Annotated in this window: 46 protein-coding genes (2 of these 46 only partly in view); 18 read left to right on the forward strand and 28 right to left on the reverse strand. The window is 71.7% G+C overall.

From position 1 onward, the window contains the following. Positions 1 to 2,744: the 5' portion of a tetratricopeptide repeat protein gene (locus AB0M43_RS01690; protein ID WP_363720137.1), read on the reverse strand. The gene continues 424 nt to the left of window position 1, outside the view; 2,744 of the gene's 3,168 nt are visible here — the first part of the coding sequence; it begins with the start codon at positions 2,742 to 2,744; the stop codon falls past the left edge of the window. 266 nt (positions 2,745 to 3,010) lie between these two features. On the opposite strand from AB0M43_RS01690, the gene AB0M43_RS01695 reads away from it, so the two are divergent. The 4 genes from AB0M43_RS01695 (at position 3,011) to AB0M43_RS01710 (ending at position 6,120) form a co-directional block, all read left to right on the forward strand. Further along, on the forward strand, positions 3,011 to 3,208 hold the full coding sequence (locus AB0M43_RS01695; protein WP_363720139.1) for a hypothetical protein: 198 nt from the start codon (positions 3,011 to 3,013) through the stop codon (positions 3,206 to 3,208). Positions 3,209 to 3,282: 74 nt separating this feature from the next. After that, entirely contained in the window at positions 3,283 to 3,774 is a 492-nt protein-coding gene (locus AB0M43_RS01700; RefSeq protein ID WP_363720141.1) for a hypothetical protein, read from the forward strand. Then, a complete protein-coding gene (locus tag AB0M43_RS01705; protein WP_363720143.1) occupies positions 3,771 to 5,564 on the forward strand; it encodes an ABC transporter ATP-binding protein in 1,794 nt (597 codons plus the stop codon). Before AB0M43_RS01700 ends, AB0M43_RS01705 begins: the two co-directional genes overlap by 4 nt. A gap of 136 nt (positions 5,565 to 5,700) precedes the next feature. Beyond that, positions 5,701 to 6,120 (forward strand): S26 family signal peptidase, encoded by a 420-nt coding sequence (locus AB0M43_RS01710; RefSeq protein WP_363720145.1) that lies wholly within the window; start codon positions 5,701 to 5,703, stop codon positions 6,118 to 6,120. Between the two features lie 154 nt (positions 6,121 to 6,274). Here AB0M43_RS01710 and AB0M43_RS01715 read toward each other — a convergent pair whose 3' ends face one another. Next, positions 6,275 to 7,603 (reverse strand): hypothetical protein, encoded by a 1,329-nt coding sequence (locus AB0M43_RS01715; protein WP_363720147.1) that lies wholly within the window; start codon positions 7,601 to 7,603, stop codon positions 6,275 to 6,277. A gap of 34 nt (positions 7,604 to 7,637) precedes the next feature. Continuing rightward, complete coding sequence (locus tag AB0M43_RS01720) at positions 7,638 to 8,138, reverse strand: hypothetical protein (RefSeq protein ID WP_363720149.1); 501 nt, start codon at positions 8,136 to 8,138, stop codon at positions 7,638 to 7,640. Between the two features lie 396 nt (positions 8,139 to 8,534). On the opposite strand from AB0M43_RS01720, the gene AB0M43_RS01725 reads away from it, so the two are divergent. From AB0M43_RS01725 to AB0M43_RS01745, 5 genes are read left to right on the forward strand one after another with little or no spacing between them, the layout of a single operon-like run. Then, on the forward strand, positions 8,535 to 11,624 hold the full coding sequence (locus tag AB0M43_RS01725; RefSeq protein WP_363720151.1) for a carbohydrate-binding protein: 3,090 nt from the start codon (positions 8,535 to 8,537) through the stop codon (positions 11,622 to 11,624). 26 nt (positions 11,625 to 11,650) lie between these two features. Beyond that, positions 11,651 to 12,919, forward strand: a complete 1,269-nt coding sequence (locus AB0M43_RS01730; protein WP_363720153.1) for an extracellular solute-binding protein — start codon at positions 11,651 to 11,653, stop codon at positions 12,917 to 12,919. Further along, positions 12,916 to 13,866, forward strand: a complete 951-nt coding sequence (locus tag AB0M43_RS01735; protein ID WP_363720155.1) for a sugar ABC transporter permease — start codon at positions 12,916 to 12,918, stop codon at positions 13,864 to 13,866. The genes AB0M43_RS01730 and AB0M43_RS01735 overlap by 4 nt, the downstream gene beginning before the upstream one ends. Then, positions 13,863 to 14,699, forward strand: coding sequence for a carbohydrate ABC transporter permease (locus AB0M43_RS01740; RefSeq protein WP_363720157.1), 837 nt, complete (start codon positions 13,863 to 13,865; stop codon positions 14,697 to 14,699). The genes AB0M43_RS01735 and AB0M43_RS01740 overlap by 4 nt, the downstream gene beginning before the upstream one ends. A gap of 45 nt (positions 14,700 to 14,744) precedes the next feature. Further along, on the forward strand, positions 14,745 to 16,079 hold the full coding sequence (locus AB0M43_RS01745) for an ROK family transcriptional regulator (protein WP_363720159.1): 1,335 nt from the start codon (positions 14,745 to 14,747) through the stop codon (positions 16,077 to 16,079). Between the two features lie 182 nt (positions 16,080 to 16,261). Here the strand turns inward: AB0M43_RS01745 and AB0M43_RS01750 are convergent, their stop codons facing one another. After that, on the reverse strand, positions 16,262 to 18,244 hold the full coding sequence (locus AB0M43_RS01750) for a hypothetical protein (RefSeq protein WP_363720161.1): 1,983 nt from the start codon (positions 18,242 to 18,244) through the stop codon (positions 16,262 to 16,264). Positions 18,245 to 18,428: 184 nt separating this feature from the next. Continuing rightward, on the reverse strand, positions 18,429 to 19,541 hold the full coding sequence (locus AB0M43_RS01755; RefSeq protein WP_363720163.1) for a patatin-like phospholipase family protein: 1,113 nt from the start codon (positions 19,539 to 19,541) through the stop codon (positions 18,429 to 18,431). 331 nt (positions 19,542 to 19,872) lie between these two features. Here AB0M43_RS01755 and AB0M43_RS01760 point away from each other — a divergent pair, with 331 nt between their 5' ends. Together AB0M43_RS01760 and AB0M43_RS01765 are read left to right on the forward strand one after the other, a co-directional pair. After that, a complete protein-coding gene (locus tag AB0M43_RS01760) occupies positions 19,873 to 20,091 on the forward strand; it encodes a hypothetical protein (RefSeq protein WP_363720165.1) in 219 nt (72 codons plus the stop codon). An 85-nt stretch (positions 20,092 to 20,176) separates the two neighbouring features. Then, the gene (locus AB0M43_RS01765; RefSeq protein ID WP_363720167.1) at positions 20,177 to 20,761 is read left to right on the forward strand and encodes a glycoside hydrolase domain-containing protein; all 585 of its coding nucleotides are present in this window, start codon (positions 20,177 to 20,179) and stop codon (positions 20,759 to 20,761) included. A 162-nt stretch (positions 20,762 to 20,923) separates the two neighbouring features. Here the strand turns inward: AB0M43_RS01765 and AB0M43_RS01770 are convergent, their stop codons facing one another. The 11 genes from AB0M43_RS01770 to AB0M43_RS01820 form a co-directional block, all read right to left on the reverse strand. After that, positions 20,924 to 22,093, reverse strand: a complete 1,170-nt coding sequence (locus AB0M43_RS01770) for an MFS transporter (RefSeq protein ID WP_363720169.1) — start codon at positions 22,091 to 22,093, stop codon at positions 20,924 to 20,926. Beyond that, positions 22,090 to 22,950, reverse strand: coding sequence for a carbohydrate ABC transporter permease (locus AB0M43_RS01775; RefSeq protein ID WP_363720171.1), 861 nt, complete (start codon positions 22,948 to 22,950; stop codon positions 22,090 to 22,092). The genes AB0M43_RS01770 and AB0M43_RS01775 overlap by 4 nt, the downstream gene beginning before the upstream one ends. After that, positions 22,950 to 23,825, reverse strand: coding sequence for a sugar ABC transporter permease (locus AB0M43_RS01780; protein ID WP_363720173.1), 876 nt, complete (start codon positions 23,823 to 23,825; stop codon positions 22,950 to 22,952). The genes AB0M43_RS01775 and AB0M43_RS01780 overlap by 1 nt, the downstream gene beginning before the upstream one ends. 95 nt (positions 23,826 to 23,920) lie before the next feature. After that, positions 23,921 to 25,225 (reverse strand): sugar ABC transporter substrate-binding protein, encoded by a 1,305-nt coding sequence (locus AB0M43_RS01785; RefSeq protein WP_363720925.1) that lies wholly within the window; start codon positions 25,223 to 25,225, stop codon positions 23,921 to 23,923. 65 nt (positions 25,226 to 25,290) lie between these two features. Then, complete coding sequence (locus AB0M43_RS01790) at positions 25,291 to 26,259, reverse strand: nucleoside hydrolase (protein ID WP_363720175.1); 969 nt, start codon at positions 26,257 to 26,259, stop codon at positions 25,291 to 25,293. Continuing rightward, positions 26,256 to 27,455: a ribokinase gene (locus AB0M43_RS01795; protein ID WP_363720177.1), complete on the reverse strand. Its 1,200-nt coding sequence runs from the start codon at positions 27,453 to 27,455 to the stop codon at positions 26,256 to 26,258. Before AB0M43_RS01795 ends, AB0M43_RS01790 begins: the two co-directional genes overlap by 4 nt. A 97-nt stretch (positions 27,456 to 27,552) precedes the next feature. Further along, positions 27,553 to 28,548 (reverse strand): LacI family DNA-binding transcriptional regulator, encoded by a 996-nt coding sequence (locus AB0M43_RS01800; protein WP_363720179.1) that lies wholly within the window; start codon positions 28,546 to 28,548, stop codon positions 27,553 to 27,555. A gap of 877 nt (positions 28,549 to 29,425) precedes the next feature. After that, positions 29,426 to 30,862, reverse strand: a complete 1,437-nt coding sequence (locus AB0M43_RS01805; protein ID WP_363720181.1) for a beta-N-acetylhexosaminidase — start codon at positions 30,860 to 30,862, stop codon at positions 29,426 to 29,428. Beyond that, positions 30,859 to 31,089: a hypothetical protein gene (locus AB0M43_RS01810; RefSeq protein ID WP_363720183.1), complete on the reverse strand. Its 231-nt coding sequence runs from the start codon at positions 31,087 to 31,089 to the stop codon at positions 30,859 to 30,861. Before AB0M43_RS01810 ends, AB0M43_RS01805 begins: the two co-directional genes overlap by 4 nt. Positions 31,090 to 31,223: 134 nt before the next feature. Further along, the gene (locus AB0M43_RS01815) at positions 31,224 to 36,677 is read right to left on the reverse strand and encodes a carboxyl transferase domain-containing protein (protein ID WP_363720185.1); all 5,454 of its coding nucleotides are present in this window, start codon (positions 36,675 to 36,677) and stop codon (positions 31,224 to 31,226) included. 451 nt (positions 36,678 to 37,128) lie between these two features. Then, positions 37,129 to 37,764, reverse strand: a complete 636-nt coding sequence (locus tag AB0M43_RS01820) for a uridine kinase (RefSeq protein ID WP_363720186.1) — start codon at positions 37,762 to 37,764, stop codon at positions 37,129 to 37,131. Between the two features lie 290 nt (positions 37,765 to 38,054). Here AB0M43_RS01820 and AB0M43_RS01825 point away from each other — a divergent pair, with 290 nt between their 5' ends. Further along, positions 38,055 to 38,801 (forward strand): NRDE family protein, encoded by a 747-nt coding sequence (locus AB0M43_RS01825; protein WP_363720187.1) that lies wholly within the window; start codon positions 38,055 to 38,057, stop codon positions 38,799 to 38,801. A gap of 162 nt (positions 38,802 to 38,963) precedes the next feature. Here AB0M43_RS01825 and AB0M43_RS01830 read toward each other — a convergent pair whose 3' ends face one another. Both AB0M43_RS01830 and AB0M43_RS01835 read right to left on the reverse strand, forming a co-directional pair. Beyond that, complete coding sequence (locus tag AB0M43_RS01830; protein ID WP_363720188.1) at positions 38,964 to 40,181, reverse strand: Ig-like domain-containing protein; 1,218 nt, start codon at positions 40,179 to 40,181, stop codon at positions 38,964 to 38,966. A 267-nt stretch (positions 40,182 to 40,448) separates the two neighbouring features. Further along, positions 40,449 to 41,513, reverse strand: coding sequence for an AI-2E family transporter (locus AB0M43_RS01835; protein ID WP_363720190.1), 1,065 nt, complete (start codon positions 41,511 to 41,513; stop codon positions 40,449 to 40,451). A gap of 77 nt (positions 41,514 to 41,590) precedes the next feature. Between AB0M43_RS01835 and AB0M43_RS01840 the strand changes: the two genes are divergently transcribed. Further along, positions 41,591 to 42,403 (forward strand): metallophosphoesterase, encoded by an 813-nt coding sequence (locus tag AB0M43_RS01840; RefSeq protein WP_363720927.1) that lies wholly within the window; start codon positions 41,591 to 41,593, stop codon positions 42,401 to 42,403. Between the two features lie 109 nt (positions 42,404 to 42,512). Here AB0M43_RS01840 and AB0M43_RS01845 read toward each other — a convergent pair whose 3' ends face one another. Beyond that, the gene (locus tag AB0M43_RS01845; protein WP_363720192.1) at positions 42,513 to 43,256 is read right to left on the reverse strand and encodes a GntR family transcriptional regulator; all 744 of its coding nucleotides are present in this window, start codon (positions 43,254 to 43,256) and stop codon (positions 42,513 to 42,515) included. 103 nt (positions 43,257 to 43,359) lie between these two features. On the opposite strand from AB0M43_RS01845, the gene AB0M43_RS01850 reads away from it, so the two are divergent. Then, complete coding sequence (locus tag AB0M43_RS01850) at positions 43,360 to 44,895, forward strand: alkaline phosphatase family protein (protein WP_363720194.1); 1,536 nt, start codon at positions 43,360 to 43,362, stop codon at positions 44,893 to 44,895. Between the two features lie 51 nt (positions 44,896 to 44,946). Here AB0M43_RS01850 and AB0M43_RS01855 read toward each other — a convergent pair whose 3' ends face one another. Genes AB0M43_RS01855 through AB0M43_RS01865 form a run of 3 tightly spaced genes read right to left on the reverse strand, consistent with a single transcriptional unit; the run spans position 44,947 to position 47,266 of the window. Continuing rightward, positions 44,947 to 45,264, reverse strand: coding sequence for a hypothetical protein (locus AB0M43_RS01855; protein ID WP_363720196.1), 318 nt, complete (start codon positions 45,262 to 45,264; stop codon positions 44,947 to 44,949). Continuing rightward, positions 45,264 to 46,127 (reverse strand): sugar-transfer associated ATP-grasp domain-containing protein, encoded by an 864-nt coding sequence (locus AB0M43_RS01860; RefSeq protein WP_363720198.1) that lies wholly within the window; start codon positions 46,125 to 46,127, stop codon positions 45,264 to 45,266. Before AB0M43_RS01860 ends, AB0M43_RS01855 begins: the two co-directional genes overlap by 1 nt. Next, positions 46,124 to 47,266 (reverse strand): 7TM domain-containing protein, encoded by a 1,143-nt coding sequence (locus tag AB0M43_RS01865; protein WP_363720199.1) that lies wholly within the window; start codon positions 47,264 to 47,266, stop codon positions 46,124 to 46,126. Before AB0M43_RS01865 ends, AB0M43_RS01860 begins: the two co-directional genes overlap by 4 nt. Before the next feature lie 288 nt (positions 47,267 to 47,554). Between AB0M43_RS01865 and grpE the strand changes: the two genes are divergently transcribed. Continuing rightward, positions 47,555 to 48,307 (forward strand): nucleotide exchange factor GrpE, encoded by a 753-nt coding sequence (grpE, locus tag AB0M43_RS01870; RefSeq protein ID WP_363720201.1) that lies wholly within the window; start codon positions 47,555 to 47,557, stop codon positions 48,305 to 48,307. 249 nt (positions 48,308 to 48,556) lie between these two features. Here grpE and AB0M43_RS01875 read toward each other — a convergent pair whose 3' ends face one another. Next, the gene (locus AB0M43_RS01875) at positions 48,557 to 49,762 is read right to left on the reverse strand and encodes a trypsin-like serine protease (RefSeq protein WP_363720203.1); all 1,206 of its coding nucleotides are present in this window, start codon (positions 49,760 to 49,762) and stop codon (positions 48,557 to 48,559) included. A 423-nt stretch (positions 49,763 to 50,185) separates the two neighbouring features. Here AB0M43_RS01875 and AB0M43_RS01880 point away from each other — a divergent pair, with 423 nt between their 5' ends. Further along, on the forward strand, positions 50,186 to 50,965 hold the full coding sequence (locus AB0M43_RS01880; protein WP_363720205.1) for a hypothetical protein: 780 nt from the start codon (positions 50,186 to 50,188) through the stop codon (positions 50,963 to 50,965). A 3-nt stretch (positions 50,966 to 50,968) separates the two neighbouring features. On the opposite strand, the gene AB0M43_RS01885 is transcribed toward AB0M43_RS01880, so the two are convergent. The 3 genes from AB0M43_RS01885 to AB0M43_RS01895 all read right to left on the reverse strand — a co-directional run bounded on the left by AB0M43_RS01885 (position 50,969) and on the right by AB0M43_RS01895 (position 53,324). Then, on the reverse strand, positions 50,969 to 51,871 hold the full coding sequence (locus AB0M43_RS01885) for a hypothetical protein (RefSeq protein ID WP_363720207.1): 903 nt from the start codon (positions 51,869 to 51,871) through the stop codon (positions 50,969 to 50,971). A 267-nt stretch (positions 51,872 to 52,138) separates the two neighbouring features. Then, positions 52,139 to 52,813 carry a CHAP domain-containing protein gene (locus tag AB0M43_RS01890; RefSeq protein ID WP_363720209.1) on the reverse strand — a complete coding sequence of 225 codons (675 nt, stop codon included), beginning with the start codon at positions 52,811 to 52,813 and terminating at the stop codon, positions 52,139 to 52,141. A gap of 151 nt (positions 52,814 to 52,964) precedes the next feature. Continuing rightward, positions 52,965 to 53,324 (reverse strand): hypothetical protein, encoded by a 360-nt coding sequence (locus tag AB0M43_RS01895; RefSeq protein ID WP_363720211.1) that lies wholly within the window; start codon positions 53,322 to 53,324, stop codon positions 52,965 to 52,967. A gap of 335 nt (positions 53,325 to 53,659) precedes the next feature. On the opposite strand from AB0M43_RS01895, the gene AB0M43_RS01900 reads away from it, so the two are divergent. Then, positions 53,660 to 54,757: an epoxide hydrolase family protein gene (locus tag AB0M43_RS01900; RefSeq protein WP_363720213.1), complete on the forward strand. Its 1,098-nt coding sequence runs from the start codon at positions 53,660 to 53,662 to the stop codon at positions 54,755 to 54,757. Between the two features lie 39 nt (positions 54,758 to 54,796). Here the strand turns inward: AB0M43_RS01900 and AB0M43_RS01905 are convergent, their stop codons facing one another. Further along, complete coding sequence (locus AB0M43_RS01905) at positions 54,797 to 55,723, reverse strand: hypothetical protein (protein WP_363720215.1); 927 nt, start codon at positions 55,721 to 55,723, stop codon at positions 54,797 to 54,799. A 308-nt stretch (positions 55,724 to 56,031) separates the two neighbouring features. On the opposite strand from AB0M43_RS01905, the gene AB0M43_RS01910 reads away from it, so the two are divergent. Further along, on the forward strand, positions 56,032 to 57,222 hold the full coding sequence (locus AB0M43_RS01910) for an endonuclease (RefSeq protein ID WP_363720217.1): 1,191 nt from the start codon (positions 56,032 to 56,034) through the stop codon (positions 57,220 to 57,222). Between the two features lie 48 nt (positions 57,223 to 57,270). On the opposite strand, the gene AB0M43_RS01915 is transcribed toward AB0M43_RS01910, so the two are convergent. Beyond that, positions 57,271 to 57,671, reverse strand: the end of a protein-coding gene (locus AB0M43_RS01915; protein WP_363720219.1) for an NAD-dependent epimerase/dehydratase family protein. 583 nt of this gene lie beyond the right edge of the window; only the last 401 of its 984 coding nucleotides appear in the window; its start codon lies beyond the right edge, outside the window; it ends in the stop codon at positions 57,271 to 57,273.

Genomic DNA, 57,671 nt, shown 5'->3' on the forward strand with positions numbered 1-57,671 from the left:
GCGTGCAGCCGGCGGGCCTGGCGGAAGTGGTGCGCGGCCTCGGGGTAGCGGGCCAGCCGGCCGTAGACGACGCCCAGGTTGTTGAGGGTGCCGCCCTCGTCGCGGCGGTCACCCCGGGCCCGGTGCAGGTCCAGGGACTGGTGCAGGTACTCCAACGCCCGGTCGAACTGGCCGCCGCGCTGGTGGACGATGCCCAGTCCGGCGAGCGCCGCGCCCTCGGCCCGCTGGTTGCCGGCCTCCCGGCCGAGAACGAGGGCCTCGCGCCAGGCGGCGGCGGCCCGGTCCAGGTCGCCCAGCCGCCCGTGCGCGGTGCCGAGGTTGACCAGCCCGCCGGCCTGGCTGTACCGGTCCCCGGCGGAGCGCCGCAGGTCCGCGGCGCGCAGCAGCTGGGCCAGCGCCTGGTCGAGCTCGCCGCGCTGCCCGTGCAGCTCGCCGGTGACCTCCAGCGCCAGGGCCTCGCCGGCGCCGTCGCCGAGTTCCGCGTACCCGGCGGCGGCGCGGCGCAGGTGCTCCAGCGCGGTGGCGTAGTGGCCGAGCTGGAGGTGCGCGTGCCCGAGGTCGTGCAGCGCGCGGGCGTGTCCGGCCGGGTCGTTCGCGGTGGCCTCCACCGCCAGGGTGTGCAGCCGGACCCCGTCGCCGTAGTGGGCGTGGGTCTGGAGGTAGCCGGTCAGCACCGGGGAGAGCCGGTGGTCCAGGGCCGCCGCCGTGATCAGGTTGGCCCGCTCCGCGTCGAGCCAGGCCCGGGCGGCGGCCGCGAGCGCCGGGGCCGGGGCTGTGGCCGGGGCCGGCTGGCACGGGACTGCGGCCGGGGCCGGTTGAGCCGGGACTGAGGCCGGGTCCGGGGCCTGCCGGGCCGGGGCTGACCCGTCCGGGGCCGGGCCGCCGTTCCGGGTCGCGCGGAGCCGGAGGTCCGCGTCGCGGACGGCTGCGGTGGCGGCGGCCAGGTAGTGGGCGGCCAGCCGGGCCAGTGCCACGGCGCGCTCCCCCGGGACGTCGGCGGTGGCACGTTCGGCGGCGTACACCCGCAGCAGGTCGTGGAAGGTGTAGCGGCCGGGCTCGGCGGTCTGGACCAGGTGCGCGTCGACCAGGGTCTCCAGCGCGCGCTCGGCGTCCGGTTCGGCCAGGCCCAGCAGGGCGGCGGCCGCCGGCAGGGCCAGATCGGCGCCCCGCCACCAGCCGAGGTACCCGAACGCGTGGGCGGCCACCCGTTCGGCCGGGCTGCCGGCGGCGAGCGTGCGGTGGCTGACCTCGAAGCTGGCCCGGACGGCGAGGTCGCCGGTGGCCAGCTGGTCGAGGACGCCACGGGCCTCGGTGAGCCGGTCGGCGAGCGTGCGCAGGCTCCAGCCCGGCCTGGCCGCGAGGCGGGCGGCGGCGATCCTGACGGCCAGGGGCAACCCGGCGCAGACCGCGAGGATCTCCGTCGTGGCGCGCTGGTCGCTGTCCGCCCGGTCGGTGCCGACGATCGCGGCGAACAGCGCGCCGGCATCGGTGTCGCCGAGGACGTCCAGGTCGATCCGGGTGGCGCCGGCCAGGCCGGACAGCCGGTTGCGGCTGGTGACGAGGACCGCGCCGGTGGGGGTGCCGGGCAGCAGGGGCCGGACCTGGGCGTCGTCGTACGCGTCGTCCAGTACCACCAGGATCCGGCGGTCGGCGAGCAGGCTGCGGTACCGGGCGGCCCGCTCCTCCAGCCCGGCGGGCAGCTGCCGCTCCGGCGTCCCCAGGTCCCGCAGGAACCGGCCGAGGACGTCCGCGGCGGGCACGGGTCGGCCACCGGGTTCGGAGAGGCCGGCGTGCAGCTGGCCGTCGGGGAACCGGGCCCGGAGCCGGTGTCCCAGGTGTACCGCCAGGGTGGTCTTCCCGACCCCGCCCATGCCGGACACCACCGCCACGAACGGCGCCCCGCAGGCCGAGGCGAGGCCGTCGGTCAGCCGGTCGAGTACGCCGGAGCGGCCGGTGAAGTCGCCGATGTCGGCGGGGAGCTGGGCCGGTGGCGGGGTGGCCGGGGCCGGGGTCGCGGCGGGCTCGTCGAGCGCGGCGGCGTGCGCCCCGCGCAGGTCCGGGCCGGGCTCGACGCCCAGCTCGGTGGCCAGGGTCCGCCGGGCGTCCTCGTACGCGGTGAGCGCCTCGGCGCGCCGCCCGGTCCGGTGCAGCGCGGTGACGAGCAGGGCCCGGCCGTGCTCGCGCAGCGGATGGGCGAGCACGAAGGAACGCAGGTCGTCGATCACGAGGTGGTGCCGGCTCAGGGCCAGCTCGGCGGCCAGTTGGCGTTCCCGCGCCTCGACGAGCTGCTCGTCCAGCGGGGGCGCGCACTCCCGGTGCAGGGTCTCCGAGGCGATGTCGGCGAAGGTCTGGCCGCGCCGGAGGGCGGTCAGCTGGCGGAGGAACCCGACCTCCCCTTCGACGTCGCCGGTCGCGGCGGCCCGGTCGGCGGCGGTCCGCAGGTCGCGGAGCCGGTGCACGTCGACCGCCTCCGGCGGCAGGGCCAGGAGGTAGCCGGGCGTCCGGGTGACCAGGACGTGCGGGCCGAGGAGCCGGCGCAGCCGCATGACGAGCGCCTGGAGGACGCTCCGCGCGGTGGCGGGCGGCCGGCCGTCCCAGACGAGGTCGATCAGCTGCTCGGCGCTGACCACCTCGGGGATCCGGAGCGCGAGGGCGGCGAGCACGGTGCGCTGCTTGGCGGAGGTGACCGCGATCCGGCGGCCGCCGTCGCGGATGTCCAGCGGGCCGAGCAGGCCGATCTCCATGTCGTCTCCGATGTCACGCCGGGCTGTTCCGGACCTTTGGGGTACGCCCGGTCGGTCCTTTCGAAATTGTGCTGTTCGGGACCCCCGTGTCCGTAGTCCCGACGGTCCAGTGTGGGCCAGATCTCGTACCGGTCCGCCGTCCGGTCGGGCGCGATGACAGCGCGGTGACAGCGGCGTGGGCCAGTCTCGTGCCGCCCCGGTCGCCACGCTCCACTGTGCACCGGGGGCCTGGATCGTCCAGGTGTCAGAACTCTGGAAGGAGCGTCATGACCAGGTTGATGACGAGGTTCGGCGACCGCCTGCTGGGTCGCCTGCTGCCCTCGAGCACCGCGGGTGCCTGCGTGCCCTCGCACGGGGACTACTGCGGCTGCTACTGCGTACCCCTCGGTGGCGGGCTCTGGCGGTGCAGCAAGGCCTACCAGAACTGCGGCGGGCACTGCACCACCGAAGGGGCGCCCTGCTAGCACCCGGAAGCCGGGGTGGCGCCGGCGACGGGGTCGCGGCGCCACCCCTCCCCCACTGACGGAAAGGGACACCGATGGAATCTCTGCTGTCGGCGGCCGTGCTGGTCCTGGCCGCGATCGTGCTGCTCAACCTGGTGCTGACCCTCGCGGTGATCCGCCGGCTGCGCGACGGCGCCACCGCCGGGCCCGCCGCCCCGGGGGTCGGCGACGTGGTACCGGACTTCGCCGCCACCATGACCGACGGGGCGACCCTCACCCACCGCGACCTGCTCACCGGGCCGGCGACGGTCGTGTTCGCGCTGCCGGGCTGCGCCCCGTGCACGAGGACGCTGGCCGCGCTGCCCGGGGCCGAGCCGACGTTCGTGTTCGTGATGGGCGAGCCGGGTGATCCGGAGACCGGGGCGGTGCTCGCCAAGGTCCCGTTCTTCGCCCGCGCCGGGGTCACTCCGATGGACGGACCGGTCGGGCGCGCCTTCGGGGTGGCCCTGTTCCCGACGACGCTGCGGATCGCGGACGGCGTGATCCGGGACGTGGACAACGGCGTCGCGGCCGGGGCCGGGGTGTGAGCGGGCGGGCCGTGCGGGCCGCCCTGCTCACGGGCTGGGCGGCGGCCGGGATCCGCGGGGTGGCGGTCCTGGCGGTCGGTGCGGCGGTCAGCGGCCTGCCGGTCCTGGCCGCCTGGGCCGGGAAGCTGCTCATCGACGGGCTGAACGGGCCGGCCCGCCCGGCATCGGAGCTCGCCTGGCTGGCCGCCGCGGCCGCCCTGCTCGGGGGTGCGGCGGCCGGCGCGGGGTACCTGACCGGCTACCTGACCGCCTGGTTGCGGACCCGGATCGGCCTGCACGTCGAGCAGCGGCTCTACCGGGCGGCCAGCGGACTGCGCGGCCTGCGGGTACTGGAGGACCCGGCGTTCCAGGACCGGTTCCGGCTGGCCGAGGGCACGGCGCAGCACGCACCGGGCGCCTGCGTGGCCTTCCTGCTCACGTCGGTCAGGGCCGTCCTGGGTTCCGCCGGCTTCCTCGTCCTGGTGCTGGCGGTGTGGCCGCCGATGGCCGTCATGCTGGCGCTGGCCGCCGTCCCGCACCTGCTCGCCCAGTGGGGCATGGCGCGGCGGTTCGCCCGGACGGCGGAGGAGACGATGACCGCCCGCCGGTCCCGGTTCATGTACCAGGGGTTGCAGACCGAGCTGGCCGGGGCGGCCGAGCACCGGCTGTACGGGCTCGGCGACCTGTTCCACGCCCGGATGACGAGGGCGTCGCTGGAGGTCAGCGGGGCGGATCTGCGGGTCCAGCGGAGGATGACGCTGACCCAGGGCGGGCTGGCCCTGCTCAGCGCCGTGACCCTCGCGGCGGGCTCGGCGGCCGTGGTGTTCCGCGCGGCGGGCGGCCACCTGACGGCCGGCGACGTGGTGCTGTTCCTGAGCGCGGTCGCCGGGTTGCAGGCGGCGGTCTCCGGGGTCGGTACCCAGCTCGCGGACGCCGCGCAGGCGGTGCGGCTGTTCCGGCACTACCTGGACGTCGTGGACGCCCCACCGGACCTGGTGGACGGCACGGGGACCCCGGACCCGTTGCGCCGGTCCGTGGAGTTCCGCGACGTGTGGTTCCGTTACGACGCCGACGGCCCGTGGGTGCTGCGCGGCCTGAACCTGACGATCCCCGCCGGCCGGGCGACCGGACTGGCCGGGGTGAACGGCGCCGGCAAGAGCACCCTGATCAGCCTGCTGTGCCGGCTGTACGACCCCGAGCGCGGGGAGATCCGCTGGGACGGCACGGACATCCGGACGTACGCGATCGACGGTCTGCGCGGCCGGATCGGGGTGACCTTCCAGGACTTCATGGCCTACGACCTGACCGTCGCGGAGAACATCGGCGTCGGCGACGTCGCCCGGCTCGACGACCGGCCGGCGATCGAACGCGCGGCCGGGCTGGCGGGTGCGGCGACGACCATCGAGGGACTACGGGACGGGTACCGGACCCTGCTCAGCCGGATCTTCGTCGGCGAGACCGGCGACGGCCGGGGCGTGGCCCTGTCCGGCGGCCAGCGGCAACGGGTGGCGCTCGCCCGGTCCCTGATGCGCGACGACGCCGACCTGCTGATCCTCGACGAGCCGAACTCCGGCCTCGACGCGGTCAGCGAGCACCAGATCCACGAGATCCTGCGCCGGCACCGGTCCGGGCGCACGAGCCTGCTCGTCTCGCACCGGCTGAACACGCTCCGGGAGGCCGACCGGATCGTGGTGCTGGAGGCGGGCCGGGTCATCGAGGAGGGCACCCACCCGGAACTGGTCGACGCGGGTGGCCGGTACGCCGAACTCTTCGCCCTCCAGGCCGCCGGCTACGCGGAGACCGCCGCGTGAGCGCCGTGGCCCTGGTTCTCCCCGTCCGGTCGGCACCCGCCGGGCCCACCGCGACACGGGCCGGTGTCGGGTCCGGTTGCGTGGTCGGATTCCGGATCAGCCGGTGGGGCGACCTGGCGCACCTGGTGGCCGGCCGGTGATCTGGCTCGGGGCGCTCCTCGTCCTCGCCGGCGCGGGCCTCGCGGGCGCCCGGCTGCGGTACCGGGTGGTCACGGTCGTCGGGTCGAGCATGACCCCCACCTTCCACGACGGCGACCGGCTCCTCGTCCGCCGCACCCGCACCGTGCGACGGGGAACGCCGCTGGTCTTCGCGCCGCCGGGCCGGCCGCGCCCCGGTGACCCGCCCTGGCTCGTCAAGCGGGCCACCGCCACGCCCGGCGACCCGGTGCCGCCGGAGATGGCCGCTGTGGTGCGGCACCCCGTGGTGCCGGTCGGGTACCTGGCGGTGCTGGGCGACAACCCGCACAGCCTCGACTCGAGACGCTTCGGCCTGGTGCCTGTGGCCGCGGTGCTCGGCGTGGTCGTCCGCCGCCTGGCTGCCGGCGACCCGGTGTGAGGTCCGCGCCGGGCCGGTCGCAGCGAGGTCCCGCCGCCTACGGACGGCATGGTCACGTCCTGGGCCGGAATGCGTCGCGGGGCGCGGACCGGGTGGTCCGCGCCCCGCGACGCGGAGGGTTACTGCTGGGTCCGGCCTTCGTGCGAGGCGCTGATCAGTAGGAGTAGATCAGCTTGGCGCCGTTGACCGCGACCACCGACAGACCCGAGGTGGCGGTGACGCCGGTCCACTGGTTGATCCACGAGTTCGCGCTGCTGGCCTCGTTGATCCGGCCGTTGGCGTCGATCGAGTAGATGAACTTGGTGCCGTTGATCGCGACCACCGACAGGTTCGAGGTGGCGGTCGCCGTGGCGCCCGTCCACAGGTTGCTCCAGGAGTTCGCGCTGCTGGCCTCGTTGATCCGGCCGTTGGCGTCGATCGAGTAGATCAGCTTGGTGCCGTTGACCGCGACCACGGAGAGCTTCGAGGCGGCAGGCACGGTGACGCCGGTCCACTGGTTGATCCACGAATTCGCGCTGCTCGCCTCGTTCACCCGGCCGTTGGCGTCGATCGAGTAGATGAACTTGGTGCCGTTGATCGCGACCACCGACAGGTTCGAGCCCGGAGCCGCGGTGACCCCGGTCCACTGGTTGATCCACGAATTCGCGCTGCTGGCCTCATTGACCCGGCCGTTGGCGTCGATCGAGTAGATCAGCTTGGTGCCGTTGACCGCCACCACCGAGAGGTTCGAGGTGACAGGCACGGTGACGCCGGTCCACTGGTTGATCCACGAGTTCGCGCTGCTCGCCTCGTTCACCCGGCCGTTGGCGTCCACGGAGTAGATCAGTTTGGTGCCGTTGACCTCGACCACGGACAGGCCGGAGGCGCCGGTGGCGCCGGTCCACTGGTTGATCCACGAGTTCGCGCTGCTCGCCTCGTTGATCCGGCGAGTGGAGACCCCGGCGTCGTCCACGATCTTGTTGTACCGGCGGGCGACGTAGTTGCCGTTGGGGTGCCCGTCGAGTTCGGCGGCGTTGATCGAGACGTGGTTGATCTTCCGCACCGGGCTGGAGCCGAAGCTGTAGTAGGAGAAGTAGGTGTGGTCGGCTTCCCAGGCGTTGAATATGAAGACGTGGTTGGCGGCGTCGTTGAGGATGTCGCCGGGTTTGAGGTCGGCGCGGGGGATTTCGTAGGAGATGGCGGAGAGGTTGCCGGTCCAGTGGTGTGAGCCGGTGTGCCAGGCCATGTCGACGTATCCGGAGCAGTCGCGGCGGTAACTGCGGTCGCCGGTCGGGCCGGGGGAGAACTCCGACTGGCTGTAGGGGCCGGGTTGGTGGTCGACCCAGTACTGGGCGCGTTCGATGACCTCGGAGCGGGTGATGTTCCCGTCGATGCTGGAGGTGAACGCGGCCTGGGCGGGAGCCGAGGCGACGATCAGGGAACCGACGGCCACGGCCGAGACGGCGACGGCTCCGATGACACGGCGCAGCAGAGTGGTACTCATGGTGAAGGGTGTCCTTTGTGTTGGTGTGGAGTTATCAGGAGGTGCAGCCGGCGAGGTTCGCCGCGAGGTGGTCGGGGACGTAGCCGGCGCAGAAGCCGGATGACCCGAGGTTGAGGGGACGCCAGGTCGTGCTGGCGGAGTCGTAGCCGAACGCGATCCGGGAGGGCTGGTGCTCCCCGTCGGGGACCGTCGCGGCCACGGCGAACTTCTCGTGGCACGAGACCTTGTGCAGCGCCGCCGGGCTCGCGGCCCGGGTGTAGATGTCGCTGCCCTTGGCCTTCAACGCGGTCATCAGCGCGTCCGCCGTCACCGGGCAGCCGGTGCCGGACGCCGCCGGGACCGTCGACTGTGGATTCGGGACCGTCGCGGTGGCGGTGGCGGTGGCCGTCGGCGCGGAGCCGGCGGTCGTGGCCGGGAGACCGGCGACGGAGGCGGTGGGCGCCGGCGCCGGACTGGCCGCGGGCTTGTCCGTGACGCCGCAGGCGGTCAGCGTGAACGCCATTCCGACGCCGACGAAGAGGACTAGTTTCTTCATGTTTCGTATGCCTTCATGACAGACTCCACCCGTGTACGTAATTGTTGGCTTTTAGAAGTTTCGCTCCGATGTGGTGCGTTCTTCCGATGTGGTGAACTCTGCCAGCGGTCCCGGGTGGAGTCACTACCGTGCGGCTGGCACCAACGTGCACGGCATTTTGGTGCCAGCAAGGACTTCGGCCGAATAGCCCGCTAATCGGCCGGTTCTACCAGCTACAAACATGGTCAATTCGGCGACGACCACGAGGCTGGGGACCCACGCGGGAGCAGAGCCGGAAAGCACCGGACGACGAGCACCGGGAACAATTCGGTCAGCGTCTTGTCAGGATCGAGGGCCGTCGCTACGCTCCATTGGTTAGGTAGCCTACCTATCTAACGCCGCCCCTCAGGAGGCATCGTGGACTCCCCCTCGAAACACCCCACCACCCGCGCCCGGCTGCGACTCCCCCTCGCCGCCGCGGTCGCCGTGGTCCTCGCCGGGACCGGCATCGTCGCCGGTTCCCCCACCCGTGCCGACGCGCACCCCTCCGCCGTGCTCGCGGTCCCCTCCGCGCCCGGCAGCAGTACCGCGATCCCCGGTTTCCTGCTCCAGTCCTCGGCGAAGACGTCGGGCACCGGGGCGCAGATCTCCCAGCCCGGGTACGACACCGCCGGCTGGTACCCCGTGAGCGCCCGGTCGACCGTGCTCGCCGGGCTGCTGCAGAACAACAAGTACCCGGATCCGTTCTTCTCGACGAACATGAAGAACATCCCGACGGCGGACTTCCAGGTGCCCTGGTGGTACCGGGCCGACCTGACCGTCACCGACACGGCCACGCGCACCTACGTGGACCTGTCGGGCGTGCTGTCCCGGGCGGACATCTTCGTCAACGGCACCCAGGTGGCGACCAGCACCCAGGTGGTGGGCGCGTACACCCAGCACGAGTTCGACCTGACCGCGCTCGTGCGGGCCGGGACGAACAGCGTCGCGATCCGGGTGTACCCGAACGATCCCAACAAGGACCTGTCCATGGGCTGGATCGACTGGGCCCAGACCCCGCCCGACAAGAACATGGGCATCGTCCGCGACGTGCGCGTGCACCGGGGCGGGCCGGTCGCGCTGCGCGGCGGGCACGTCGTCACCACCCTGAACGCGGCGCTGACCCGGGCCGACCTGACCGTCAAGGCCGAGGTGCGCAACGACTCCAACGCCGCCGTCAGTACGACCGTGGCCGGGAACGTGGCGGGCACGGCGCTGACCCAGACCGTGGCGCTGAACGCGCACGAGACGAAGACGGTCACGTTCGGGCAGGTCACCGTGAACAACCCGGGGCTGTGGTGGCCGGCCGGGATGGGCGCGCAGACCCTCAACGACCTGGACCTGACCGCCAGCGTCGGGGGCACCGTCTCCGACACGTACCAGGAGAAATTCGGTATCCGCGAGGTCAAGGCGCCCTTGGACGCCAGTGGGCACCGGCGCTACAGCGTCAACGGGAAGCCGATCCTGATCAAAGGCGGTGGCTGGTCCCCCGACCTGTTCCTGCGCTGGGACGCGGGCGCCGCCGAGGACAAGCTGCGCTACGTGCTCGACCTCGGGCTGAACACGGTGCGCCTGGAAGGGCACATCGAGCCGGACGAGTTCTTCGCCATGACCGACCGGATGGGCATCCTGACCCTGCCGGGCTGGGAGTGTTGCGACAAGTGGGAGGGCGAGGTCAACGGCGGCGAGCCGGGCGACAAGTGGACGGCCGCCGACTACGTGACCGCGAAGCTGTCCATGACCGCCGAGGCGCGCCGGCTGCGCGACCACCCGAGCGTCATCTCGTTCCTGATCGGCAGCGACTTCGCCCCGTCGGCGACGATCGAGAAGAACTACGTGGACGCCCTCACCGCCGCCGACTGGCCGACCCCGATCGTGGCGGCGGCCGCCGAGCGGTCCGCGCCGATCACGGGCGCGTCCGGGATGAAGATGCCCGGGCCGTACGACTGGGTGCCGCCGGGCTACTGGTACAACAAGCGCGAGGGCGGGGCCTTCGGGTTCGCGTCCGAGACGAGCGCGGGGCCGGACGTGCCGACCCTGGACACGCTGCGCCGGATGATGACGTCCGCCGAGCTGGACACGCTGTGGAAGAACTACAACGCGACCCAGTACCACCGGTCGCAGTCGGCCACCTTCGGCACCCTGAAGATCTTCGACAACGCGATCACGGGGCGGTACGGGGCGCCGACCAGCCTCGACGACTACGTGCGCAAGGCGCAGCTGGCCCAGTACGAGAACACCCGGGCGCAGTTCGAGTCGTTCGGGCGCAACTACACCGATGCGTCCAACCCGTCGACGGGCGTCGTCTACTGGATGCTCAACAGCCCGTGGACGTCCCTGCACTGGCAGCTGTTCGACTACTACATGGACCAGGGCGGCTCCTACTACGGGGCGAAGAAGGCCGGGGAGCCGCTGCACGTGCAGTACTCCTATGACAACCGGCAGGTCGTGGTGGTCAACTCCCAGCCGGGGGCCGCGTCGGGGCTGACCGTGAAGGTGGACCTGTTCAACCCGGACGGCACGAACAAGTTCTCCCAGACGGCGACCGGGCTGACCGCCCCGGGCGGCGGCGGGAAGGCCACGGCGCTCACCGTGCCGGCGTCGGTGTCGGGGCTGTCGAGCACCTACCTGGCCCGGTTGCTGCTGACCGACGCCGCCGGGCGCGAAGTCAGCCGCAACGTGTACTGGCTGTCCACCAAGGACGACGTCATCGACTGGTCCAAGAACGACTGGTACTACGTCCCCACCAGCTCCTACGCCGACCTCAAGGGCCTCAACGGCATGGCGCAGGCGCCGGTGTCGGCGACCGCGTCGTCGGTGGCCAGCGGGGCGGACACGGTCACGTCGGTGACGCTGAGGAACACCGGGACGGCGAAGACCCCCGCGTTCTACCTCGACGCGCACCTGGTCGGGGCGGGCGGCAAGCCGGTGCTGCCGGTGCGCTGGTCCGACAACGCGGTGAGCCTGTGGCCGGGCGAGCAGGTCACCCTGACGGCGACCTACCGGACGGCCGATCTGCAGGGGGCCGCGCCGAAGGTCCGGGTGTCCGGGTGGAACAGCGCCACCCAGACGGTGCCGGCGGGCGGCGGTTCCACCGTGGTCCGGGCCGAGGCGGAGGACGCGGCGCTGGCCCAGGCCACGGTCGCCAGCAACCACCTCGGCTACTCCGGCACCGGGTTCGTGGACTACACGAACGTCGTCGGTGGCTCGGTGACCTGGACCGTCCCGGCGGGCACCACCACCCTCACCCTGCGCTACGCCAACGGGACGGCCGTCAACCGCCCGATGGACATCACCGTCGACGGGACGGTGGTCGCCAGCGGCGTGGCCTTCGGCGGCACCGGCTCCTGGGACACCTGGACGACCGTCACCCTGACCGTGCCGGCGACCACCGGCACCAGCACCGTGCGCGCGACCGCGACCACGGCCAACGGCGGTCCGAACGTGGACTTCCTCGAAACCTCCTGACCCCCCGCACATTTCTGGAGTACTAGATGGACAACTGGTCACGGCGCACCGTCCTGAGCACGATCGGGCTCACGGGCGTCGGCGCGGCACTCGCCGCCTGCGGCGCGTCCTCGGGATCGGCCGAGGGCACCCTGAACGTGCTGTTCATGCAGCAGGCGGGGTACTCCGAGGCGGACATCTCGGGGATGACCGCGCAGTTCGAGAAGGACAACCCGAAGATCAAGATCAACAAGACCTTCGTGGCGTACGAGGCGCTCCGGGACAAGATCGTCGCGTCCGCCCCGGCCGGCACCTTCGACGTCGTCCTCATCGACGTGATCTGGCCCCCCGAGTTCGCGGAGAAGAAGCTCCTGGCCGACCTCACCCCCCGGGTGCCGGCCGAGTGGAAGACCCAGATGCTCGAAGGGGCGCTGTCCACGGCCGTCCACAAGGACAAGTTCTACGGCGTGCCGTGGATCCTGGACGCCAAGTACCTCTACACCAACACCGAGCACCTCACCCGCGCCGGGCTCGCCCCGACCGCGCCGGCCACCTGGGCGGGCGTGGTCGAGGCGGCCCGCGCGATCAAGGCCAAGGGGGTCGCGAAGTACCCCCTGATCTGGAGCTGGAAGCAGACCGAGGCCGTGATCTGCGACTACACCCAGCTGCTCGGCGCCTTCGGGGGCACGTTCCTCGACGCCGCCGGCAAGCCCGCCTTCAACACCGGCGGCGGGGTCAAGGCCCTGCAGTTCATGAAGTCCACCCTCGACGAGGGGCTGAGCAACCCGGCCTCCCTGGAGAGCCTGGAGGACGACGTCGCCAAGGCGTTCCCGAACGGCGACGCCTCCTTCGTCCTGAACTGGACCTTCATGTGGGCCAAGACCCAGGACGAGAAGGAGAGCAAGGTCAAGGGCAAGGTGACCATCGGACAGACCCCGGCCGGCGACGGCGGGAAGCGGCCCGGGTGCAACGGGTCCATGGCGCTGTCCGTGCCGGCGACCAGCAAGAAGCAGGACGACGCCTGGAAGTACATCCAGCACCTGACGAGCGCGCCGGTCCAGGAGCAGTACGCCAAGAGCTCCCTGCCGGTGTGGAAGGCCTCCTACACCAAGGACTCCGTGGTGGCCACCAGCCCGGAGACCGTCGCGGCGGCGAAGGCCGAGCTCGACTCGCTGATCCTGCGGCCCGGCGTGAACCACTACAACGCCGTGTCCCAGATCCTCCAGGGCGAGATCCACAACGCCCTGCTGGGCCGCAAGCCCGTCCAGAAGGCCCTGGACGACGCTGCGGCGGCGGCCGCGAGCGAGCTCAAGTGACCGACCAGCTCAACCGTGTCGCCCCGCCCCGGGAGCAGGGGACGCCCACGCGTCCCGCGCGCCCGGGGCGGGGCGAGGCCCGCTTCGCACTCTTCCTCCTGCTCCCGGCCGCGTTCGTCGTCTTCGGCGTCGTCGTGTACCCGGTCGTGCGCACCCTCGTCATGTCCGTCCTGGACGTCGACGGCCCGCTCGACGACAGCACCCCGTTCGTGGGCGTGTCCAACTACGCCGAGGCGCTCGCCGACCCCGGGTTCTGGCGCGCCGTGTGGCAGACCTCGTACTTCTCCCTCACCTCGATCTTCTTCGAGATCGTGTTCGGGGTGGGCATCGCGCTGCTGCTCAACGCGCCGCTGCGCGCCCGGTGGCTGTTCCGGGCCATCGTGATCGTGCCGTGGGCGCTGCCGACGATCGTGTCCGGGGCCATGTGGCGCTACATCTTCTCCGGGCAGTACGGGGCGCTCAACGCCCTGTTGACCCAGGTGGGGCTGATGGACGAGTACCGGTCGTGGCTCGGGGCGGACCCGTTCCTCGCCCTGAACATGGTGATCGCCGCCGACGTCTGGAAGAACACCTCTCTGGTGGCGTTCCTGCTGCTCGCGGGCCTGCAGAACATCCCGTCCGACCTGTACGAGGCGGCCCGGATCGACGGGGCCGGCCCGATCCGGTCGTTCTTCTCGATCACCGTGCCGATGCTGGTACCGAGCATCGTGATCGTCCTCGTGCTGCGCACCATCGACACGGTGCGCATCTTCGACATCGTCTACATCATCACCGGGGGCGGGCCCGCGAGCGGGACGCAGACGGTGGCGTTCTACACCTACGTCCGGGCGTTCTCCGACCAGCGGCTCGGCTACGGTTCGGCGCTGTCGTACCTGGTCACGGCCGTGGTGCTGGTGCTGTCCATCGTCTATCTGCGGACGCTGCGCAAGAGGGGGGCCCTGCTGTGAGGTACAAGATCTTCATCCACGCCGCCGCCGCGTTCGTGTCCGTGGTGTTCCTCGCCCCGCTGGCCTGGCTCGTCCTCGCCAGCGTGTCCGAGCCCCGCGACCTGCTCGCCCGGCCGCTGCACTGGATCCCCGAACACCCCACCTGGTCGCGGTACGACGCCATCGCCAACTCCGGCGGTTCCGACGTGGCCGGCATGTTCCGCCAGTCCATGGGCAACAGCGTCGTCGTCGCCCTCGGCACGGTCGCCGTGTCCATGGTCGTCGGAGTGCTCGGCGGCTACGCGCTGGCGCGGCTGCGGTTCCGGTTCCGGCGGAGCACGATGGTGGCGTTCCTGATCGCGTACATGCTGCCCCCGATCGCGCTGCTCATCCCGTTGTACCTGGTGCTCACCCAGTTGCAGCTCCTCGACAGCAAACTCGGCCTGATCGTCGTGTACACCTCGTTCACCACGCCCTTCGTACTCTGGATCATGACGAACCAGTTCCTGGCACTCCCCGTCGAACTGGAGGAGGCCGCCCGGGTCGACGGGTGCAGCCGGCTCGGCGCCCTGGTCAGGGTCGTCCTGCCCGTCGCCCGGCCCGGCCTGTTCGCGACCATGATGTTCACGTTCCTGATGTCCTGGGACGAGTTCCTCTACGCCCTGATCTTCACGGCCACCCCCGACGCGAAGACCGTGCCCGTCGCGATCGCCGAGTTCACCGGCCGCTACAGCGCCGACTTCGGGCTCGTCGCGGCCGGCGGCGTCCTCGCCACCCTGCCCCCGGTCCTGCTCGCCCTGGCCTTCCAGCGCTACGTGGTCGACGGGCTGGCGGCGGCGTCCGTGAAGGGCTGAGACACTTGGTGTCCACACTCCGTTACCACTCGCGAAGGCGGCAAGATGGCTAGGGTCTCTGGCTCGTCCCGGCTCCTCGGAGCCATCAACGAGTCCGCCGCGCTCGCGCACCTGCTCGACAGCGGCCCGCTGACCCGCGCCGACCTGCGCGCGCTCATCGGCCTGTCCAAGCCGTCCACCTCCGAGGTGCTCCGCCGGCTCCAGGACGCCGGGCTGGCCCTGACCGTCGGGCGCACCCAGAGTGGCGGCCCCGGACCCACCGCCGAGATCTACGCGGCCAACCCCGAGGCCGGGTACGCCGCCGCCGTGTCCGTGCGCAAGGCCTCCACCGTCGCCGCCGCCGTCTGCGACCTGACCGGCGCCCCGCGCGGCCGGATCGAGATCGCGGTCGACTTCGCGGCCACCGACCCCGTCGCCGCCGTCACGGGCGCGGTCGAGGAGGTGTGCCGGCGCGCGGGGCTGCGGGTCGACCAGCTCGACCACGTCCAGATCGCGATCCCCGGCTCCCACGACGAGCGGACCGACGTCGTCCGGCACATCCACGTGCCCGGCTGGGAACGCCCGGGGCTGCTCGGCGAGATCCGCCGGGGGTACCGGGCCTCGCACGTCGACAACGACGTGAACCTCGCGGCCGTCGCCGAACGGCACCGGGGGGTGGCCTCCGCCGACCCCGCCGCCGGGTTCGCGATGCTGTGGCTCGGGGAGGGCGTCGGGCTGGCCATCGACCTCGGGGGGACGTTGCTGCGCGGGGCGCGGCAGGGGGCCGGCGAGATCGGGTACATGCCGGTCGGGCTGCCCGGGGCCGCCCGACGGCCGGACTTCGAGGAGCTGGTCGGGGGGCCGGCCGTGCTGGGGTTGGCGGCGGAGTACGGGTTCGTCGCCGGGACCGCGCACGAGGTGGTCGGGCTGGCGGTGGCCGGGATCCTGGGGGCGGCCGGCGGCGAGCAGGGTGGGGGGCCTGGCGGGGCCGGCGTCGCGGGGGCGGCGGATGGTGCCGGCGTCGCGGGGGCGGTCGGCGCGGAGCTCCGTGGGGCACCCGCGCGGGCGGGGTCCGTGGCCCTCGGCGGGGACACCGACTCGGCCGCCGGGCGGGGCAGAGCATTCATCGGGGTACTGGCCGAGCGGATCGCCGTCGGGCTGGCCGCTGTCGTGGCGGTGCTCGACCCGCCCCTGGTCGTACTCGCCGGGGACGTGTCCCAGGCCGGCGCGGACCCGCTGCGCGCGGCGGTCGAGGCGGCGCTGGGCGAACTCGGGGAGCTGCGGACACCGATCGCCGTGACCGGGGTGGACGACGACGCGGTGCTGTTCGGGGCACTGGAGGCGTCGTTGGCGGCCGTGCGGGAGGCGCTGTTCGCCCGCCTGGGCCGCCCCGTGTTCTGAGACGGGTTCTGACGACCTCGACCCTGATCACAGGCCCGTTTCCGACACCGGTCAAGGTTCCCGCGCGGGCTCGGTCATCGCCCACTGGTGGCTCAGCAGGCTCCGACGGACGGACGGCTGTCGACCTGGGCGCACCCACCCGCGCCGGGCTCTCCTGCTGGTGGGGCACTTCGGCCTTGCGGTCAACTGGGCACCGGCGTGGCGGCCGGGGTCGCGCTGCGCTGCCGGGGTGCGGGAGCTGGCCAACGCTCCAGTTTGGCGAGCCGCTCGGCCGCCAAGCATGCTCGGACCAGTCCGGCCCGCATGTAGCTGGCATTCACTCCGCACCGGAACACGTAGAACAACACGAGGTTGATCGCGCTGACGGCGATGGCGTAGACGAGTTCATCCTGAAGCTTGCCGGTGTAGATCAGTAGGCCGATGGTCCAGCAGGACACGCCGTAGAAGGCTGCCGTGCCCGCCCAGCCGCGTAGCGCCGTCACTCCAGCCACTCCGGGCCGGGCCAGGTCGCTCGGGTCCCGCGGCACAGTGGTCAATCCGGCTGAGATCGCCCGTCGCAGCGCCGACGCGGCGAAGCGGGAGACGAGCAGGTTGCAGATGAAGGTGGCCGTGATTCCGAGGGCGGTGCAGATCGGCCACCATGTTCGCTGTATCAGCGTCGGCGCGAGGGTCAGAACGGCGGGCACCAGGGTCATGGAGCGCAATGCCCACTCCGCTGCGAGCGCCTGGCGGCGCAGCTGGCGGTCGACGATGCCCGTGATGAGTGGCGTGAGCCCCGCGAACAGGTTCTGGTAGTACTTGGAGCCGGCGAAGATGAAACTCAGGCACACCAAACGGGCGGGCAGACTCCCCCACGCGTCTGGGATCTTGTAGTCGGCGGCGCGGATGTCGTCGAGGAACGGGATGCTGTCCTTGTTCGATCCGGCTGTCTTCTGCACGGCCTCAATGGCCTTGGTTGCCCAGTTCCAGCCGAGGTCACGCATCCACCACATCACGATGAGCGAGGCGGCGACGAAGAAGGCGTACCCACTGATCGTCGCCCACCAGCGCAGCCAGCGCAGATGCCGGCCCTCGCGACGGTGCTGCCACAGTCGCCGCTGTTCGGCGGGGGCGCCCGAGAGCGGACGGAACAACTCGCGGACGTGCACGTACCAGGGTGCGTGGGAACTGACCAGGCTTTCCTTCCGGATGGTCCGAACGGCGGTCAGCTCTCCGACGAAGAAGGATCGAAGTTGCGCGTACAGTGGCCGGCCGGCCTTCGGCTCGAAGACCAGCAGCCGACGGGCCGGATCGTGGTCGATCAGGTCCTCGATGAACCGGGCCAGCAGCGGCGCCTCGGAGTAGAAGTCGTCCGGCGTGGTGCCGTCCGACGAGTTCGGCACCCCGGCGAAGGTGACCAGGAGCTGACCGAGGGAGTAGAGGTCTGCGCGGTGCGCGTCGGCCCGCCCAGCTCGTAGCTCTGGAGCGACGTAGCGGGCTCCCGGTCCAGCTCGGCCTGGAATGGCCTGAGTATGCAGGTAGTTCGAGCCCAGGTCGATCAGGCGGAACACCGCCTTCTCCCCGTGGTGCTGGACGAGAACGTTCGAAGTGGAAAGGTCGCCGTGGTGCAGGCCACGCCCCTCCAGCTCGGTCAGCGCCGCGAAGAGCTGCTCTCCGAGTTCTTCGAGGACGTCCAGCCTCAGTCCGGTGCCGCCGTCTTCCTCCAGCCTGCGCTCGACATGTACGTCGAGCGGCACCCCGTCGATCAGGTCCATGAGGATCCAGGAGTCGCTACTCGCCCACACGCGCACCAGGTGCCTCAGCTCGCCGGTCTCGGCTCCGAAGGTCCGCTGGTAACGGACGGTGGCCCGGGCGATGGTCGGGATCCGCAAGTAGGGATAGACGATGCACTTCAGCGCGAAGCTGGTCCGGCGCCCGTGCCGCAGGCTGGTGTGCCCGGCGAGGATGAAGGACGTGGTGCCGTGCTCGTGAAAGCGCAGGCTGCCCGGATCGACCATGTCCCACTCTCGCGCGGCCTCCGTCCGCTGGTCTGGATCGCCGAGATTCGGCAGGTCGGTGGGGAAGCCTCCCGGGGTGTACAACCGGTGGATGCACCGCTGGACCTCCGGCTCGGCCGTCAACGGGTGGCAGTCTTCGGCGCAGTCATGCTCGAAGCCGGAGCCCATCCGACTGTCCTCGGAGAACCTGAGACAGATGAGCGTGAGCAGAAGTAGTCCGAGAAAGCCTCCGACCGGACCTGCCGGTCTGTCGACCCGCAGCTCAGCGATCAGCTCATCGGGGTGAATCTCGAACCGATCGTGGAAGGCGTTGGCGTCCTGGGGAAGATCGGCCAGCGCTGCTCGCCAATCCTCAGTCCTCCACTTCGCCAGCGCCGTCCACCGGCGGTGTTGCCACTCCGACAGCAGCGTTCGGACGGGGGAGGCTGAGCGGACTGGAGCCATATTCTCTTCTCACAAAGGTGAACCGGGGCACAGCCTGCACCCCACCAGACCGGACCTGTCTCGGGTCGATGCCCTCGATCGCGCAGCAGACCACTTCGTAGCCACCTCTGGCACCGGTCAGAAGCGGACCGAGGTGCAGTTCGTGCCGTTTCACCTCCGACATCCAGGGCAGCGGCGCCAGGTCCAACACGTAGGGCGGGTCGCCGGGCTCCCGCATCCGGGCCTGGAGCTGCTCGCGATCACTGCGGTACTTCCGGACCGCGGCCATGTAGCTGTCTCCCAGGTTCGGCTGGAGCCTTTCCAGGTGGCGGCGGGTGAGGTAGTGCGCAAGACTGTGGCGCTGCCGGGGCGGCCGGATTGGTCTGGTACTCAGCGAGAGCACGTGTGTGCAGCCGTCGTTCACCGCGAGCTGAAACGGATGTGCGGTCAGCACGCCGCCGTCCACCGCCCGAAAGTCGCGGAACGTCGTCGTGCCGCGGATGGCTACCGGTAGCCACATACTGGCCTTCAGTGCCGCCATCACTTCCGTTGCGGAGCCGAATTCCGACGCCGTCTCCGTTCGCACATGATCCACGTTGGTGATCGCGATGTGGAACGGGACCACCGAGTCGAGGAGAGCGGCGACATCCAGTGGCTTGACCTTGCCGACCACGTCGTCGAGCGCGAAGTCGATGTTCAACACATTGCCGGTCAGCAGTCGGCGGAAGTCGACGAACTTAGGGGTACTCAGGTCGTCGAAGTAGATCGAGAGCGGGTACCACGTGTTGCCACAGATGTAGTAGGCGCAGTTGATCGCCCCGGATGAGGCACCATATATTGCATCGAACGCGGTGAACGGTAGGCCGAGATCCTCAAGCGCGGCCAGCATCGCCGCGGAGACCACACCACGCATTCCTCCACCCTCGACGGCCAGACCGATCCGGTATCCGTCGGCCCGCCCGCCCGGCAGGTCGGGGTGGCGAAGTCTGCCCCGGAGTGCCTCCAGGACCGGGTGAGACTGCAGCCAGTGCCCGTTGTCCATCCATCCCTCCATGCGTCAGACGCGTTAGAGAATCCATATTTTACGATGGAAGGTCCAAGTTCAAGCGAGGGATATGTCGGCAATATTACAATTGTTAGGTACCCGGGGCCGTTCCGACAGTTGGCATCAGCCAGCGGATTCGGGCCGCACCTGAACCATGTCCTGGATACCGGAACTGACGTCACCGCAGACCACCTCAGCCGCTGTCAGATGACCGACATCGCCACCGCGAACAGCAAATGCCGTGGCCGTTCTACTGCTCTCCCCGACTGCGAGGTCCGGCTGATCTACGGTCGGACGAGGACCGCAGCGGACAACAGCGTTCGTCGGCGTGTTGCTCGTCGCCGCATACGTGGTCGTGGACTCCAGTTATCTCATGTCGAACGGCTGCATCGGCGACCACGGGCAGATGGTCTGCCCCACCAGCGGCCCGGACTGGGCCCGACCCCTACCTGGCTCGGTGGCGGCGATGGGCCTGGTCGTCGGCCTCACTGGTCTCGCCGTCGGCCGCCCGATCCGTGCGGGGGCTCTGATCGCCGGCTGGAGCTGACGGCGGCGGCCCCTGCCGCAGCCGGATGCTGAGCGCCGGACAGCCGGAAACCGGGTGCGCCTGACAGGTACACCCGGCAGCCGGGGTGTCGTGCGGCCCGACGCACCAGTTCGACCACGACTGCCAGTACCCGGCGCCCTCCACCCTCAAGTACGCCGTCGCCGACTCCGCGCTGGCGATCATGGCGAAGGCGCTCGGGCACGACGCCGACGCCTCCACGCTCAACGCCAGGGGCCAGAACTACCGCAACCTGTTCGACCCGAGCATCGGGTTCTTCCGCCCCCGCGACAGTGGTGGCGCGTGGGTATCCCCGTACAACCCGACCGATGGTGGGCACAAGTTCCACGAGGCGGGGGCCTACCAGTACCAGTGGATGGTGCCGCAGCACCGCCCGCACCAAGTGGGTCAACGGGGCGTACGACTACTACCACCCCCACCCAGACCACCGACACCGCCGCCCGGATCTACGAGCTCCGGGTGTACGGCGGGTGAGCACCTGGCGGAACGGACCTGTGCCCGTCCACTCCGGACAGTCGCGGGTCCGCACCGGCTCTCGTCCCCGGTGCGGACCCGCGACCCCGTCACCCGGATCCGGGTCACCGGAGTGACCAGCCCTGGTCCGCCGGTGTCTCTTCCGCCCCGTCGTCACGCCCCCGTCTGCCCGCCCTGACTACCCGTGGACGCGTTCGGCTTCTGGTTTGTGCGCCTCGATGGTGTGATCGAAGCCGAACAGGGCGCGAGCAGACCACGACGCGCTTAGGGCTCCGGCCAACTCCCGCCGCAGGTCGCCCTCACCGGGGAGGGCGAAGCGCGGCACGGGTCCCCGGCCGGATCAGGCCAGGCTCGTCCGGCGGCGCAGGATCCAGACCGCCCGGATGGTCACCGAGGCCGCGGCGGCCAGCGACACGGCGAAGACCCCCACCGCTGCGGTTCTGCTGAACGCGAAGGCGAGCACGATCGGCGCCACCAGCGACGCCAGACGTCCCGCGTAGCCCGCGGCCACCATGCCGAGGGCACGTTCGGCGGGGTCCGTGCCGTAGGTGACGGCGAGGTTCGCCCCGGCGATGCCGAAACCGGTGGTGATGCCGCACAGGCCGAACAGGATGTACATCCAGGGCGAGTCGGCCGGGATGAGTACGCCGATCAGCATCGCCGTCGTCCCGGCCACCATGCCGATCAGGAAGCAGCGCCGCCAGCCCAGCGCCGCGGCCAGGTTCCCGAAGACCGACGCGAGCAGGACCGAGGTGAGGTCGCGGACCAGCAGCAGCGCCGCCAGCGGCAGCGGGTTGCCGGTGGTGACCAGGATCAGCGCCACGAACGAGTTGGTCGTGATGAACAGGACCGACAGCAGCACGTTGTACATCGCGCCGGCCTGTACCAGGGAGCTGCGGCGCAGTACCCCGAAGGCCGCCGCGTAGGTCTGCCGCCAGGGCGGGCGCCGCTGGCCCTCGCCGAACCGCCAGTGCGGTACCGCCGCGGCGAGCCCCAGGCAGGCGAGACTCGCCACGCCGACGAACCACAGCAGTGTGCTCGGTTCGCTGGTGACGACGACGAGCCCGGCGACGCCCATGGCGCCGATCCGCTGGACGGCGCCGTTCCAGCCCTGCAGGTGCGCGGAGCGTTCCGGCGGTACCGACTCGCTCAGTGCCGCCATCAGCGCCGACGTCTGCGCCCCGAGGCCGACGCCGTAGAGGATCAGGGCCAGAGCCAGGACCCACGCCGCGTCGGCCAGGGCCATCAGCGCCGACGAGCCGAGCAGCATCACCGCGCCGAGGGAGATGACAGCCCGGCGCCCGACGGCGTCGGAGATGGCCGCGAACGGGGTCTCGGCGATCAGCCCGGTCAGGCTGGGCAGGGCCAGGAGTGCCCCGATCGCTATGGCGTCGACGTGCAGGTCGTCGAGACGCAACGGCACCACGACCTGGACGAGGGTGAGGGTGAGGAAGGTGAACAGGACCAGGAGCAGACTGCGGGCGGGACCCAGTTCCGGGGTGGGCCTCATCCCTTGAGTCCGCTGCGGGCCATGCCCTCGACGAAGTACTTCTGCAGGAACATGAACAAGACCATGATCGGGATGGTGGCGAGGGTCGCGCCGGCGAAGACCACACCCCAGTTGGGCAGCTCGCCGGGGACCGTGTTCTGGGCGATGGCGACCTGGATGACCTGGTTCTCCGGGCTCTGGGCGATGACCAGGGGCCAGAGGAACGCGTTCCAGGAGGCCAGGAACGTGATCAGGGCGAGGGTGGCCAGGGCCGTGCGCACATTGGGCAGCATGATGCTGCGGAATATCCGCCAGTGCCCGGCGCCGTCGAGCATCGCCGCCTCGTCGAGTTCGCGGGGCACGTCCAGGAACGCCTGACGGAGCAGGAAGATGCCGAACGGGGACGCGATCCACGGCACGAAGACGCCCCACAGGCTGTCGTTGAGGCCGAGCTGGGTGGCGACGTGGTACATCGGGACCACCAGGGCCTCGCTGGGCACCAGGAAGGTGGTCAGGATGACGCCGAACAGCAGGGTGCGGCCCCGGAAGTCGATCCGGGTCAGCGCGTAGGCGGCCAGGCTGCACACGATGACCGTGCAGACGACCTGGGCGGCGGAGACCAGCAGCGAGTTGAGCATCGCCCGGCCGAGGTCACGCTCTACGAACAGGTCGACGTAGTTGTCCAGCGTCGCCGGGTGCGGCAGGAACGTCCAGATCGACAGGCCCGAGGCGTCCTTGAAGATCGAGTCCTGCGACTTCAGGGACGACCCGACCATCCACAGGTAGGGCGTGAGGAACACGGCGCAGAGCACAGCCGCGATGACCCCGTTCCACCAGCGGAGGCGGCGCCGGGCGCGAGGGAGGGTGCCGGGGACCATCAGGAACTCTCCTTCGTGCGCAGCAGGAACAACTGGACCGAGCTGACGACGAGGATGATGGCCATCAGCAGCACCGACAGTGCCTCGGCGTAGCCGGCCCGCAGGTAGGTGAACGCGGACTGGTAGATGTAGTAGACGAACAGGACCGTCGAGCTCTCCGGTCCCCCGCCGGTCATCACGTAGGCCGGCGCGAACGCCTGGAATGAGAAGACCGTCATGATCACGACCACGAAGAGGGTGGTACGCCGCAGCAGCGGCAGCTTGACCCGCCAGAACGTCTGCCAGGGGTTCGCGCCGTCGATGGACGCGGCTTCCAGGAGTTCGCCGGGAATCGACTGCAGCCCGCTGAGGAACAGGATCATGGCGAAGCCGACCTGTGCCCACACGGTCATCACGACCAGCGACGGCAGCGCCTGGCCGGTGCTGGTCACGAAGGGTTGCGGGTCGATGCCGACCGCGCCGAGCACGGTGTTGGCCAGCCCGTGACCGGGGTCGAGGAGGAAGGTCCACAGGGTCGCGATCACCACGACGGAGGTCACGACGGGGGTGAAGATCAGCGCCCGCAACGCCTTCACGCCGCGGAAACGCTGGTTGACGAAGAGCGCCAGGGCGAGCCCCAGCGGGATCACCAGCACGACCAGGCCGAGAGAGAACAGGACCGTGACCTGGAGGGACTTGACCACCATCGGGTCATCGAGCAGCGCCCGATAGTTGTCGAGGCCGACCGAGGTGGCCTCGTCGGGATTCAGGAACGAGAACTTGCGGGTGGAGTCGCGCACCATCGTCGCGAGGGGCCAACCCTGGAAGATCACCAGCAGCAGCAGGAACGGGCCCAGAAACGCCGCAGCGGTCAGGTAGGTCTTGAAACGCCTCATCCGTGTGTCACCTAGCTGTTCTTTCCGGTGGTTCCGCCAGCGCCCGGACCGGGCCGCGCGCTGGCGGAACCACTAGGAGGGGTGGGTCCTGGCTGCTAGCCCTTGCCCGCGATCTGCTCGAACTGCTTGACGGCCTTGTCGAGCGTCGCCGCGACGTCGCCGCCGTAGGCGATGTCGCGCATCGCGCTGGTCACGATCGAGTCGTACTGGGCGTAATGGGGGCCCGGGGGTCGGGGCTGGCCCCACTGCTCCAGCTCGTTCCTGTAGATCGCCAGGGGGTAGCTGTCGTACTGCGGCAACTGCGTGAACAGCGACTTCAGTACCGGCATGGAGTGGTCGCCCTGCGAGTTCTTCAACTGTTCCGGGCCACTGGCCACGAACATGACGAACTCGGCGGCCTCCTTCGGGTGCTTGCTGCGGGCACCGACGCCCAGGGTCAGGCTGCCGGTCTGGGTGATCGGCGTGGTGACGTAGGGCAGCGGCGTGACACCGGTCTTGAACGTGGCGTCGGGGGCGAGCAACTTGCCGATGTACGACGGCTGCTGGATGTCGAAGCACGCCTTGCCATCGGCGTAGGCGTTGGGGATGCCGGCCTTCGGCGAGATGCCGTACTTGTTGAAGATGTCCTGGTAGATCTGGGCACCCCGGGCGGCTTCCGGGGTGTTGAGCCAGCCGTTGATCGTCTTGCCGTCCGGGGCGAGCGCCCAGAACGTCTTGTAGAGGCTGGACTGCTGGTCGGCCTTCGGGTCACCGGCCGAGCGAAGGAAGTTCAGCGACACGTAGGACGGGCCGGGCGTGCCGTTGCCCGACTGGGTGGGCGCCAGGCCCCAGACCTTGGCGTTGCCCGCCGGGCCGACCTGGCACTTGCGCATCGCGTCGATGGCCTGGTCCCAGGTCCACGCCTTGTCCAGGCTGTCGGGCGGGGTGATCCCGAGCTTGTCGAGCATGTCCTTGTTGTAGATCAGCGCGAGCGCCGACTGGCGGATGCCGGGGCTGTAGAGGCGCCCTTCGTAGGTGTGCTCCTTGATGGTCGCCGGGATGATGTCGGCGCGGATCGCCGCGGTGATCGCGGCGTCCATCGGGGCGATCACCCCCCGGGAGGCGTAGGTGGCCGTGTTGGGGCCGTCGTAGGTGTAGACGTCCGGCGGCGTCGGCGAACCGGCGATCACGTTGATCTTGTCGGCGAGCTGCCCGAACGGCACCTCGGACACCTTGATCTCGATACAGGGGTGCGCGGCCTCCCAGTCCTTGAGCACGCTGGGCGCGGGCGGCGTGTCCTGTGCGCGCAGCAGGTTCAGCGTCACGACCTTGTCGCAACCGGGCTTGCTCGCCGTGTCCTTCGCTGCCGTGCAGGCCGTGCCGAGCAGCAGGACCGCGAGTCCCACGGCGCCGATACGCATCAGTTTCACGGGCGTTCCTCTCTTGCGGGGGGGGTTCTTTCGGGGGGCGGAGCGGGTGGCGCCCGTCAGCGCTGTGACCGCGCGGGAAAGGCGAGGGCTTCGAGGAGGAACGCCACGAACAGCTCCCGGTTGGCGCCGAGTGCGACGTGCGCCGTCGCCGGGGACCGGGCCGGGACGCGGGTGTCGACGACCAGTTGGCCGACGGTCAGTTCGCCGGTGGTCTCGATGTCCGTCGGGTAGTGCCCGACGTGCTCGAGTACCGACGGGTGGATCAGCGCCGCCACGCACAGGGCGTCGTGCACCGGCGCGGAGTGCGGCAGATCCAGTGGCGCGTGCGTGTCGTGCGCGTGGATGCGCTGGCGGATGAACGCGACGGCGGCGGTGGCCGCGGGCGTACCCACCTGATCGAGCTTGTCGCAGTCGACGTCTGTGACCAGGGCCTCGTGGGTCGCGTCGAGCGGGACCACCGTGATGTCGCGGACCCCGGAGCGCAGGACCACCCGGGCGGCCTCCGGGTCCATCCACAGGTTGGACTCGGCGGCGGCGGTGCGGTTGGTCCTGCGGTGGCCGCCGCCCATCAGCACGATCCGCGGGATCCTGTCCACGATCCGCGGCTCCAGGCGGATCGCCTGGGCGACGTTGGTCAGCGGGCCGGTCGGGACCAGGACCGTGTCCGGGCCGAGCGGACCCATGTAGGTCTCGACCAGGAACTCCGCGGCGTTGTCGCTCGCGACGGTCGAGGTGGCGGGCGGCAGGTTGAGGTACTCGCCATGCCAGTCGCTGGCCTTGCGCCGGGTCACCCCGTCGGGGAAGCAGTCGCGTTCCAGCGGCAGCGCGGCCCCCCGGTGCACCGGCACGTCGACGCCGATGTGATCGAGGACCCGCAGAGTGTTCTCGGTGGTGTTGGGCAACGGCACGTTGCCGTTGACCGTGCCCACACCGACCAGTTCGAGGCCCGGGTGCAGGGCGGCGCACATGATCGCCACCGCGTCGTCGGTGCCGGTGTCCACGTCGAGGATGAGTCGGGTCGTCATGGGTTCCCCCCGTGGTGTGTGATGAACCGCCGCACGTCGGCGGCGGACGGAATCGATTCCTGCGTGCCGGATCTGGTCACCGAGAGCGCGGCGGCGGCGCTGGCCCAGCGGACCGCGCCAGGCACCCCCAGCCCGTCGCGGAGCCCGGCCGCGAACGCGCCGACGAAGGTGTCGCCCGCCCCGACCGTGTCGACCGCGGCCACCCGGAAGGCGGGTTGGTGTCGCTCGGTGCCGTCGCGGTAGGTGCGCGCCCCGTCGGCGCCGGCCGTGACGATCACGCAGGGGACGGGTAGGTCCCGCTGGGGCTGCGGGTGCGGCTTGTTTCGCGGGTCCAGCCGGCGCTGGGGATCCAGATGGGGCTGCGGGTCCGGCCGGCGCTGGGGGTCCGGCCGGTGCCGGGGGTCCGGCCGGTGCCGGGGGTCCGGCTGGTGCCGGGGGTCCGGCTGGTGCTGGGGGCCGGGCCAGCCGAGGACGATCTCGGCCTCGTGTTCGTTGACGATCAGGAAGTCGGTGTGGGACAACAGTTCGGGGAGCTGTGGCGCGGCCGGGGCGGCGTTGAGGATGACCGTGCAGCCCACGGCCCTGGCCCGGCGGGCCGCGATCAGGTTGACCTCGGGACTGACCTCGCCCTGCAGCAACAGGACATCCCCCGCCGCCACCGGCAGGTCGATCAGTTCGAGGGCCCCGTTCGCGCCGGGGTACAGGCCGATCAGGTTCTCGCCCCGGTCATCGACCATGACCAGGGCGGCCCCGGTTCGCTCGGCGCCGAGTTGGACCCCGCTCACATCGACGCCGGACTCCGCGAGCCGCCCCAGCATCGTCCGGGTCTCCGGGTCGTCGCCGACCCGGGCGATCAGACGGGTGGGCGCGCCCTGCCGCGCGCACGACACCGCCTGGTTGGCGCCCTTGCCTCCGAGGTTGGTGACCAACTGCCGTCCGACCAGGGTCTCCCCCGGTTTCGGCAGCGCGGCCATGGTCAGGGTGAAGTCCACATTGAAGCTGCCGACGACCCAGATGGTGTTCACCGTGGTGGAGGACGACCCGGCCGTGGCGGGTGCCGTCTCGGGCACGGTGGAGGACGACTCGGCCGCAGTGAGGGTGGTCCTGGACGCGACGGGTGTCGGCTCGCCGTTGGCCGGTGTGGTCTCGAACATGGCGGGCGTCGGCTCACCCATCGTGGGGGCGGACTCAGACACGGCGGATGTCGACCCACCCATGACAGGCGTGATCCGGGACATGGCCGTTGTCGGCTCAGACATGACGGGTTTCGGGGCTGTCAGGTCGGTTGTCGGCTCAGACATGACGGGTCGTTCCGCGCACGACGAGTTCCGGGTCGAGAATGACGCGGGTGTCGTGCGGCTGTTCGGCGATCTGGAGCAGGAGCAGTTCGGCGGCCCGCCGTCCGAGCTGTGCCGCCGGTTGGCGGATCGTGGTCAGCGGCGGCTCGGTGCACTGTGCGAGGTGGATGTCGTCGAATCCGATCAGTGAGACGTCGGCGGGAACCGACAGCCCGGCCGCGCGCAGGGTCACCATCGCGCCCATCGCCATCAGGTCGTTCGTGGCGAAGACCGCCGTGAACTCCTCCTGTCGCTTGAGCAGTTCGGCGGTTGCCGACTGCCCGCCGGCCATGTCGAGGCTGCCCCGGGCGACCCGGGTCTCGACCGGGTCGATACCGCGCTCGCGCAGCGCGTCCTGATATCCCCAGTAGCGGGCCCGGGAGGCGTCGTTGTCCTGGTCGCCACCGAGGAACGCGACCGTGCGGTGACCGAGGTCGAGGAGGTGCGAGGTGGCCAGGTAGCCGCCCAGCCGGTGGTCGATCTTGACGACGACAGCACCCGGCGACTTGACCTCGCGGTCGACCTGGACGATCGGCGTGCCCTGGGTGAGCTGGGCCAGGCCCTCCGGGGTCAGGTTGGACCCGATCAGCATCAGTCCGTCGACCTGCCGGGCCGCGAGGAGTTTCAGGTACCGCCGCTCGCGCTCGATGGTCGACGACGCGCTACAGATGATCACGACGTAGTCCTGCGCGTCGGTGACCTCCTCGATCCCCGCGGCGATGTCGGCGAAGAACGGGTTGGCCAGGTCCGGCACGATCAGGGCGACCGAACGGCTGGAACCCGACGCGAGGGACCGGGCGACGATGCTGGGCTGGTAGTCCAGACGCTGCATGGCGGCGGTGACCTTCGCCCGGGTCGCCGGGCTGACGTTCGCGACGCCGTTGAGTACGCGCGACACCGTCCCCAGGGCGACGCCGGCCTCGCGGGCCACGTCGTAGATGCTTGCGCCCATCGGACGCCCCTCTCAGATGCAGTGTCATGTGCTGGGACTTTGCGACTGGAAGCGCTTCATTGAAGCGCTTCATCGGAAAGCTAGCGCCCGGTCCGCCCGCAGTCAACGCCCCGGACGGACGAGACTTGTTCGCCGTCTGGACGGACGGTGGCCCTTGCGTCGTTCCCAGATCGTTCGGCCGGGAGTGTCCGGGAAATGGGCTCAGGTGCGCATTCGAAGGCGCGCACTCTCTCGCAGAGGCCGCGAATCGGCGACAACGCGCGACACCCGTTACCCGCACCGGACCTGACGCCAGGGGCGTCGAGGTGCTGCCGTTCTCCACCTCTCCCTCGCCGGGGCGGATCGCGGCGCGGACCGAGCACTGTCACCGGCGGCTGTGGACCACGCCGTCGGACATCGGCCACGACGAGATCACCAGCTGTCGGTCGACGCGAGTGTGGCGCCGGATGGCGGGCGGCGCCCGGTCACCCCAGACCGGTCCGGCCTCGTTCAGGCGCGTGGGCGCTCCGGTGCGGCGACCGTCTCCGTCACCGGTGGCAGGGCGCCGATCTCCGCCTGGAGGCGGGTCGCCGCCGCGCGGTGTCCGGGCTCGACGAGCACCGCCGACACCACTTCACGACAAAGGCGGCGGGCAGGTCCCGCAGTCGGGCCAGGACCCGGGTTTGCAGATCCGGGTTGACGCAGACCCCGCCCAGCGACAGGTAGACGGCCGGCCGTGCCGCAAACCCGCGCGCGCCGCGACACCGGCGGCGACCCGGTAGGAGAACGCCGTCGGCGGCGGCCGCGTGGCCGGACCGCGAAAGCTTGTCGATCTGGTTCTGTTCCGGGGAGGGTCGACACCCTCCCCGGAACCGGCGTCAGGCGTGGCGCGCGTCGCTCAGGACGTCGCCCACGGCACCTGTGGCGAGCGGTAGTAGGTGACCCCCGCGGCCTTCCACCGGGGCCCCTGCGCGCCGAGCCGCACCTTGAACGTGTTCCAGTCGTGGGTGGACCACGGCGACCAGCCCAGTTCGGCGAGGGCCGCCAGGCGGGGGAACGCCATGTACTCGATGTCGCGCTGCGAGGCCAGGGTCTCCGTCCAGATCGGGGCCTCGATGCCGTGCACCGCCGAGGGGTCGACGCCGCTGAGGAAGGCACCCGGGTTCCAGTTGTAGGACGTCTTCACCTCGATCAGGCCGGCCCAGTCCTGCCCGAGCGGCGTGGACGACGTGTACTTCATGTCCAGGTACGCCTTGCTGGCCGGCGACATGATGAGCTTCGTGCCCTTCTTCGTGGCCGCCGCGACCTTGGCGTGACTGGTCTCGGTCCCCCAGTACTGCGCCACGGTCGTCGGCAGCGGGGTCGCGTTCACCACGTCGTGCCAGCCGAGCACGGTCTTGCCGTGCGCCTGGGCGATGGCCTGCACCCGGTTGACGAACCTCGCGTAGTCCGCCGGGGTGGTGGAGGTGGCCTCGTCGCCGCCGAGGTGCAGGTACGGGCCGGGGGTCAGCGCCGCCAGTTCCGCCACGACGTCCTCGACGAACCGGTAGGTCAGTTCCTTGTCCACGCACAGGGAGCTGAACCCGACCTCCACGCCGGTGTACAGCGGCGGGGCCTTGCCGTCGCAGTTGAGTTCCGCGTACGACGCGAGCGCCGCGTTGATGTGCCCGGGCATGTCCACCTCGGGGACGACCGTGATGTGCCGGGCGGCCGCGTAGGCGACGATGGCGGTGTAGTCGGCCTGGGTGTAGTAGCCGCCGGGGCCGCCGCCGACCTGGGTGCTGCCGCCGTACGTGGCCAGGCGGGGCCAGGAGTTGATGACGAGCCGCCAGCCCTGGTCGTCGGTCAGGTGCAGGTGCAGGTGGTTGATCTTGTACCGGGCGACCTCGTCGATGTACCTCTTGACGTCGGCGACGGGGCGGAAGTGCCGGGCGACGTCGAGCATCGCGCCCCGGTAGGCGTAGCGCGGGCGGTCCACGACGTGCCCGCCGGCCACCGGCCACGGTCCGGGCTGGGCGGTCGGGCTCTCGACCTTCGCCGGGAGGAGCTGGCGGAGGGTCTGCACGCCCTGGAACAGGCCGGCGGCGGTCCGGGCCCGCAGCACGACCTTCGAGGAGGTCACATCCAACTGGTAGCCCTCGGGGTTCGGGTCCGTGCCCGTGAGGAGCAGGGAGATCCCGGTGCCGGGGCCGGCCTGGACCGGGAGGGGGTAGCCGGTGGCGGGGCGCAGGACGCCGGCGAGGTACTGCGCGACGCCTTCGGCGCCGGGGTCGGCGTAGATCCGGGTGCCGGAGGTGAGGGCGTAGTCGGCGCCGGTGGCGGGTTGGGCGGTCACCGGGGCCGGGACGAGGGTCGACATCCGGGTGGGGCGGCGGCGTTCGCGGCCCGGGGCCGGGTGCCGTCCGCGTCCGAGGCCAGGGCCCGGGCCGCGTCCCAGGGCCGGGTGGGGGCGGTGTTGCGGCTGCGGCCGGACTCCGGGGCCGGATCGGCGAGGGCCGGGCTCGCGGCGCCGGCCCCGACGACCAGTGCCGCCAACAGGGCGAACAGGGTTCTGGATCTCATGACGGTCCTCCCGAGGGGGTGAGGTGACGCCATCGAGCCTATTGGATAGGAAGCCTTCCTGATAGATCTCGCAAGCAGGTTGGCGGACGACGAGGGGGCGGCACCCGTAGGTGCCGCCCCCTCGTCGTCGTCCGCTACGCCAGCCGGGCTTCGAGCGCCTCGATGATCCGGGGCCGGAGTTCGTCGGCCCGGACCACGGCGTCCACCGAACCGACCTCGACCGCGCGCCCGATGTTGTGGACCCGGTCGAACTCGCCGGCGACCTCGTTGAGGTTCTCGACCCGGACCGAGGAGCGCAACTCGTCGAGTTCGGCGGTCAGCACGGCGCGTTCGGTGCCGGTCGCCGCCGCGCTCCTGGCCTCCAGGTCGCGTACCCGGGGGTCCTTCGCGGTCCGGGCGGAGACCTCGCGGGTGAACACCACGGCGGCCGCGGGCGCGCCACCGAGGACGGAGGCGAAGGAGCCCTCCACCGCGAGCACCGTCATGTTCGGGTTCAGCGCCTTGGAGAACACCACGAACGCGCCACCGTGGTACCGGGAGATCACGCAGAACACGATCGGTCCCCGGAAGTTCACCACGGCCCGGCCGATCTCCGCGCCGTACTCCAGTTGGAGTTTGCGCATCGACTCCGGCGAACCGTCGAAGCCGGACAGGTTCGCCAGCACCACGACGGGCCGGTTGCCGCTGGCCGCGTTGATCGCCCGCGCCACCTTCTTCGACGACCGGGGGAACAGGGTGCCGGCGGTGTAGGTGTCCGGGCCGTCGGCGGGCGGGAAGCCGCGCCGGTCCACCGGCCGGGACTGGATGCCCAGCAGGGTGACCGGCATGCCGCCCAGGTGCACGTCCTGCACGACCGCCGTCTCGGCGTCGGCCATGCCCGCCCAGCGTTCCAGCACGGGCCGGTCCTGGTCGGACAGCGCGCGCATGACGACCCGGATGTCGAACGGCTTCTTGCGGTCCGGGTTGTGCACCGGGGAGAAGATCTCGCCGACGCTGGTGAAGTCGCTGCCGGCCGACTGGTGCGGGTAGCCGGTGACGTCGCGGTCGCGCGGGTCGGTCGTCGCCGCCCGGCGCGGGCCGTCCTCCCCCGGGGCGACGTAGGTGTGTTCGTAGTAGGCCATCAGCAGTTCCCGGGCGGAGGCCAGGTCGGGCGCCCAGTACTGCGCCTGGCCGTTGGGGCCCATGACCCGGTCGTAGCCGCCGATGCCGAAGTTGTCCTCGGCGGACACGCTGCCGGAGAAGTCCAGCGACTGCTTGCCGGTGAGCACCATGGTCGAGTCCGGCGTCATCACCAGGATGCCCCTGGTGTGCATCAGCATCGTGGCCTCGGCGTTCCAGTACGGCTGGGCGCCGACGTTGATGCCCGCGACCACCACGTTGATCTCGCCGCCGCCCTGGGTGAACTCGACGATCCGCTTGAGCGCCGCCGCCACCCAGTCCATGTTCTCGGTGCCGGACTCCATGGAGATCCGCGCGCCGGCGGAGACCGCGTACCACTCGACCGGGACCCGGAGCCGCTCGGCCAGGTCCAGCGCGCCGATCACCCGGCGGCACTCGCCCTCGGACAGCGCGCCGAGCGCGTCGGTCGGGTCCCCGAGCAGGACGACCCGGGTGACGCCCTGGGGGTGCCGCGCGGTCGGGGTGCTGACCACGCCCGTGACCATGGCCGCGGTGTTCCTGCCCCGGGGGCGGTCCACGGGGACCAGCCGGTGGTTCTCGTCCAGGTCGTGCTCGGTGAAGTCGCCGAGCACGGCGGTGATCTCGTACGGGTACACCGTGTTGCGGCTGCTCGCCCGCAGTACCTTCTGCCGGTAGTCGTCCAGCGGCGGGATGGGCGCCTCGGAGGGCTCGCCCACCGAGAGCGCCGGGGTGCCGGTGGCGTCGAAGGTGATCCGCAGGGCGAGCCGGGCCAGCTCACCGTTGTCGAGCTGCTGGCGCAGGATGAACTCGATCTCCTCGAGCCCCGCGCCGGCGGTGGTGGGCAGGATCCGCTTGGCCAGCAGCTCCAGTTCGCTGAGGGTGATGTCGCTGGCGGGCCAGACGTACACCACGATGCGGTTGGTGTTGAAGCGCGCCGAGGAGGGGGACCGCAGGGACTGGGCGCGCCGGATCGAGTCCAGGCAGGTCGCCAGGGCGTTCTCCGCCGTCGCCAGGGCCGCGAGGCGACCGTTGTGGTCGCGGAGGGCGACGAGGTCCCGGACCTGGCTGAAGGCCACGATCCGCTCGTCGGCCCGGTTGTCCCGGGCGACGCAGTGGAACATGTACACGTCCTCGTCGGAGGACGCCAGGCGCGTGAGGTCGAACTCGCTCAGCCGCTCCAGCCGCATCCGCTGGGCGATGTACGGGTGCAGGCCACGGATCAGCCGGTTCTCGGTCATCCCGGCATCCGACGGGCGGAACGTGATGTGCTGGTGCATCACCTCGCCCTTGCGGCCCGCGACGGTGATCGTGAGCCGGCGGACCTGGTCGGGCAGCGGGTGCGCCCCGACCACGGCCTGCAGGGCGGCGGCCAGGTCGGCGGCGCCCTCCGGCTGGTCCGGCCATGCCAGGTAGACGTCGGCCTCCAGCGGACCGGTGTCCGTGGCCAGCACGCCGAGGCTCCGCAGCGCCTCGCCCAGCTCGTCGTAGTGGGTCGCGGTGGACACCACGGTGAAGTCGGTGCGCTCGGCGCTCACGAAGGTGTGGTTCCCGAGGGTGCTGGTCGAGATGCCGACCAGCCGCTTGTTGCCGTAGTACCGCCGGGTCAGCACCTCCAGGAGGACCGCGTTGTCGACGGTGCGGCGCTCCAGGTACTGGCTGAGCAGCCGCACGAGCGGCTCGGTCGTCCGCACCATCTGCGCGACCCGTTCGGTGCGGTCGGCGGCCTGCGGGTTCTCGGTCAGGTACCGCAGGTGCTTGCGGACGTCGCCGTAGTTGCGGGCCCGGCTGCGGCGGAGCAGCGGCTGGGCGAGCCAGGCGAACACGACGCCGCGCGCGCGGTCGGAGACGGCCGGGAACCGCACCTGGGTCGCCGCGACGAGGTGTTCCAGGGCCAGCCCGACCGGCTCCCGGAGCGTGTCGTCCGGCGGCGCCTCCCCCAGCCAGGACCGCAGGATCGCGGCCACGACCGCCGCGTCCGGGACGGCCCGTTGCAGGGCGAGGAAGATGCGGAACACGGCCGCTTCAAGCTCGGGGGTGCGGTCCAGGGTGGTGACGCCGTAGTGGCTGAGCGCCTTGGCGAGCCTGCGCTGGAACTTCTCCGGCAGGGCGGCGCGTTCCACGTCCAGGCTCTGCAGGTAGCTGTGGAAGTACTCGCGGGCGCTGTGCAGGTGGCCCTCGCCGCCGATGTCCTCACCGGCCGGGCGGTTCCGGCTCAGCTCGGCCAGGTCGGCGAACGCGGTCAGCAGGGCGACCTCCCCGGCCAGGGGCCGCTGACCGGCGTCGGCGGCCTCCCGGCGCGCGGCGAGGTAGTCCCGCAGCACCCCGCCGTCGTCCTGCGGGTCCACGTCGAAGCCGAGCAGTTGCCCGCGCAGCTCCTGCAGGCCGTGCTGGAGGCGGTCGGCGAGGGAGGCCTCCGGGAGCGCTGCCAGGTCGAGGTCGACGGGCTCCTCGGCGGCGGCGAGGTCCGCGTTGTCGGCGAGCGGTTCCAGCCGCAGCAGCGGGGTGCCGGTCTCCACCTGGCTGCCGACGGCCACCGAGCACGCCTTCACCCGGGCGGCGAACGGTGCGCGCAGCACCGTCTCCATCTTCATGCTCTCCAGCACCAGGACGGGTGCGCCGGCCTGCACCTCGGTGCCGACCTCGACCGACACGGCCACGACCAGCGCGGGGGCGGGCGAACGCAGCACGCCGCCCTCGTCCCGGCTGACCCGGTGCGCGACGCCGTCGACCTCGACCAGTACGACGGGGGCCGCCTTGCCGATGAGCAGGCGGTGGCGGACCCCGTTGACCCGGATCTGCCCGGCGTGCTGCGCGAACCGGTCCAGCTCGACGATGGCGGTGTGCGACTGGCGCCCCGCCTCGATGGCGACCCGGAACCGGTGCGGATCGACCCGGGTGACCCGGACCCGGTAGCCGACGCCGCGCAGCTTGAGGTCCATGGCGCGGCCGCACTCGTGGCGCACCTGCGGTCGGCCGCCGAACGCGGTGGACAGCAGCCGCTGCCGCTCGGCGCTCTCCTCCTCCTCGTACGTCTGGATGGCCGCGGCGGCGACGGCCACGGCGGAGTGGCGGTGCGCGACGAGGCGGCCCTCGCCCCGGACCCGGTCGATCCAGCCGGTGTCCGCGGTGGCGTCGATGATCTCGGGCTGGGACAGCAGGTCGAGGACGAAGCTCTTGTTGGTCGCGCCGCCGTCGATGACCACCGTGGTGTCGGCCATGGCCCGGCGCAGCCTGGCCAGCGCCTCGGGCCGGTCGCGGCCGTGGGCGATGATCTTGGCGATCATGGAGTCGAAGTCGGCGGGGATGGTGTCGCCCTGGCTGACCCCGGTGTCCACCCGGATGCCGGGCCCGGCGGGCAGGTCGAGCAGGGTGATCCGGCCCGGGGACGGCGCGAAGTCCCGGTCGGGGTCCTCGGCGTTGAGCCGGGCCTCGACCGCGTGTCCGCGCTCCACCGGCGGCTCGCCCTCCAGCCGGTTGCCCGCCGCCACCCACAGCTGGGCCTTGACCAGGTCGAACCCGGTGGTGGCCTCGGTGATCGGGTGCTCGACCTGCAGGCGGGTGTTGACCTCCAGGAAGGCCAGCGTCCGGTCCCCGGGGTGGTAGAGGAACTCCACGGTGGCCGCGCCCCGGTAGCCGACCGCGCGGGCCAGCCGTTCGGCGGACGCCTTGAGGTCGGCGACCTGGTCGGCGCCGAGCACCGGCGACGCCGACTCCTCGATGACCTTCTGGTTGCGCCGCTGCACGGAGCAGTCGCGCACCCCCAGCGCCCACGCCGTGCCCTGGCCGTCCGCGATGACCTGCACCTCGACGTGCCGGGCCCCGGTGAGGAGGCGCTCCAGGAACACGACCCCGCTGCCGAACGACCGCGCGGCCTCCTGGCTCGTGCGCTCGTACGCGTCGGTCAGGTCCGCGTCGCTGGCGACCACCCGGATGCCCCGCCCGCCGCCGCCCGCGGTGGCCTTCAGCATCAGCGGGTAGCCGATCCGCTCGGCGGCCACCAGCGCCGCCTCCAGGGTCTCCACCGGACCACGGCTCCACGGCGCGACCGGGACGCCGACCTCCTCGGCGATCAGCTTGGAACCGATCTTGTCCCCGAGTTTGCGCATCGCCTCGGCGCTCGGACCGACGAAGGTCACCCCGATCTCGTCGCAGAGTTCGGCGAACGCCGGATCCTCCGCGACGAAGCCCCAGCCGACCCAGGCCGCGTCGGCCCCGGTCTCCACCAGCGCCGCCCGGAGCACCTTCAGGTCGAGGTACGGGCGGGCGGACGCGGGGCCCAGGTAGTGGGCGACGTCGGCCTCCCGCACGAAGGCGGCACCGCGGTCCACGTCGGTGTGCAGGGCTATCGTGTCGATCGTGGTGCCCGTCTCGGCGGCCAGTTCACGGGCCGCGTGGATCAGCCGCATCGCGGCCTCTCCTCGGTTGACGATCGCAATACGGCGGAACATGCGGCTGACCAATCCCTTCTGCACCTGGCCCCGGGGGCTGTGACGATCGTTCAGGTCGCGTCTACATTCTGGGTATACCGAGCGCTCACGGTCCGTCGGGACCCGGGTCGGGGCGCGGGTCGACGGGCCACCGGGGGCGGTGGGACCGACCGCCGACCCGGAGCGGGCACGTGACCGTGCGTCACCGTCCCCCGCCCGACGGGTGACAGCCGCGGGGCGGCACCCCGCGCGCGGCGGACACGTCCGGCGCGACAACCACACCCGAGGGACCTGGGGTTCCACGCTCCCCCGCCGGGTGCGCGCTGCTCACAAGCCCAAGATTAGGGCACCCCGACCACTCGTCAAAGTCCTCCGGCCAGGAGCGCATTTCCGCGTAAACGAGCGTGGGGCCCACGGACCGTAGTACCCGCCGGGTCCGGACCGGTCCGGCACCCCGGCCGAGCTGCCCGGGTCAGGCGCCGAGGGGCGAGAAGACCGCCGGGTGGCGGGGGTCGTCGACGCGGACCACCAGGTCGGCGAACGAGGCCGGGCCGACCTCCTCGTCGTACCGGGCGAACGCCGGCAGCGTCCAGCGCTCCCCCTCCGGCGTGCGCCGCGCGAGCGCCCCCGGCGACAGCCACAGGTGCACGGCCAGGTCGAAGGACAACCCCTGACCGAGGAGCAGGGCGCCGTCGACCAGGACGACGGTGCCGGGGGCGAGAACCTCATAGGGGGTACGCGTCGCGCGGTCCGCCGCCGCGTCCCACAACGCCCGGACCACCCGGCCGGTGCCGCCCTCGGCGAGGGGGTCGAGCACCTCGCGGTTCAGGCCCTTGATGTCCAGCCAGTCCTGGTAGTAGGAGTCGGGGTCGGTGCGGCCGAACTCGTAGCGCAGCGAGGCCGGGCGGAGGAAGTCCGCCGCCGACACCCGCAGCGTCGGCCGGCCGAGGGCGCGCAGCGGGGCGACCAGGTCGGCGGCGAGCCGGTCGGGGTGCGCGGCCGGCGCGCCGTCGAGGGCGACCCGGACCCAGCGGTCGGGCGGGGCGGCGGCGATCCGGGCCGCCAGTTCGGTGACGAGGAGCTCCGGGGTGACCGCTCTGATCCGCACATCCCCATCATGCCCGCCGCCCACCCGCGCCCCGCCGGGGCTCGGCCCTGGTGAGTTCGACGACCGACTCCGGGGCGTCCGCTCGGCGCGCGGGCCGATGGCGCGGGTCGGGCCTCCGGGCGGGCACATCGGAGCGCGGGTCGATGGTGCGGGTCGATGGCGCGGGTCGATGGCGCGGGTCGATGGTGTGGGTCGGGCCTCCGGACAGGCGCATCGGAGCGCGGGGCCGAGTCGTGCGCGCGCGGCCGCGTACCCGTCGGAAGGGGTGGGGTGGCGGTTAGGGTGGCGGGATGTGCACAGTGTTCGTCGAACTCGACCGCCGTCGGACGTGGCCGGTGCTGCTCGCCGGGATCCGCGACGAGTTCGCGGACCGGCCCTGGTCGCCGCCCGCCGCGCACTGGCCGGACCTCGGGGCGCACGTGCTCGGCGGCGTCGACCTGGTGGCCGGCGGGACGTGGCTCGCCGTGGACACCGACGGGCCCGTCGTCGCCGTGGTGCTCAACCAGATCCCGACGGACCGGGACGCGACGGTCACGGCCTCCCGGGGCGCGCTGCCCCTGGCGGCGCTGCGCACGCTGGACCTCGACCCGGAGCCGTACGCCGGGTTCCACCTGCTGCGGTGCGCCCTGGACTCGGCGGTGCTGCTGAGCTGGGACGGCGTGACCCTGGACCGGGTGGAGCTCACCCAGGGCAGGCACATCGTCACGTCGCTCGGGGTCGACAGCCCGGCACACCCACGGGTCGGGTACGCCATGCCCGGCTTCGACGCCGTGTCCCCGCCCGAGCCGGAGCCGAATCTCCCGTCAGCCGACGCCTGGGGCGGGTGGCTGGAGATGCTCCTCGGCGGCGGGCTGCCCGGGGACGACGAGCGGGCGGTGCTGGTGGACCGGTCGTTCGGCGGGCGGCGGTACGCGACGGGGTCCGGGTCGCTGGTGGGGCTGCGGGCGGACGGGGCCGTGCGGTACGACTTCACGGCCGAGCCCCGCGACCAGCGCGGTTGGCGGCCGGTGGCCCTGCCGGGCGGTCGTCGGGGCTGAGGCTTATCGGCCCGGAGCCGCGGACCGGGGGCCAGGCCGGAGCGCCCATCCGCAGGCCGGGAGGCTCACCGTGCGGCCCGCCAGCCGTCGCCCGTAGCTCCCCGGGCGCCGCGCCCGTGGCCAGCGCGGCCGGCGTCTGGGGCCAGCGCGGCGCGGCCGGCGTCAGGGGCTCTTGGCGTACTCGTCCCAGGGCACGTCCCACGCCGTCCAGCCGTTGCCGGGCTTCACCTGGCGCTCGGTCCCCTTGATCACCACGGGGTCGCCGATCATGGTGAAGCCGAAGACCCACTCCGCGTCCGCCCAGGACACGTTGACGCAGCCGTGGGACACGTTGCGCACCCCCTGGTCGCCCTCGGACCACGGGGCGGCATGGATGAACTCGCCGCTCCAGGTGAGGCGCTGGGCGTAGCGGATCTCCGACCGGTACCCGTCGGGGGAGTTCGCCGGGACGCCGTAGGTGGACGAGTCGAAGATGGTCTTCTCGAGTTTGTCCATCACGACGAGGCTGCCGCTGGACGACGGGGTGGACGTCTTGCCCAGGCTGACCTTCATGGTCCTGACGACCTGGCCGTCCTTCTTGGCGACCATCTGCTTGGTGGCGTTGTCGACCTCGAGGATCCGGCTGGACGCGTCGATGCCGACGGTGGCGGAGCGCTCCTGGTCGCCGTACTTCCCGTTGCCGAGCGGATGGCCGTCGAGCCCGGTGCGGACGGTGAGCTTGGTGCCCGGCTTCCAGTACTCCTTGGGGCGGTAGAGGACCTGGTTGCCGCCGAACCAGTGCCACGCGCCCAGCTGCGGCGGGTCGCTCGTGACGAACAGGCGGCGCGCGACGGCGGCCCGCTCGGCCTCGGGGACCTGGAAGTCCACGAACTCGACGACGACGGGCATGGCGACGCCGTAGGTGCCGCCGGTGAACAGGTACATCCCGGTGCCGACCCGGCTGCCGGGGCGGGCCATGGTGCTGAAGGCCGTGGTGCGGGTCTCGGCCTTCCCGTCGTCCCCGGTGGCGGTGACCGTCGCCGTGTACGACGCCCCGGGGGCCAGCGGCTTGGCCGGCACCCAGGCGGTGCCGTCGGGGCGGAGCGCGCCCTCGACCTTCTTGCCTGCGGTGACCAGCTCGACGGTGGTGACCTTGCCGCCCGTGACCGCGGTGCCGAGCTCGGTGGAGATCGGCAGGTTCTTGGCGTCGGCGGCCGGGGTGAGGGCGAAGGTGAACGGCTCCTTCTTCACCGGGGTGCCCGACGGCGAGGGGGCGGCCGTCGTCGCGGTGGACTTGCCGGGCTTGTCGCCGGAACCGCAGGCGGTCACAGTGAGGACCGCCGCGAGGGCCAGGGTGAGGGTCAGGGGGAGGAAAACGGATCGCCGCGTCACGGCGACCATCGTGCCCGATGCCCGCCACTCCGACCAAACTCCGCTCACGGACGGTGTCCGGAGCGGCCGGGCCGGCCTCGTCCGGGGTGTCCGGAGCGCCGGGGCGGCGCTCGTTCGGGGTGTCCGAAGCGGTCGCGCGGGGCTCGTTCGGGTGTCCGAAGCGGTCGAGCGGGGCTCGTTCGGGGTGTCCGAAACGGTCGGGCGGGCCTTCGGGGTTGCCTCCACGGACCGAGGACCCCCAGCCGCCCACCATGCCCAGCGCGGCCGGCCCGGCCCTCACTCCCCCGCCGGCGCCTCCACCGCCCGCTCCCGCCGAGCCTCCCGACCCCGAACATAAATGATCTTGATCGCGGCAGCCACCGGGATCGCCATCAGCGCCCCCACCAGCCCCAGGATCTGCCCGCCGACCAGCGCCGCGAGCAGCACCCCGATCGCCGGCATGTCCACCGCGTTGCGCATCACCCTCGGCGCGATCAGGTAGTTCTCCAACTGCTGGTAGACCACGAAGAAGAGCACCACCCCGATCGCCTGCGGCCACAGCGGCACGGAGGCCAGCGCGACCAGGACGCAGATCGCCGCGCCCAGGGTGGCGCCGATCATCGGGATCAGGTCGGTGAACGCGACCAGGAACGCCAGGGGCAGGGCGAACGGCACCCGGAGGATCTCCAGCGCGGCGAACGCGGCCACCCCGGCGATCAGCGAGATGACGATGTTGCCGATCATGTACGACCCGATCTTGTCGATCAGCACGTTGACGCCGTCGCTGACCCGTTCGCGCCGGCTCTCCGGGACGGCCCCGACCAGCAGGCCGAGGAGGCGCGGGAGGTCGAGCATGAAGTACAGCGACAGGACGAAGATCAGCAGGAACGAGGCGAGCGCGCCGAAGAACCGGCGGCCGAAGCCGAGCGCCTGGGTGCCCAGGGTGGCCGGCAGGTCGCGGAGCCAGGCGTCGAGCTTGGCGCGGAAGTGGAACTGGTCCTCCAAGCCGCGCAGCCGTTCGGACTGCCGGCGCAGCTGGTCGAGGTAGTGCGGCGCGTCGTCGGCGAGGGTCTGGGCCTGCTGGACCAGGGGCGGGACGACGGCGAGCAGGAAGCCGGCGACGAAGACGAGGGCCGACAGGATGACAATGGTGACGGCCCACGGCCGGCGGATCCTGTGCCGGACGAGCCAGCGCACGGCCGGGTCGAGGCTGATGGCGACGAACATCGCGATGAAGACCTGGACGAGGAGGTCGCGGACGCCGTACACCGCCCAGCCGACGAGGAGCAGGGCGCCCGCTCCGGCGGCGGCGGCCACGCCCCAGCGGAACACTGTCCTGAGGTCCGGGCCAGGTCGGGGCATCTGCCCATTGTCGCCCGGATGCCGCATTCAGGCGACAGAATCGGCACGCGCGGCCCACGTAGGATTCGGGGGTGAAGATGTTCGCCATCAGTGACGTGCACGTGCGCTATCCGGAGAACCGCGAGGTCGTGGCGGGGCTGCGCCCGGAGTCCGAGGAGGACTGGCTGCTCGTGGCCGGCGACATCGGCGAGGCGATGGCCGACGTCGAGGGGACCCTGCGGTTCTTCGCGGCCCGGTTCGGCACGGTGGTGTGGACCCCGGGCAACCACGAGCTGTGGACGCACCCGAAGGACCCGCAGGCGCTGCGCGGCGAGGCCCGCTACCGGCACCTGGTGGAGCTGTGCCGGGGGCTGGGGATCCACACCCCGGAAGACCCCTTTCCGGTGTACGAGGGCGAGGGCGGCCCGGTCACCGTGGCTCCCCTGTTCCTGCTGTACGACTACTCGTTCATGCCCGAGGGCGCGAGTACGCCGGCCGAGGGGCTGGAGATCGCGTACAACGCGGGGATCGTGGCCACCGACGAGGCGCTGTTGCACCCCGATCCCTATCCGGACCGGGCGGCGTGGTGCGCGGCGCGCGTGGAGTACACCGAAAAGCGGCTTGTCGATCTCGAAGGGGCCCGCACGGTGCTGGTCAACCACTTCCCGTTGACCCGGGAGGCGACCCGCACGCTGCGGTACCAGGAGTTCGCCCAGTGGTGCGGCACCACCCGCTCGGCGGACTGGCACCTGCGGTTCAACGCCGAGGTGGTGGTCTACGGGCACCTGCACATCCCGCGCACCACGGTGGAGGACGGGGTGCGGTTCGAGGAGGTGTCGATCGGGTATCCGCGCGAACGGCAGTACCGGCGCGGGGTGCCTCTGGAGTTGCGGCAGATCCTGCCGGCCTAGCGGGGCGGTCACGCCGGCCGGTCAGGCGCGGCTGGTGACCAACGGTCGGCGGGGCACGCACCCTCAGCCGACGCACGCGCCGCTCGTCGGGCAGCGGCGTTGCCGTCGGCTACCCGCGCAGCCGGGTCACGAACCCGATCCGGTCGCCCCGGAACAGCGAGCGGACCTGCTCGACCGGCGCCCCGGCCGCGTCGTGGGACACCCGGTGCACGAGCAGCATCGGCAGCGCCGGGTTCGCGCCCAGCAGCAGCGCCTCGCGCGGGCTGGCCAGCACCGTCTCGATCTGCTCCTCCGCCTCGGCGAGCTCGACGCCGAACTCCTCGCGCATGCACCGGTACAGCGAGGCACCGGGGGCCAGCACCTCCAGCAGGGTCGGGAACCGGGCGGCGGACAGGTGGGTGCTCTCCAGGCCGATCGGCTCCCCGTCGGCGAGCAGCACCCGTTCGAGGTGCAGCACCTCGGCGTCCGCCGGCAGGCCGAGCACCCCCGCGAGCACCGGGCCGGCCGGGACCCGCTCGGCGGTGACGATCCGGCGGCCGGGCTCGCGGCCCATCGTGCGCACCGCCTCGGTGTAGGACACCAGGCCCAGGGGCTGGATGAGTTTCGGGGCGGCGACGAACGTGCCCCGGCCCTGCTGGGAGCTGATCCGGCCCTCCAGGATCAACTCGGAGATGGCCTGGCGCAGGGTGGCGCGGGAGACCGCGTACTCGGCGGCGAGTTCGCGTTCGGCGGGCAGCGGCGCGCCCTCCCCCAGCTCAGCGAGCCGGCTGACCAGGCGGGCCTTCACGGTGAAGTACTTGGGCACGCGTCCGTGCTCGGGGACGCCCTCTCGGACCGGCCTGCTCGCCAACATGTTGCCCAGAGTAACCATGCCCGGGTGCGTTTCCGGGGCCGGCGGGGCGCGGCCCCGGGCCGGCACCTGATGTTCATCTGGCGCTCCACCCGGACTCACCGGGGTGTTTCGGACCAAGGAGAACGTCTATATTACTGGTCTGGACCAATTATCGGAGGTACTCGTGCATCCCCGACACGTCCTGGCGCTCGCCGCCACCCTCGCCCTCGGCACGGCCGTCGTCGCGACCCCCGCGCACGCCGCCGCCCCCACCCCCCACGTCCTGCACATCGGCATCGACGGCCTGCTCGCCACCCGGGTCGACGCCGCCAACGCCCCGAACCTGAAGAAGCTGCGCGCCGAGGGCACCGACGGCCGCAGCCTGCTGTACGCCAACCCGATGGCGGCCACCTCCTCCGGCCCCGGCTGGTCGACGATGCTGACCGGCGTGTGGCCCGACAAGCACCTGGTCAAGGACAACTCGTTCAGCGGGAACAAGCTGAACCAGTACCCGGACTGGCTGTCGCGCGCCGAGTCGGCCAACCCCGCCCTCAACACCTGGGCCGCCATGGACTGGAAGGCCATCGGGGACAACATCATCGGCAACGGCCTGGACACGAAGCTCGTCTACAACGGCGACGCCGACGGGTACGTGGGCCACGACGCCACCATCGCCACGAAGGCCGAGACGCACCTGCGCGACGACGCCGCCGACGCCACGTTCGCCTACTTCGGCCAGGTCGACATCGTCGGGCACAACTCGGGGGCGTCGAGCCAGGCCTACCTCACCGAGATCGCCCGGATCGACGGCTACGTGGGCCGGCTGCTCGCCGCCGTCGCCGCCCGCCCGAACCGCGCGAACGAGAAGTGGCTCGTCCTGGTCGGCACTGACCACGGGCACACCCCGTCCGGCGGGCACGGCGGCAGCACCCTCGACGAGCGCACCACGTTCGTGCTCGCCTGGGGCGACGGCGTCGGCGTGGCCAAGCCGAAGACCACCCGGCTCGTGGACCTGCCCGCGACCGCGCTGACCCACCTCGGCGTCGCGGTCCCGGCGGTACTCGACGGCCGCCCGGTCACCCAGGTCGACGCCGACCCGTTCGAGTCGGTCACCCTGAAGCCGGCGGTCATGGAGTCGATCCCCGCGTCGATCCTGGGCTGGAACTCCGTGCTGCCGGCCGGCTGGAGCCGCGACACCTCCGCCCTGCCCGCCGGCGGGGTCACCGAGTGGGCCGGCTGGTCGCTGACCACCGACGCGTTCTGGACCTCCGCACAGCGCGACCAGGGCCGCGAGACGTTCGTCCGGGGCCGGGGCACCATCGCGGTCGCCGACTCCGACGAGTGGGCCGACACCACCGCGTCCACCGGCAAGACCTACGACTCGACCCTGTGGACCCCGTCGAAGGCGGTCGCCGGCACGACGGTGAAGGTCAACCTCACGCACTGGTACCGCCAGGAGGGCAACCAGCGCGGCTACGTCGTCGTGAAGTGGAACGGCGGCGCGACCCAGACCGTGAAGACGTACTCCGCCGACTCGGTCAACGGGCCCGACAGCCTGACGCTGACCGCGCCGGCCGGGGCGACGAACGTGCAGGTCGGGTTCCGGTTGGTCGGCGTGAACAACTGGTACTGGGCGATCGACGACGTGCGGGTCAGCTAGACCTCGCGGTGGCCCGGGCGCGGACGCGTCCGGGCCACCGCGCGGATCCGCTCACTCGGGCAGCGGGTCCTCGTCCTCGTCTACGGGGAGATCCGGGTCGTCCGTCGGGCCCGGTGGCGGCGGCGTGGGACGTGGACCGGGGGTGGACCGGGTCGGCGCGGGCACCGGAGCGGGTGTCGGGGACGTACGGGCCTGGTCGATCAGCCGGGTCAGTTCCCTGGCCTGCTGCTCGGGGATCGTCACCTCCTTCACCGCCGGTGGCTCGGCCGCCGGTCGGGGTGGCTTGGCGGTGGCGATGCTGGCGGCGAGGAAACCGCCGGCGGCGACCGCGACGGCGACCTTGACGGCCTGGGGGACGAATCGCCGCATCAGCGTCTCCGGGTTCGGGTGCCGGTGGTCATCAGGCCGTGGCCGGTCACGTTCTGGATCTGCAGGCCGGGTCGGGCGTTGACCTCCAGGATCAGTGGTCCCCGGTCGGCGTCGACGACGATGTCCGCGCCCAGGTACCGCAGCCCTGTCGCCGGTGCGCACCGGCTCGCGGCGTCGAGCACCCGCGGCCAGTACGGCACGGCCGCGCCGATCAGCCGTTCCCCGGTGTCGGGGTGCGTCCCGGTCGCCTCCTTGCCGACGAGTGCGTGGGTGATCCGCCCGGTCCCGAGGTCCACGGCCGCGCCGATCGCGCGTTGGTGCAGGTTGGCCCTGCCGCCGCTGAACCGGGTGGGCAGCCGCAGCATCGCCAGCCGGGGTTCGTCGCCGACGCAGATGACCCGGATGTCGGGCAGGCCCTGGTGCGACAGCCGGGCCAGGTCCGGGTGGGCCCGGATCAGGGGCTCGAACAGGGCCCAGTCGCTGGGCAGGGGCGAGTACTCGCCGTCGAGGATGCGGCGCAGTTGGTCGTCCACCATCTGCCGGGTGACGGGCCTGCCCGAGGATGACCGCCACCCGCCACGGCCGTGGCCGAAGGACAGCATGATGCCGCTGCCGCCGAGCCCCTGGTTCGGTTTGAGGGCCCAGCAGTCCGGCAGCCCGTCCCAGTCCAGCGCGGCGATCTCCCGCCGGGACCGCAGCAGAGCGAGGGTGGGCGACGTCGGCGCGCCGGCGGCGGTGAGTGCCTGTTTGGTGGCGTACTTGTTGTTGACCAAGCGGATGGCCTCGGCCGGGTTCTCCTGGGAGATCCGCGCGTTGCGGCGGTTCATGCCCAGCATCGCGTCCCAGCCGCGGAGCCGGATCATGACGTCGCGCCCTGGGACCGGGCGGCGGGCGTGAACCGCAGCAGCTCGGTCAGCCGCAGCCCCCGGTAGGTTCCCACGATCGCCGTCCACACCGCGCACACGATCGCCAGTTGCAGCGGTACGGTCTCGGCGATGTGCCGCACGTGCGGGGTGAGCATCAGCAGGGCCACCAGGATCGCCGCGCCCACGGTGAGGGCGGCCCCGACCGCCGCGGCGCGTACCCCGTCGAGGTCCCATTGCTCCCACAGCCGTTCGGTGATGATCGCCGTGACCACCACCGGCAGCGTCGTGCCCCACGCGTCGGCGAGGTCCGCCGAGCCGAGCGCGAGTTGGGCCCCGATCAGCCCGGTGGTGACCACCCCGATCAGCACGCCGAGCCGGGCGACCCGGGGCAGGTGCAGCCGGCGGAGCAGGGGCTGCACGACGAACCCGAGCGCGAACATCACGGCCGTGAGCACGAGCCCCAGTGGCAGCCCGGACTGCGCGTAGGCCAGGGCGAGCAGCACCGGGCTGAACGTGCCCAGGGTGTTCAGTCCGACCACGACCCGGAGCAGGACGATCAGCAGGGCGGCGAGGGGTAGCAGCGCCATCAGGGACACGGCGTCGATCGACGGGGCCTTGGAGAACAGGATCCGCACCGCGGACGGGGCGACGGCCGCGTCGGGGCGGGTCAGGAGCCGTTTGCCCACGGCGACCTGGAGGCCCTGGACGTCCTGGCGGCCCAGGAGGACCGGGGTCTCCCGCTTGGCGCGGCTGTTCACGTTCACCTTCGTCACGAACGACCGGCCCGCCAGTTGCACCGCGGCGTCGACGACCGGGCGTTCCTCCCGGCCGAGCGCGGAGGCGACGGTCACCTTGGGCGCCCGGGCCAGGTCGAAGCCGAGGTCCCGGGCCAGGGCGGTGTCCAGCGAGGAGGTGGACGCCCCGGTGTCGATGAGCGCCAGCGCCTCGATGGTCCGGCCGGTCGGGCCGGTGATCCGGACCATCTCCCGTTCGCCCACGGTGTGCTGGGACCGCGACAGCGACAGGGTCGGGGAGGCCAGGACCGCGAGGACCAGGATCCCCAGTCCCAGGGTCGCGGCGAGGACCTTGAGGACCACCGGTACCCGCAGGTCCCTGGCACTGTCACGCCAACCCATACTCACCCTCTCGCCGGCCAACCTTCCCGCACGAGGATCCGGGAGAGCGCGGCGTCCGCGACAGTAACTTTCGTCTCGACGGGTCGGACGAAAGTCTCGCGATCACCTCGGCGGACACTTTCGTCGCCCAGGAGTGGCCGATCGGCACTGACACGGTCGGCGGGTCCGGCCCATGCTGGAGGCTCCCGGGCGGGCCGACGGTGCCGATCGACCGGCGCACCACGATCTCGGCCACCGGCCCCTGTCCGCCGCCGGGCAACGGCAGTCCCCCGAGCCTCTGGAGAGTCGATGTCCCCGAATGGAGTCCGCGCCGGCGCGGCAGCCGTCGCGATGCTCTCGGCCCTGTTCGCCGCCGTGCTGACCGGAGTCGCCACCGGGGTCACCGGGGCCGGGGGGACCTGCGTGGCGGGCGACGCCTCCGGCCCGGACGCGGAGGCCTGCGAGCCCGCCGCCTTCGCGGTCCTCCCAGCGGTGGCCGGTCTGCTCGGCGCGGCTGTCGCTGGGGGGCTCGCCGTGGGGGTGACGTCCGCACTCCGGTCCCAGCGGGCGGTCCGGACCGGTCGCGCCCCGGCCGCCGGCGCCCACCCTCGGATCGGCCCCGTCCCGCTCGGCGGCGACGCCGGGATCGGGCGGGAGCGCCGCCCCCTGGTCCGGGAGCGCGAGCGCCACGTCCTAGTCCAGGAGCAGGAGCGCCGCCCCCTGGTCCAGGAACGGGAGGGCCACGTCCTGGTCCAGGAGCGGGAGCGCCACGCCTTGGTTCAGGAGCGGGAGCGCCACGCCTTGGTTCAGGAGTTGGTGTATCTGCGCGACCGACTCACCAGCGAGGCGCTGTCCGGACGACTCGGCCGGGCCTTGGCGGACGCGGGCGTGGCGACTATCAGTCCGCTGGGGGAACGTTTCGACCCGGCCCGGCACGAGGCCGGCGGGTCCACGCCGGCCCCCGACCAGGGCAGGGTCGGCCGGATCGCGGCGGTCGAACTGCCCGGGTACACCGACCATGGTGTCGTGCTGCGCCCACCGGTCGTCACGGTCTACCGGTAAGCCGGCCACCATCGGCGAAGAAGCCGACGCTGTCGGACCCCGTCCGGGACCGGGTGGGGAGGGTCGGCGGCGCGCGGGGAACCTCCAGGCTGCCCGCCATTCGCTACCGACGGCGCGACCCCGGGTCCCGCGCTCCTGGGCGTCGCGGGACTCTCGGCGGACCCGGAGCGCGGGACCCGGTTCGTGGAGTCGGCACACGGCGTCCTGGCGAGCCCGGTACGACAGGGTTGCCGTACCGGGCCCGGATCGCTACAGGGTCAGGGTCCAGGTGTCGAGGGTGCCGGTGTCGTCCTGGGCACCGTCGCGGACCCGCAGCTTCCATGTTCCGTTGCGGGCCTCACTGGAGGCGTTCACCGTGTACGTGGTGTTCACGTCCGCCGCGCTGTCCGAGGAGCTGGAGTTCTTCAGCCGGTACGCGGTGCCGTCGGGGGCGATCAGGTCGATGACGAGGTCGCCACGGTAGGTGTGCCGGACGAGCACCTTGACCTTGGTGGTCGCCGAGGCATTGCCCGCGCAGCCGGTGACGGTCACCGGGCTGTCGACGGGGCCGAGGTCGGCGATGGCGAGGTCCGTGCCGTTGGTGGCGGCCGGGCAGGCACCCGGGTTCGAGGTGGCCGTGGGGGTCGGAGTCGGCGTCGGGGTCGGCGTGGTGCCCCCGAACTCGGCCGCCTTCGCGGCGATGGCCGCGGCGAACGTGCTGACCTCGGTGTACACGCCGGGCTTGCGTGCCCCGGCACAGCCGTCGCCCCAGCTGACGATGCCGACCTGGATCCAGGCGTTACCGGCGTCCCGGCGGAACATCGGCCCGCCGGAGTCGCCCTGACAGGTGTCGACGCCGCCCTGTTCCCAGTTTCCGGCGCACAGTTCGGCGGCGAAGATGAGCCCGGAGTAGTCGCCGCCGGCCGACTTGCACGTGGTGTCGTCGATGAACGGAACCTTGGCCTTGAGCAGGTACCGCGACCCCGAGCCTCCCGAGGAGGTGTCGCCCCAGCCGGCGATGTCGAACGTGCCGGTGTTGTTGGCCGTGGTGTGCGCGATCGGCAGGGTCGCGATGCCCGTGACGGGCCGCTCGAGCTTCAGCAGTGCCCAGTCGCCGCCGGTGGACGTGCCGTAGGTGGGCGACTTGTACAGCTGGGTTGTCCTGACCTTGATCGCGCTGCCGCTCTGCAGGTCCACCGCGCCGAGGGTCACGGTGGTGGCGGTGTGCGGCCCGCTGGCGGCGTCGAAGCAGTGCGCGGCCGTCAGCACGACCTGCGGGCTGTACAACGCGCCGCCGCAGCCCATGGACAGGTGGACCATCCAGGGGAACTCGCCCGCGGCCGCCTCGGTGCCGCCGACGATGTTCGTGTGCGGGTCGGGTGCGGGGATCGCGCTGGCCGGGACAGCAGCCAGCGCTCCGGCCACGGCGAGCCCGAGCCCCGCGAGGGCCAGGGCACTGAGCCTGTTTCTGCGCATGGTGAACCTACTTCTGTGAGGGGATGCCGGACGCACACAGCCGCGACTGGTAGCGGACTGACGCATGCGGCCATTCGAAGACGTCTATGAGTAAAGGTGCGGTAAAACCGCCTGTCAACACTTCGAATGCGCCATAAGGCCCCATAGAAGTCACTTACAGAGCACATAAGGAACCGCGATCCACAATGGGCTTGAGCGCGGCTGAATGTGAATTTCCGCTCTGGCGGGTAGCGCACCGGGCCGACGGGTAATGTCTGACTGTTTTGTTCCTGCCCAGAGTCTGAGGTGACGGTGGACGATCGACAGGACGCACCGGGCGATCGGCCAGCCGACGCTTTCGCCGACGCGTTGCGGGCGGCGATCCGGTCCAGCGGTCTGAGCCTGGCACGCATCCGGCACGGACTCCGATCGCGCGGATTCGAGGTGAGCGCCGCGACGCTCAGCTACTGGCAGAGCGGCCGGAGCCACCCCACCCGGTCCCGGTCCCGGGAGCTGCTGGGCCCCCTAGCGGACGTGCTCGACCTACCCCACACCACATTCCTTTCGACGGGTACGCCGCAGCGGTCACCGACACCGTCCGGGGCGGCCAGGGAGACGTTGTGGGAGCACCCCGACGTGGTCACGGGGCTCGTCGCGCGCCTCGGCGGCCCTCCGGACTCGGCGCTGGTCCGGCTCCGGCAGCACGACCGGGTGACCGTGGGGCCGGACGGTCGCGAGCGGACGATGTGGAGCAGGCACGTGATGCGCGCCGCGCGGAACGACGCCTCGAGACTGCTGTTGATCTACCAGTCCGAGTCGCCGTCCAGTCCTCCTCCCACGGTCCGCGTGCTGCGGGGCGGTCATCCCGGGCGGATCGTGAGCGATTCCGGTTCCGGTCACACGGTCGCGGAACTGCTCCTCGACCGGCCACTGCGCCGTGGGGAGTCGACCGTCACCGAATACGAGTGGGAGTTCCATCCGCCCTTTCCGGTGGCGACGTTCTTCGAGCAGAAGTTCCGCCTTCCCGTGCGCGAGTACATCCAGGAGGTGCGTTTCCACCCGGCGGCACTTCCCTCGCGGTGCTTCCAGCAGATCAGCGACAGCACCGGCGGGGCTCCACACCACGTGCGGCGGCTGCGGGTGAACGCCGCCCACAGCGTGCACGCCGTCACCATGGACGCGCTCCCCGGCGTGTTCGGGCTCCAATGGACCTGGGACGCCTGAACCTCACCAGGTCCAGCGGACGCCGGAGATGCCCGCGACGTCCATGACGACCGCGTGCACGTTGTGGAAGACGTTGGGCACGAGCTCGCGGCTCTTCCGGGAGCTGATGTCGACGTGCGGTGTCGTGTAGTGCTCGCAGCGCCGGGGGGCCGCGCCGCCGGAGAAGTCCACCTCGATGACGTGGTGGCGCACGGGCAGCGGCAGTTTGCGTTCGTAGAACGTCTCCTGCGGGTACGGTCGCCGGTAGCACACCTCGTGCTCGATGACGACCAGCTCTCCGCGCGCGAGCGGCCGTTCGAGGATCAGCTCCACCGCGACCAGACCGGCGGCGCTCCTGCGTTCGATCCGGCCCGTCGTGCACTGGCTCAGCGCCCGGACGACCGGCGGCCGGGCGACGCCGTCACTCACGTGGTTGATCAGCGTCGTGCGGTCCGCACCGTCGAACTCCGCCTGCAGTACCTGCCAGGTGCGCAGGGAACGTGCCCGACGGTCCGGCCCGATGGTGAAGCGGTCGTGGTGGCTGAGCGACCGGAGTCCCCCGCTCTCCAGCGGTGGGAACCGTGCCGCGAGCTCGGTCACGTCCTCGCTGTTCTCCCACAACCTGGACAGGCCGAGCCTGCGGGGGGCGCGGGCGTTGCGCCCCCGGGAACGGGTCGTTCCCAACAGCGCCGCCAGCCCGTTGCCGGGCAGGTCGAGAATGTGCTCGAGTTCGCGGACCACGGCGAGAGACCGTGTTCCCTCCGGTCGGCTGCGCCCGGACTGCCAGTGGCTCAGGGTCGCCAGGCTGACCGCGAGTCCACGGATTCCCAGCCGGTCGCGCAGTTCCCGCAGTGTCAGCCCGCTGTCGGCGATCGCCCCGCGCAGGGCGACCTCGAACCGCTCCTCGACCTGTTCTCGGTTGGACACCTCGTACCCTCCTAGGCATGGGAACGGCAGGAGCCGGACATCAGGAGGGGATCCGTGAACTGCGGGCAAATGACCCATGGCTCGCAGCCAAGGTTAGCCTTTCGCCGTCCACCGTGGGCCTGTGAACTGCGGCACGGGAAACGACAAGTGAACGGCGAACACAGGCGCGTTGTGTCGCCCACTCGCGATGCGGTCGCCGCCCGTCGGGCGGCCCGGGGCCGGATGTGCCCGGCGGCCGCCGCAGGTCGCCTCAGCAGCTCTTCGAGGTCAGTGCAGGGCCGCCGGGGACGCGAAACCCTCGATCGTCCCCCAGCCCCTCGGGATGTGCCTTCGGGCCGTGACCCCGCCCGCCGCCCCGCCGGTCACGTTGCCCTCGATCGTGCTGAACCAGCCGACGTGCGCCGCCGTCACCACGCCGATGTGGTCGGAGTTGCCGTCCGGGGCCTCGAACGCCCCGTCCCGGTAGACCACCAGGTCGCCGGGGCGTGGCGTGTAGTCGGAGTCGGCCGGGTGCCAGGTGCCGTGGCGTTCCCCGTACCGCCGGCCCGAGCGCGCCCACTCGTCGAGTTCCTTCGCGCCCGACACCCCGGCATTCGTCCACAGGTACCTGGCGAAGTCCGCGCACCACGCGCCACGGCTCCAGCCGGCCCGGCACCCGGACCCGCCGCCCCGGGCCTGACCGGAGTAGAAGTTGCAGCCGTCGACCTCGTGGTCACGGTCGCCGTTGCCCAGTTCCCGCTCGGCGAGGTCGACGACCCGGCCCGCCTCGGCGGTCGCCGGTTCCGAGACCGGCCACAGGCCGACGGCCCCGGTCACGGTGACCAGCACGGCCACCACGATCCCCGCGATCAACCACCGTCTGCGCCTACTGGCCACTCTTCTCCCCCGGTCCGCGAGTTCGGGCCAATATACCGGCGCGGCCGGGCCCACCTGATCCGTCATGCCGCGCGCCGGACCGTTCGCGAAGTCGACGGCCCGCGGTCCGGCCGCCCGGACAGGCCCGACATCCGGCCCCGGCGGAAGCGGTGAACGTGAAATGGGGGCGATCCGCCGCCGGTGGACGGACAGCGGATCGGAACCCCTACAGGTGCCGTCAGACGTCGGCTATACCGGAGCAGATGTAGTTCTGTGACGTGGCGCTCGTCCCCTGACTGGTGGTGAATTCGACCTGGATGACTCCGCGCCTGCCCAGTTCGCACGGGATGGCGACGACCTCGGCGTCGTTGTGCCAGGGCAGTGCCATCCCGTTCTGGCTCCAGCGGATCGTCCGCGCGCCGGTTGCGGAATGGTACAGGAAGCAGCTGATGTACTGGTTACCCCCGTTGCCGCACTGCACGCTGAAGGCCGGACCGCTGACGGCGTGGGCGCTGGCCGGGGCCGCGACCGCCCCGGCGAGCGCGAGAGGGGCCGCGAGAGCTACGGCGGTTCGGTGGAGGGCGCGGTGCAGGTTCATGGGGGCTGTCCCTTCGTCGGGGCGTGCGGTACCCGGCCGGGGCGCGCCGGACCGGGCTCCCGGGTGCGTCGGTCCGTGACCGGGCGCCGGAGCCCATGGGGCGGCCATGGCCGGGATCTGTGCGGACGACCGCGGTGCTCCATCGTCCACTGTGGCGGATTTAATACTGGACCAACATTTGAGTTTTCTCAACATCAAACCGGCCTCCGCCTCGCCGACCCGGCCGGGAGGGGCCGCCGGCCGGTACCCGTCGACGGCTTGTCGAGATCGCGTTTTGGGGCCGAGTTCCGCCGTGGGCCTCCCGTTTCCGTCCCGGACCGGCGATCATGGCGATCATGGAGCCCTTTCGGATCGACGTGCCGGAGCACACGCTCGCCGACCTGCGGGAGCGCCTGTCGCGCACCCGGTTCACCGCCGCCTCGGACCGCACGCCGTGGAACGCCGGGACCGATCCGACGGACCTGCGCGCGTTGGTGGAACACTGGGCGGGCGGCTTCGACTGGCGGCGGATCGAGGCCAGGCTGAACGGGTACCCGCAGTACCTCGCCGATGTCGACGGCCGGCGGGTGCACTTCGTGCACGTGCGGTCGACGCGGCGCGACGCGCTGCCCCTGGTGCTGACGCACGGGTGGCCGAGCTGCTTCGTGGAGATGCTGGCGGTCGCCGACCGGCTGGCCGCCGACTTCGACGTGGTCGTCCCCTCACTGCCCGGGTTCGGGTACTCCGAGGCGCCGGGCGGACCCTTCACCGGACGGCGGATCGCCGGGACCTGGCAACACCTGATGACCACGACTCTGGGGTACCGGCGGTACGGCGCGTTCGGCGGGGACGTGGGGGGCAGCGTCACCCAGTGGCTCGGCGCCCTGTACCCGGAGAGTGTGGTCGGGATCCAGATGACCTCCGGCAGCCTCACCGCCGGCATCGACCCGGTGGCGCTGGAGCCGGACGAACGGGCCTACCTGGACGCCGAGCGGGCCTACGACGCCCGGGACGGCGGGTACGCCGAGATCATGCGCACCCGCCCGGACACGATCGCCGCGGCGCTCACGGACTCGCCGGCCGGGCTGCTGGCCTGGATCGTCGACAAGTACCGCGCCTGGAGCGACTGCGCCGGCGACCTCCCGACCCGGTGGAGCCCCGACGACCTCCTCACCGTGGCCACCCTCTACTGGGTCACCGGCAGCATCGGCTCCTCGTTCCGCCCGTACTACGACCACCCGCACGCCGACCCCCGGCCGCCGGTCACGGTGCCGACCGCGATCACCCTGAGCCACGAACCCCTGATGGCGGGCTACCCCCGGAGCCTGGCCGAACGCGCCTTTCCGAACCTGCGGCACTTCGCCCGCCCCGACAGCGGCGGCCACTTCATGTCCCACGAGGAACCCGACTACCTCGCGACACAGCTGCGGACCTTCTTCGAACCGCTGCGCTGAACGACCACGATCCCGGGATCGAGCTGCCCGTCTGCCCCGTCACTCCCAGTCCCAGCGCAGGCCCACCAGGCCGGGTACCGCCCCGGTCGCCAGGAGGTGGGCCGTGTCCCTGCCCGCCATCGGGATCTCGGAGTAGTCCAGGTCCGGGCCGTCGACCCGTTCCCTGCTGAAGCGGTAGCACCGGACGGGCACCACGCCCGACGTGAACCGGACCTCCAGGGACGCGTAGGTGCCGCGCAGCGGAATGCCGTAGCAGAACTCGTGGCAGGGCACTCCGCTGGCGTTGTGGTGCTCGTACTCCAGGATGTGGGTCTCGCCCACCCGCAGCACCCGGTCGAAGAGCAGCTCGGTGGCGACCATGCCCGTGGCCCGGTCCCGACGGGCCCGGCCCAGCCGGCAGTTGGCCAGCGGCACCACCCGCATCAGGTCCGTGTCACAGCCCGCGTCGCCCTGCACGAGGTCGACGTGCCGGTCCACCTCCGCCACCGCGCGCACCACCCGCACGGTGCGGCGCCGGGTCACCGAACGGTCCGGACCGATGTACAGGCCCGCGAACACGCTGACCGTGCGCAGCCGGCCCAGCGCCGGAGTCTCCAGTTCGGACACGATCCGGTCCAGGACGGAGACGGGTGTGAACGGCTCCGAGTACCGGTCCGCGTCGGGCGGCGGGTCCGGTCGGGGGCCGCGCGGACGCGGGGGCCCCAGGAGCACCATCAGCGCCGCACGCGGCAGCCCCAGGATGTCCTCCAGCGCCTCGACCGCCCGCAGGGACGCGTCCCGCTCGGGCCGGCGCGCCCCGCTCTGCCAGCAGCTCAACGTCGCGACGCCGACCGGCACCCCGCGCTCTGCCAACCGGGCCTGGATCCGCTGCAACCCCAGACCCCGGGCGCTGATCGCGGCCCGCAGCGCCCGACCGAACGGACCGGTCCGCAACGCGACCGCCAGTTCCTCCTGACCCGCCCGCACCGCCACCTCCCAGAGCCCCGGGCACCACGACCGTGGACGACAGAGGGAGGTCGCCCGGTGAGCCTCGGACACATCGTGTACCTACATGTGGAGTATGATATTACACCTCACATGTAGGTACATCACCTTGTCGACCGTGGGAAATGGCGAGAATCGCGTCGGGCCTGAAGACTCCGAGCCCCGCCGAACGCCGGGGTCCCATCCGTGGCCCGGGGAGCCTCCAGCGGCGGGAATTGCGCTGATGTTCGCCAGCCCGTGGCGCGGCGGTCGCCCCGGGGCGGGCATCGACCCAAGTACCATGCGCATCTATGGTAGTCAATCACTTGCGGCGGCCGGGCCCTCAGTGGACGGCGGCGTTCCTGACTCTCGTGGTCACCATCGGACTCGCGGTGACCACGGGCACGGCCTCGGCCGCGCCGAGCATGACCGTCACGACCGCGCTGGCCACCCAGAACGGCCAGACGGCCACGGTCGTCGGCTACGTCGCCGGGGAACCGACCGGCGCGAACACCGTGCTGCGGTCCGCCTTCACCGGCGACACGGCCATCGCGATCGCCGACGCGGCCTCGGAGACCGGTACCCCGCGCATGCTCTACGTCCAGGTGACGGCGGCCTACCGGGGCACCTTCGGCCTGCGGACGAATCCGGGCCTGATGGGACGGTCGGTCACGGTCACCGGCACCCTCACGGCGTACTTCTCCCACGGCGGGCTCAAGAGCCCGACGGCGATGGTCCTCACCGGCGCGCCGCCGACCCAGCCGCCCACGTCGACGCCCACACCCGCTCCGACGTCGAGCGGCGGGCCCTACGACGCGACCTACTACCGCGACGCCACCGGCAAGACGGGCCCCGCCCTGCGCGGCGCCCTGCACGCCATCGTAAAGGTGCAGACCAGGCTCACCTACGACCAGGTCTGGGACGCGCTCAAGTCGACCGACCAGGATCCGGCCAACCCTGGCAACGTCCTCCTGCTCTACACCGGACAGAGCAAGAGCAAGGCGCAGAGCGGCGGCGGCGTCGACGACTGGAACCGCGAGCACGTCTGGGCCAAGTCGCACGGCGACTTCGGCACCGCGACCGGGCCCGGCACCGACGTCCACCACCTGCGCCCCTGCGATGTCTCGGTCAACTCCACCCGGGGCAACAAGGACTTCGACACCGGCGGCAGTCCGGTCGGCGAGGCGCCCGGCAACTACACCGACGCCGACTCGTGGGAACCCCGCGACGCCGACAAGGGCGACGTCGCCCGCATGATCATGTACATGGCCGTCCGGTACGAGGGCGAGGACGGCTGGCCCGACCTGGAGATGAACCAGTCCGTCACCAACGGGTCCGCGCCGTTCATCGGCAAACTGTCGGTGCTGTTGCGGTGGAACCTGTCCGACCCGCCGTCGGCGTTCGAGAAGAACCGCAACCAGGTGATCTACGACAGCTGGCAGGGCAACCGCAACCCGTTCATCGACCATCCGGAATGGGCCGGCGCGATCTGGGGCAGCTGACCGCCGCTGCGTCCACTGTCCGGCCGGGCAGTGGACGCGGCGGGGCCGTCAGCGCGCGTGCCACCGGGCCAGCAGCTCCGCCTCGCGTTCGGCGGACAGCGACCTCTCCGACGGGGCGCCGCCGGCGAGCGCCTCCCGCGCGGCCTCGCCGACGGGGCGCGACCGCAGCCCGGCCCGCAGCGAGGCCGCCGGGTCCGCCGTGTTGATCAGCTCCTCGGCGCGGTCGCCCTGCGCCCACATCGGCAGGGCCGCGACGGTCTCCCCCTCGGCCAGGAGGAACGCGTCGTCGACCCAGGTGACGGTGCTCTCCGCGACGCCGATGCCCACCCGCACCTCCTCGAGGAAATCCGCATAGGTGTACGTCGCGGACGCGCCGACCAGGTGCAGCGTCCCGGACCGGCCCTCGGCCAGGGCGGCGAGCGTGAAGTCCGCGATGTCGCGCGCGTCGA

The sequence above is a fragment of the Longispora sp. NPDC051575 genome (assembly GCF_040681875.1).
GTDB lineage: Bacteria > Actinomycetota > Actinomycetes > Mycobacteriales > Micromonosporaceae > Longispora.

Excerpts from the sequence above, each read along its gene's own strand:
- AB0M43_RS01695 (WP_363720139.1), top strand. The coding sequence starts at position 3,011 with ATGACCAGGTTGATGACGAGGTTCGGCGACCGCCTGCTGGGTCGCCTG.
- AB0M43_RS01700 (WP_363720141.1), top strand. The coding sequence starts at position 3,283 with ATGGAATCTCTGCTGTCGGCGGCCGTGCTGGTCCTGGCCGCGATCGTG.
- AB0M43_RS01715 (WP_363720147.1), bottom strand. The coding sequence starts at position 7,603 with ATGAGTACCACTCTGCTGCGCCGTGTCATCGGAGCCGTCGCCGTCTCG.
- AB0M43_RS01720 (WP_363720149.1), bottom strand. The coding sequence starts at position 8,138 with ATGAAGAAACTAGTCCTCTTCGTCGGCGTCGGAATGGCGTTCACGCTG.
- AB0M43_RS01730 (WP_363720153.1), top strand. The coding sequence starts at position 11,651 with ATGGACAACTGGTCACGGCGCACCGTCCTGAGCACGATCGGGCTCACG.
- AB0M43_RS01745 (WP_363720159.1), top strand. The coding sequence starts at position 14,745 with ATGGCTAGGGTCTCTGGCTCGTCCCGGCTCCTCGGAGCCATCAACGAG.
- AB0M43_RS01750 (WP_363720161.1), bottom strand. The coding sequence starts at position 18,244 with ATGGGCTCCGGCTTCGAGCATGACTGCGCCGAAGACTGCCACCCGTTG.
- AB0M43_RS01755 (WP_363720163.1), bottom strand. The coding sequence starts at position 19,541 with ATGGACAACGGGCACTGGCTGCAGTCTCACCCGGTCCTGGAGGCACTC.
- AB0M43_RS01770 (WP_363720169.1), bottom strand. The coding sequence starts at position 22,093 with ATGAGGCCCACCCCGGAACTGGGTCCCGCCCGCAGTCTGCTCCTGGTC.
- AB0M43_RS01775 (WP_363720171.1), bottom strand. The coding sequence starts at position 22,950 with ATGGTCCCCGGCACCCTCCCTCGCGCCCGGCGCCGCCTCCGCTGGTGG.
- AB0M43_RS01780 (WP_363720173.1), bottom strand. The coding sequence starts at position 23,825 with ATGAGGCGTTTCAAGACCTACCTGACCGCTGCGGCGTTTCTGGGCCCG.
- AB0M43_RS01785 (WP_363720925.1), bottom strand. The coding sequence starts at position 25,225 with ATGCGTATCGGCGCCGTGGGACTCGCGGTCCTGCTGCTCGGCACGGCC.
- AB0M43_RS01790 (WP_363720175.1), bottom strand. The coding sequence starts at position 26,259 with ATGACGACCCGACTCATCCTCGACGTGGACACCGGCACCGACGACGCG.
- AB0M43_RS01800 (WP_363720179.1), bottom strand. The coding sequence starts at position 28,548 with ATGGGCGCAAGCATCTACGACGTGGCCCGCGAGGCCGGCGTCGCCCTG.
- AB0M43_RS01810 (WP_363720183.1), bottom strand. The coding sequence starts at position 31,089 with ATGAGATCCAGAACCCTGTTCGCCCTGTTGGCGGCACTGGTCGTCGGG.
- AB0M43_RS01815 (WP_363720185.1), bottom strand. The coding sequence starts at position 36,677 with ATGTTCCGCCGTATTGCGATCGTCAACCGAGGAGAGGCCGCGATGCGG.
- AB0M43_RS01825 (WP_363720187.1), top strand. The coding sequence starts at position 38,055 with ATGTGCACAGTGTTCGTCGAACTCGACCGCCGTCGGACGTGGCCGGTG.
- AB0M43_RS01830 (WP_363720188.1), bottom strand. The coding sequence starts at position 40,181 with ATGGTCGCCGTGACGCGGCGATCCGTTTTCCTCCCCCTGACCCTCACC.
- AB0M43_RS01835 (WP_363720190.1), bottom strand. The coding sequence starts at position 41,513 with ATGCCCCGACCTGGCCCGGACCTCAGGACAGTGTTCCGCTGGGGCGTG.
- AB0M43_RS01840 (WP_363720927.1), top strand. The coding sequence starts at position 41,591 with ATGTTCGCCATCAGTGACGTGCACGTGCGCTATCCGGAGAACCGCGAG.
- AB0M43_RS01845 (WP_363720192.1), bottom strand. The coding sequence starts at position 43,256 with ATGTTGGCGAGCAGGCCGGTCCGAGAGGGCGTCCCCGAGCACGGACGC.
- AB0M43_RS01855 (WP_363720196.1), bottom strand. The coding sequence starts at position 45,264 with ATGCGGCGATTCGTCCCCCAGGCCGTCAAGGTCGCCGTCGCGGTCGCC.
- AB0M43_RS01860 (WP_363720198.1), bottom strand. The coding sequence starts at position 46,127 with ATGATCCGGCTCCGCGGCTGGGACGCGATGCTGGGCATGAACCGCCGC.
- AB0M43_RS01865 (WP_363720199.1), bottom strand. The coding sequence starts at position 47,266 with ATGGGTTGGCGTGACAGTGCCAGGGACCTGCGGGTACCGGTGGTCCTC.
- grpE (WP_363720201.1), top strand. The coding sequence starts at position 47,555 with ATGTCCCCGAATGGAGTCCGCGCCGGCGCGGCAGCCGTCGCGATGCTC.
- AB0M43_RS01875 (WP_363720203.1), bottom strand. The coding sequence starts at position 49,762 with ATGCGCAGAAACAGGCTCAGTGCCCTGGCCCTCGCGGGGCTCGGGCTC.
- AB0M43_RS01890 (WP_363720209.1), bottom strand. The coding sequence starts at position 52,813 with ATGACGGATCAGGTGGGCCCGGCCGCGCCGGTATATTGGCCCGAACTC.
- AB0M43_RS01895 (WP_363720211.1), bottom strand. The coding sequence starts at position 53,324 with ATGAACCTGCACCGCGCCCTCCACCGAACCGCCGTAGCTCTCGCGGCC.
- AB0M43_RS01900 (WP_363720213.1), top strand. The coding sequence starts at position 53,660 with ATGGAGCCCTTTCGGATCGACGTGCCGGAGCACACGCTCGCCGACCTG.
- AB0M43_RS01910 (WP_363720217.1), top strand. The coding sequence starts at position 56,032 with ATGGTAGTCAATCACTTGCGGCGGCCGGGCCCTCAGTGGACGGCGGCG.